At 72.0% G+C, this 53,676-nt stretch carries 63 protein-coding genes and 1 pseudogene (1 of these 64 only partly in view); 23 read left to right on the top strand and 41 right to left on the bottom strand.

Annotation, left to right across the window (positions count from 1 at the left end; translation table 11 throughout):
* Both AB0C73_RS33980 and AB0C73_RS33975 read left to right on the top strand, forming a co-directional pair.
* Positions 1-2,027, top strand: the 3' portion of a protein-coding gene (locus tag AB0C73_RS33980; protein ID WP_362537431.1) for a Helicase associated domain protein. It extends 646 nt beyond the left edge of the window; 2,027 of the gene's 2,673 nt are visible here — the last part of the coding sequence; its start codon lies beyond the left edge, outside the window; its stop codon occupies positions 2,025-2,027.
* A 376-nt stretch (positions 2,028-2,403) separates the two neighbouring features.
* Positions 2,404-2,826 carry a hypothetical protein gene (locus tag AB0C73_RS33975; RefSeq protein WP_362537429.1) on the top strand — a complete coding sequence of 141 codons (423 nt, stop codon included), beginning with the start codon at positions 2,404-2,406 and terminating at the stop codon, positions 2,824-2,826.
* A gap of 31 nt (positions 2,827-2,857) precedes the next feature.
* On the opposite strand, the gene AB0C73_RS33970 is transcribed toward AB0C73_RS33975, so the two are convergent.
* Positions 2,858-3,682, bottom strand: a complete 825-nt coding sequence (locus AB0C73_RS33970) for a hypothetical protein (protein ID WP_362537427.1) — start codon at positions 3,680-3,682, stop codon at positions 2,858-2,860.
* A gap of 433 nt (positions 3,683-4,115) precedes the next feature.
* Between AB0C73_RS33970 and AB0C73_RS33965 the strand changes: the two genes are divergently transcribed.
* On the top strand, positions 4,116-4,823 hold the full coding sequence (locus tag AB0C73_RS33965; protein ID WP_362537425.1) for a hypothetical protein: 708 nt from the start codon (positions 4,116-4,118) through the stop codon (positions 4,821-4,823).
* Positions 4,824-4,892: 69 nt separating this feature from the next.
* Here AB0C73_RS33965 and AB0C73_RS33960 read toward each other — a convergent pair whose 3' ends face one another.
* Positions 4,893-5,372 (bottom strand): hypothetical protein, encoded by a 480-nt coding sequence (locus AB0C73_RS33960; protein WP_362537423.1) that lies wholly within the window; start codon positions 5,370-5,372, stop codon positions 4,893-4,895.
* Between the two features lie 416 nt (positions 5,373-5,788).
* Complete coding sequence (locus tag AB0C73_RS33955) at positions 5,789-6,598, bottom strand: replication-relaxation family protein (protein ID WP_362537421.1); 810 nt, start codon at positions 6,596-6,598, stop codon at positions 5,789-5,791.
* A 668-nt stretch (positions 6,599-7,266) separates the two neighbouring features.
* Here AB0C73_RS33955 and AB0C73_RS33950 point away from each other — a divergent pair.
* Complete coding sequence (locus tag AB0C73_RS33950) at positions 7,267-7,734, top strand: hypothetical protein (protein ID WP_362537419.1); 468 nt, start codon at positions 7,267-7,269, stop codon at positions 7,732-7,734.
* A 506-nt stretch (positions 7,735-8,240) separates the two neighbouring features.
* Here AB0C73_RS33950 and AB0C73_RS33945 read toward each other — a convergent pair.
* Both AB0C73_RS33945 and mobF read right to left on the bottom strand, forming a co-directional pair.
* Positions 8,241-8,564 carry a hypothetical protein gene (locus tag AB0C73_RS33945; RefSeq protein ID WP_362537417.1) on the bottom strand — a complete coding sequence of 108 codons (324 nt, stop codon included), beginning with the start codon at positions 8,562-8,564 and terminating at the stop codon, positions 8,241-8,243.
* Positions 8,561-10,312, bottom strand: coding sequence for a MobF family relaxase (mobF, locus tag AB0C73_RS33940; protein ID WP_362537437.1), 1,752 nt, complete (start codon positions 10,310-10,312; stop codon positions 8,561-8,563). Before mobF ends, AB0C73_RS33945 begins: the two co-directional genes overlap by 4 nt.
* 219 nt (positions 10,313-10,531) lie before the next feature.
* Here mobF and AB0C73_RS33935 point away from each other — a divergent pair, with 219 nt between their 5' ends.
* The 5 genes from AB0C73_RS33935 (at position 10,532) to AB0C73_RS33915 (ending at position 14,660) form a co-directional block, all read left to right on the top strand.
* Positions 10,532-10,726, top strand: a complete 195-nt coding sequence (locus tag AB0C73_RS33935; RefSeq protein WP_362537415.1) for a hypothetical protein — start codon at positions 10,532-10,534, stop codon at positions 10,724-10,726.
* Positions 10,727-10,930: 204 nt separating this feature from the next.
* Positions 10,931-11,236, top strand: a complete 306-nt coding sequence (locus tag AB0C73_RS33930; protein ID WP_362537413.1) for a hypothetical protein — start codon at positions 10,931-10,933, stop codon at positions 11,234-11,236.
* A 101-nt stretch (positions 11,237-11,337) separates the two neighbouring features.
* Positions 11,338-12,045 carry a hypothetical protein gene (locus AB0C73_RS33925; protein ID WP_362537411.1) on the top strand — a complete coding sequence of 236 codons (708 nt, stop codon included), beginning with the start codon at positions 11,338-11,340 and terminating at the stop codon, positions 12,043-12,045.
* Positions 12,046-12,211: 166 nt separating this feature from the next.
* Entirely contained in the window at positions 12,212-13,708 is a 1,497-nt protein-coding gene (locus tag AB0C73_RS33920) for a hypothetical protein (protein WP_362537409.1), read from the top strand.
* A gap of 43 nt (positions 13,709-13,751) precedes the next feature.
* Entirely contained in the window at positions 13,752-14,660 is a 909-nt protein-coding gene (locus AB0C73_RS33915; RefSeq protein ID WP_362537407.1) for a ParA family protein, read from the top strand.
* A gap of 109 nt (positions 14,661-14,769) precedes the next feature.
* Here AB0C73_RS33915 and AB0C73_RS33910 read toward each other — a convergent pair whose 3' ends face one another.
* From AB0C73_RS33910 to AB0C73_RS33830, 17 genes are all read right to left on the bottom strand, one after another.
* Entirely contained in the window at positions 14,770-15,450 is a 681-nt protein-coding gene (locus AB0C73_RS33910; protein ID WP_362537405.1) for a hypothetical protein, read from the bottom strand.
* Entirely contained in the window at positions 15,447-15,872 is a 426-nt protein-coding gene (locus tag AB0C73_RS33905) for an RNase adapter RapZ (RefSeq protein ID WP_362537403.1), read from the bottom strand. Before AB0C73_RS33905 ends, AB0C73_RS33910 begins: the two co-directional genes overlap by 4 nt.
* 86 nt (positions 15,873-15,958) lie before the next feature.
* A complete protein-coding gene (locus AB0C73_RS33900; RefSeq protein ID WP_362537401.1) occupies positions 15,959-16,402 on the bottom strand; it encodes an NUDIX hydrolase in 444 nt (147 codons plus the stop codon).
* A gap of 13 nt (positions 16,403-16,415) precedes the next feature.
* Entirely contained in the window at positions 16,416-16,598 is a 183-nt protein-coding gene (locus AB0C73_RS33895) for a hypothetical protein (RefSeq protein WP_362537399.1), read from the bottom strand.
* Positions 16,595-17,080, bottom strand: a complete 486-nt coding sequence (locus AB0C73_RS33890; RefSeq protein WP_362537398.1) for a hypothetical protein — start codon at positions 17,078-17,080, stop codon at positions 16,595-16,597. The genes AB0C73_RS33895 and AB0C73_RS33890 overlap by 4 nt, the downstream gene beginning before the upstream one ends.
* Entirely contained in the window at positions 17,080-17,280 is a 201-nt protein-coding gene (locus AB0C73_RS33885; protein ID WP_362537396.1) for a hypothetical protein, read from the bottom strand. The genes AB0C73_RS33890 and AB0C73_RS33885 overlap by 1 nt, the downstream gene beginning before the upstream one ends.
* A 91-nt stretch (positions 17,281-17,371) precedes the next feature.
* The gene (locus AB0C73_RS33880; protein ID WP_362537394.1) at positions 17,372-17,674 is read right to left on the bottom strand and encodes a hypothetical protein; all 303 of its coding nucleotides are present in this window, start codon (positions 17,672-17,674) and stop codon (positions 17,372-17,374) included.
* Positions 17,675-17,772: 98 nt separating this feature from the next.
* Entirely contained in the window at positions 17,773-18,111 is a 339-nt protein-coding gene (locus AB0C73_RS33875) for a hypothetical protein (protein ID WP_362537392.1), read from the bottom strand.
* Between the two features lie 30 nt (positions 18,112-18,141).
* On the bottom strand, positions 18,142-18,357 hold the full coding sequence (locus AB0C73_RS33870) for a hypothetical protein (protein WP_362537390.1): 216 nt from the start codon (positions 18,355-18,357) through the stop codon (positions 18,142-18,144).
* Positions 18,354-19,304 (bottom strand): ATP-binding protein, encoded by a 951-nt coding sequence (locus AB0C73_RS33865; RefSeq protein WP_362537388.1) that lies wholly within the window; start codon positions 19,302-19,304, stop codon positions 18,354-18,356. Before AB0C73_RS33865 ends, AB0C73_RS33870 begins: the two co-directional genes overlap by 4 nt.
* Before the next feature lie 93 nt (positions 19,305-19,397).
* Positions 19,398-19,565 carry a pRL2-8 gene (locus tag AB0C73_RS33860; RefSeq protein WP_362537386.1) on the bottom strand — a complete coding sequence of 56 codons (168 nt, stop codon included), beginning with the start codon at positions 19,563-19,565 and terminating at the stop codon, positions 19,398-19,400.
* A gap of 60 nt (positions 19,566-19,625) precedes the next feature.
* Entirely contained in the window at positions 19,626-20,132 is a 507-nt protein-coding gene (locus AB0C73_RS33855; protein ID WP_362537384.1) for a hypothetical protein, read from the bottom strand.
* Positions 20,133-20,249: 117 nt separating this feature from the next.
* A complete protein-coding gene (locus AB0C73_RS33850; protein ID WP_362537382.1) occupies positions 20,250-20,714 on the bottom strand; it encodes an RRQRL motif-containing zinc-binding protein in 465 nt (154 codons plus the stop codon).
* A 144-nt stretch (positions 20,715-20,858) separates the two neighbouring features.
* On the bottom strand, positions 20,859-21,422 hold the full coding sequence (locus tag AB0C73_RS33845; protein ID WP_362537380.1) for a hypothetical protein: 564 nt from the start codon (positions 21,420-21,422) through the stop codon (positions 20,859-20,861).
* A gap of 90 nt (positions 21,423-21,512) precedes the next feature.
* Positions 21,513-21,737 carry a hypothetical protein gene (locus tag AB0C73_RS33840; RefSeq protein WP_362537378.1) on the bottom strand — a complete coding sequence of 75 codons (225 nt, stop codon included), beginning with the start codon at positions 21,735-21,737 and terminating at the stop codon, positions 21,513-21,515.
* Positions 21,738-21,851: 114 nt separating this feature from the next.
* Positions 21,852-22,106, bottom strand: coding sequence for a hypothetical protein (locus tag AB0C73_RS33835; RefSeq protein WP_362537376.1), 255 nt, complete (start codon positions 22,104-22,106; stop codon positions 21,852-21,854).
* Between the two features lie 35 nt (positions 22,107-22,141).
* The gene (locus AB0C73_RS33830; protein ID WP_362537375.1) at positions 22,142-22,978 is read right to left on the bottom strand and encodes a hypothetical protein; all 837 of its coding nucleotides are present in this window, start codon (positions 22,976-22,978) and stop codon (positions 22,142-22,144) included.
* A gap of 115 nt (positions 22,979-23,093) precedes the next feature.
* On the opposite strand from AB0C73_RS33830, the gene AB0C73_RS33825 reads away from it, so the two are divergent.
* Positions 23,094-23,288, top strand: coding sequence for a hypothetical protein (locus tag AB0C73_RS33825; RefSeq protein WP_362537373.1), 195 nt, complete (start codon positions 23,094-23,096; stop codon positions 23,286-23,288).
* 84 nt (positions 23,289-23,372) lie between these two features.
* Here the strand turns inward: AB0C73_RS33825 and AB0C73_RS33820 are convergent, their stop codons facing one another.
* The 15 genes and pseudogenes from AB0C73_RS33820 to AB0C73_RS33750 form a co-directional block, all read right to left on the bottom strand.
* On the bottom strand, positions 23,373-23,843 hold the full coding sequence (locus AB0C73_RS33820) for a hypothetical protein (protein WP_362537436.1): 471 nt from the start codon (positions 23,841-23,843) through the stop codon (positions 23,373-23,375).
* A 110-nt stretch (positions 23,844-23,953) separates the two neighbouring features.
* Positions 23,954-24,181: a hypothetical protein gene (locus AB0C73_RS33815; RefSeq protein WP_362537371.1), complete on the bottom strand. Its 228-nt coding sequence runs from the start codon at positions 24,179-24,181 to the stop codon at positions 23,954-23,956.
* Positions 24,178-24,381, bottom strand: coding sequence for a hypothetical protein (locus AB0C73_RS33810; protein WP_362537369.1), 204 nt, complete (start codon positions 24,379-24,381; stop codon positions 24,178-24,180). The genes AB0C73_RS33815 and AB0C73_RS33810 overlap by 4 nt, the downstream gene beginning before the upstream one ends.
* Before the next feature lie 73 nt (positions 24,382-24,454).
* Positions 24,455-25,891 (bottom strand): ATP-binding protein, encoded by a 1,437-nt coding sequence (locus AB0C73_RS33805; RefSeq protein ID WP_362537367.1) that lies wholly within the window; start codon positions 25,889-25,891, stop codon positions 24,455-24,457.
* Positions 25,888-26,730: a hypothetical protein gene (locus tag AB0C73_RS33800; protein ID WP_362537366.1), complete on the bottom strand. Its 843-nt coding sequence runs from the start codon at positions 26,728-26,730 to the stop codon at positions 25,888-25,890. The genes AB0C73_RS33805 and AB0C73_RS33800 overlap by 4 nt, the downstream gene beginning before the upstream one ends.
* 86 nt (positions 26,731-26,816) lie before the next feature.
* The gene (locus AB0C73_RS33795) at positions 26,817-27,020 is read right to left on the bottom strand and encodes a hypothetical protein (protein ID WP_362537364.1); all 204 of its coding nucleotides are present in this window, start codon (positions 27,018-27,020) and stop codon (positions 26,817-26,819) included.
* A 20-nt stretch (positions 27,021-27,040) separates the two neighbouring features.
* Positions 27,041-27,475: a hypothetical protein gene (locus AB0C73_RS33790; protein ID WP_362537362.1), complete on the bottom strand. Its 435-nt coding sequence runs from the start codon at positions 27,473-27,475 to the stop codon at positions 27,041-27,043.
* An 11-nt stretch (positions 27,476-27,486) separates the two neighbouring features.
* Positions 27,487-29,871: a hypothetical protein gene (locus tag AB0C73_RS33785; protein ID WP_362537360.1), complete on the bottom strand. Its 2,385-nt coding sequence runs from the start codon at positions 29,869-29,871 to the stop codon at positions 27,487-27,489.
* Between the two features lie 134 nt (positions 29,872-30,005).
* Positions 30,006-30,206, bottom strand: a complete 201-nt coding sequence (locus AB0C73_RS33780) for a hypothetical protein (RefSeq protein ID WP_362537358.1) — start codon at positions 30,204-30,206, stop codon at positions 30,006-30,008.
* 3 nt (positions 30,207-30,209) lie between these two features.
* Positions 30,210-30,725: a hypothetical protein gene (locus AB0C73_RS33775; RefSeq protein WP_362537356.1), complete on the bottom strand. Its 516-nt coding sequence runs from the start codon at positions 30,723-30,725 to the stop codon at positions 30,210-30,212.
* A gap of 275 nt (positions 30,726-31,000) precedes the next feature.
* Entirely contained in the window at positions 31,001-33,328 is a 2,328-nt protein-coding gene (locus AB0C73_RS33770) for a DUF2637 domain-containing protein (protein ID WP_362537354.1), read from the bottom strand.
* 151 nt (positions 33,329-33,479) lie between these two features.
* A complete protein-coding gene (locus tag AB0C73_RS33765; protein ID WP_362537352.1) occupies positions 33,480-33,857 on the bottom strand; it encodes a hypothetical protein in 378 nt (125 codons plus the stop codon).
* A gap of 236 nt (positions 33,858-34,093) precedes the next feature.
* Positions 34,094-34,324, bottom strand: a pseudogene (locus AB0C73_RS33760) (DUF5999 family protein); the annotation flags it as partial.
* Between the two features lie 239 nt (positions 34,325-34,563).
* Positions 34,564-34,830: a WhiB family transcriptional regulator gene (locus tag AB0C73_RS33755; RefSeq protein ID WP_362537350.1), complete on the bottom strand. Its 267-nt coding sequence runs from the start codon at positions 34,828-34,830 to the stop codon at positions 34,564-34,566.
* Between the two features lie 238 nt (positions 34,831-35,068).
* On the bottom strand, positions 35,069-35,677 hold the full coding sequence (locus tag AB0C73_RS33750; protein WP_362537348.1) for a hypothetical protein: 609 nt from the start codon (positions 35,675-35,677) through the stop codon (positions 35,069-35,071).
* A 388-nt stretch (positions 35,678-36,065) separates the two neighbouring features.
* Between AB0C73_RS33750 and AB0C73_RS33745 the strand changes: the two genes are divergently transcribed.
* From AB0C73_RS33745 to AB0C73_RS33710, 8 genes are all read left to right on the top strand, one after another.
* Positions 36,066-36,413 carry a GntR family transcriptional regulator gene (locus tag AB0C73_RS33745; protein ID WP_362537346.1) on the top strand — a complete coding sequence of 116 codons (348 nt, stop codon included), beginning with the start codon at positions 36,066-36,068 and terminating at the stop codon, positions 36,411-36,413.
* A 201-nt stretch (positions 36,414-36,614) separates the two neighbouring features.
* Positions 36,615-37,784, top strand: coding sequence for an XRE family transcriptional regulator (locus tag AB0C73_RS33740; protein ID WP_362537344.1), 1,170 nt, complete (start codon positions 36,615-36,617; stop codon positions 37,782-37,784).
* 5 nt (positions 37,785-37,789) lie between these two features.
* Entirely contained in the window at positions 37,790-38,365 is a 576-nt protein-coding gene (locus tag AB0C73_RS33735) for an isochorismatase family cysteine hydrolase (protein WP_362537434.1), read from the top strand.
* On the top strand, positions 38,362-39,273 hold the full coding sequence (locus AB0C73_RS33730) for an FAD-dependent oxidoreductase (RefSeq protein WP_362537342.1): 912 nt from the start codon (positions 38,362-38,364) through the stop codon (positions 39,271-39,273). The genes AB0C73_RS33735 and AB0C73_RS33730 overlap by 4 nt, the downstream gene beginning before the upstream one ends.
* A gap of 1,153 nt (positions 39,274-40,426) precedes the next feature.
* Complete coding sequence (locus AB0C73_RS33725) at positions 40,427-41,911, top strand: helix-turn-helix domain-containing protein (RefSeq protein WP_362537340.1); 1,485 nt, start codon at positions 40,427-40,429, stop codon at positions 41,909-41,911.
* 9 nt (positions 41,912-41,920) lie between these two features.
* Complete coding sequence (locus AB0C73_RS33720; RefSeq protein WP_362537339.1) at positions 41,921-42,823, top strand: DciA family protein; 903 nt, start codon at positions 41,921-41,923, stop codon at positions 42,821-42,823.
* A 110-nt stretch (positions 42,824-42,933) separates the two neighbouring features.
* Positions 42,934-45,171 carry a helix-turn-helix domain-containing protein gene (locus AB0C73_RS33715; RefSeq protein WP_362537337.1) on the top strand — a complete coding sequence of 746 codons (2,238 nt, stop codon included), beginning with the start codon at positions 42,934-42,936 and terminating at the stop codon, positions 45,169-45,171.
* A gap of 15 nt (positions 45,172-45,186) precedes the next feature.
* Positions 45,187-45,750 carry an XRE family transcriptional regulator gene (locus AB0C73_RS33710; RefSeq protein ID WP_362537335.1) on the top strand — a complete coding sequence of 188 codons (564 nt, stop codon included), beginning with the start codon at positions 45,187-45,189 and terminating at the stop codon, positions 45,748-45,750.
* A gap of 152 nt (positions 45,751-45,902) precedes the next feature.
* Here AB0C73_RS33710 and AB0C73_RS33705 read toward each other — a convergent pair whose 3' ends face one another.
* Together AB0C73_RS33705 and AB0C73_RS33700 are read right to left on the bottom strand one after the other, a co-directional pair.
* Complete coding sequence (locus AB0C73_RS33705; RefSeq protein WP_362537333.1) at positions 45,903-47,417, bottom strand: hypothetical protein; 1,515 nt, start codon at positions 47,415-47,417, stop codon at positions 45,903-45,905.
* 92 nt (positions 47,418-47,509) lie between these two features.
* Positions 47,510-48,040 (bottom strand): DUF6233 domain-containing protein, encoded by a 531-nt coding sequence (locus AB0C73_RS33700; RefSeq protein ID WP_362537331.1) that lies wholly within the window; start codon positions 48,038-48,040, stop codon positions 47,510-47,512.
* Between the two features lie 92 nt (positions 48,041-48,132).
* On the opposite strand from AB0C73_RS33700, the gene AB0C73_RS33695 reads away from it, so the two are divergent.
* The 5 genes from AB0C73_RS33695 (at position 48,133) to AB0C73_RS33675 (ending at position 51,466) form a co-directional block, all read left to right on the top strand.
* The gene (locus AB0C73_RS33695; protein ID WP_362537329.1) at positions 48,133-48,723 is read left to right on the top strand and encodes a terminal protein; all 591 of its coding nucleotides are present in this window, start codon (positions 48,133-48,135) and stop codon (positions 48,721-48,723) included.
* Positions 48,724-48,828: 105 nt separating this feature from the next.
* Positions 48,829-49,599 (top strand): hypothetical protein, encoded by a 771-nt coding sequence (locus tag AB0C73_RS33690; protein ID WP_362537327.1) that lies wholly within the window; start codon positions 48,829-48,831, stop codon positions 49,597-49,599.
* A gap of 295 nt (positions 49,600-49,894) precedes the next feature.
* Positions 49,895-50,128 carry a hypothetical protein gene (locus tag AB0C73_RS33685; RefSeq protein WP_351583139.1) on the top strand — a complete coding sequence of 78 codons (234 nt, stop codon included), beginning with the start codon at positions 49,895-49,897 and terminating at the stop codon, positions 50,126-50,128.
* Entirely contained in the window at positions 50,128-50,400 is a 273-nt protein-coding gene (locus tag AB0C73_RS33680; protein WP_351583142.1) for a hypothetical protein, read from the top strand. The genes AB0C73_RS33685 and AB0C73_RS33680 overlap by 1 nt, the downstream gene beginning before the upstream one ends.
* Before the next feature lie 904 nt (positions 50,401-51,304).
* Entirely contained in the window at positions 51,305-51,466 is a 162-nt protein-coding gene (locus AB0C73_RS33675) for a hypothetical protein (protein ID WP_362537324.1), read from the top strand.
* 322 nt (positions 51,467-51,788) lie between these two features.
* Here AB0C73_RS33675 and AB0C73_RS33670 read toward each other — a convergent pair whose 3' ends face one another.
* Both AB0C73_RS33670 and AB0C73_RS33665 read right to left on the bottom strand, forming a co-directional pair.
* A complete protein-coding gene (locus tag AB0C73_RS33670) occupies positions 51,789-52,205 on the bottom strand; it encodes a helix-turn-helix domain-containing protein (RefSeq protein ID WP_042809017.1) in 417 nt (138 codons plus the stop codon).
* A 59-nt stretch (positions 52,206-52,264) separates the two neighbouring features.
* Positions 52,265-52,885: a hypothetical protein gene (locus tag AB0C73_RS33665; RefSeq protein WP_362537322.1), complete on the bottom strand. Its 621-nt coding sequence runs from the start codon at positions 52,883-52,885 to the stop codon at positions 52,265-52,267.
* Positions 52,886-53,676: the final 791 nt, after the last annotated feature.

Genomic DNA, 53,676 nt, shown 5'->3' with positions numbered 1-53,676 from the left:
CCCGGCCGCAGAAGGGCGCCGGCGGCGAGGAGGCGGAGATCGCGAGCATGGCCGACGACCCGGACGGGACCTACGGGTCGTGGCTGGCTGAGCTCGGCCTGAGTGAGGCGATCGAGCGGAGGATCCTCGCCGGGTTCGAGATCGACGTGCTGGAGATCCGCGACCCCTCCCCCGTCCTCGGCGAGTCCCAGGAGGCACAGAGGGGCCGGCGCCTGGCGCTCCTGCAGGCCGCCCTCCTGGAGCACGCCGCGGCATACAACCTGCGCACGGTCATGACCTTCCACCAGAAGGTGGAGGAGGCAGCCGCGTTCGCGGAGAAGCTGCCCGAGACCGCCGCCGAGCTCTACGTCACCGACGCCTCCGACGCCGACCTGGCCGCCGCGGACAAGCTGCCGAAGTCCTCGATCGACGCCGAGTTCTACGAGCTGGAGGCCGGCCGCCACGTCCCGCCGGACCGCGTCTGGTCGGCCTGGCTGTGCGGGGACCACCTCGTCACCGAGCGCCGGGAGGTCCTGCGCCAGTTCGCCAACGGCATCGACGCCACCGGCCACCGCGTGCACCGGGCGTTCCTCGCGTCCGTACGCGTCCTCGGCGAAGGCGTGGACATCACCGGCGAGCGCGGGGTGGAGGCGATCTGCTTCGCCGACACCCGCGGCTCCCAGGTCGAGATCGTCCAGAACATCGGCCGGGCGCTCCGGCTCAACAAGGACGGATCCACGAAGATCGCCCGCATCATCGTGCCGGTCTTCCTGGACCCGGGCGAGGACCCCAAGGACATGGTCGCCTCCGCCTCATATGCCGGCTTGGTGGCCGTACTCCAGGGCCTGCGCAGTCATGACGAGCGTCTCGTCGAGCAGCTCGCCTCCCGGGCCCTCACCAGCGGCAAGCGCAAGACCCACCTGCGCCGCGACGAGGACGGGCAGATCGTCGGCACCGGCGGCGAGGGGGACGACGAGGACCAGGAGGACGGCGCCGACGCCGCAGCCGAATCAGCGCTGCTGCACTTCTCCAGCCCGCGCGACGCCGCCACGATCGCCGCGTTCCTGCGCACCCGCGTCTACCGACCCGAATCCCTCGTCTGGCTCGAGGGCTACCAAGCCCTCCTCCGCTGGAGGACCGAGAACCAGATCGCCGGCGTCCACGCCGTCCCGTACGACGTGGAGGTCGAGGTCGGCGTCACCAAGGCGTTCCCGCTCGGGCGGTGGGTGCACCAGCAGCGCAAGGCCCTGCGCGCCGGGGAGCTGGAAGACCGGCGCAAGGTCCTCCTGGACGCGCCGGAGGCCGGGATGGTGTGGGAGCCCGGCGAGGAGGCGTGGGAGGCCAAGCTCGCCGCCCTGCGCTCGTACCGGCGGGCCACCGGGCACCTCGCACCCCGGCAAGACGCCGTGTGGGGCGAGGACGACGAGATGGTGCCCGTCGGGCAGCACATGGCCAACCTCCGCAGGAAGGGCGCGAAGAACGGCCTGGGCAAGGACCCGGACCGGGCCGCGGAACGCGCGGCGCAGCTGACCGCGATCGACGAGGACTGGGACTGCCCCTGGCCGCTGGACTGGCAGCGCCACTACCGGGTACTCGCCGACCTGGTCGACGCCGACGGCGTCCTGCCCCACATCGCGCCGGGCGTCGTCTTCGACGGCGACGACGTCGGCCGCTGGCTCCAGCAGCAGAAGCAGCCGGCCAACTGGGCGCGGCTGCTGCCCGAGCAGCAGGAGCGGCTGACCGTCCTGGGCGTGCAGCCCGACCAGGCGCCGTCTCCCGCCCCTGCGGCCAGTCGCGGGGCGAAGGGTCCGAGCAAGGCGCAGCAGGCGTTCCAGAGGGGCCTGGCGGCCCTTGCGCAGTGGGTAGAGCGGGAGGGCGCGGACCGGCCGGTGCCCCGCGCGCACGGCGAGGAGGTCGCGGTCGAAGGTGAGGCGGAGCCGGTGGTGGTGAAGCTGGGTGTGTGGGTCTCTAACACCAAGAGCCGGCGGGACAAGCTCACCGCCGACCAGCTCGCCGCGCTCGCGAAGCTGGGCGTGGACTGGGCGTGACAGGCTGTCCGGCTCGTCGTTGAGCTGGGAGGTCAGCGAAGTGGAGGCCCCGGGGCGTCGTGACCCCCGGGGCCTTCGGCTTGTCCTCCGGCACCGGGATGGTGGTGCAACACGGTCTGCAACACGGCCCCTTGACGGCTGTTGCGTCACGTTTACGCAGGTCAGGGGTGCAACGCGGGGCCGTGTTGCAGGGTCGGTGTTGCACGGCCCGGGTGAGTGCGTTGCAGCGGTGGCGTGATCGTCACCGCTTCGGGTGGCGCGTTCTTCGCGGCCGGGGGTGCCTTGCCGGGAAGCACGCACCCCTGTGGCCCGGAGCGGCTATACCGGAGCGGGGCCGACTGCCCTGCCCGCCGTAGGAGAAGGAGTCCACCGCCTCATGACCGACGCCGCGAACACCCCTCCCGCCACCCTCGCCGCCCGCGTGCTCACCACCGTCTTCGTCGTCATCTCCGTCGCCTACATCGGCTTAATGACCTTCATCTCGGTGCCCGAGCTCACGGACTACATGAGCGGCCGGGACATCGACTTCCCGGTCTTCCTGGCCATCGCAGCCGTCGCCGGCCCCGCCCTGTTCTGGGCCTACATCGGCCTCGGCTTCGGCCTGAGCAAGACGGGCTGGGCGGCAGGCATCGCCCTCACCGGCATCCTCACCGCCCTCACGTACGGGTGGCTCCTCGCCTCCTCCAACGGCCACGGCTTCTCCTACTGGCTGTTCCTCACCCTGATCGTCGCCACCAACCTCGGCGCCTTCTGCGTGATCCCCTACGCCCTCGTCCGCGGCACCATCCGGAGCCGCTGACCCTCCGAGCCGGAGCCGCACAGGCCCCGGCCTACGGCTCCTCAGTCCGCGTACCCCACCGCCCGGCGAAGTCCTCCAGGGCGCGGCGCTGCTGTTCCTCGCGGGCGATCTGCTGCGCGAGGACGTCGCGGTCGATGTACGGGTCGACGGCGGCGAGGACCAGGCGCTGGAGTTCGTCCGGCTCCAGCGCTTCCACTTCCCACTGGACCGGGTGCTCGATGTCGAAGCCGTAGCGGCGGGCGAAGGCCGGCCATCTCGGGTCGTCGCGTTTGCCCTCGGTCGCCGGGAGGCCGTACGCGCGCATCTGCTCGTAGGTGAGCAGCACCCGGGTCACCGAGCTCCAGCAGCCCGTGCGTTCCACCCAGTCCCGCTCGATGTCCTCGCCTGAGCAGTCGAAATCGCCGACCACGGCAAGGTGGGCTGCGCGTTGTTCGTGGGCGACGCGGTGGCGGACGACGTCGGCGTAGGACTGGGAGCTGAAGCCGCGGACGATGAGGACGGGGATGCCCGCGAACTCGAGCCAGCCGGTCAGCTGCTGCCGAAGGGTGTCCTTCTCCGCCGCGACGTACAGGGCGTGTTCCTGGCCCGCCGTGCGGTCCAGGCGGAACCAAGCGGGCATCTCGCGCACGAAGGCGTCCACGTCCGGCCAGGCCGGCGGGACGTGGACCTCGCGCATGGTGTCGATCAGGTCGGGGAAGCGGCCCTCGCGGCGGGCCTGGGCCAGCTGCGAGGACAGGCGGCGGTACATCGGCGGCGTGTGCGGCAGGACTCCCTCGGCCGCGAGCCGGTACATCACCTGTCGCAACGTGACCTTGAGCGGCGCGTACCCGTCCACGATCTCCCTTGCTCGTTCCACGACGAGGGGCCACCGGATCCGTTCACGAGCCATACCGGTACATGTACCCCTCCGCGCCGCCGCCGGCCCCCGGGATACGGATAGACCTCTCCCCTCGGCTATCGCGAGGTAAGAGGTGTCGTTTTCCGAAGGGGGCTTGCCCACGGGTGCTGACCTGCACGAATGGAAGATCACCGGGTTCGGGGGGTCCCACTCACGGTCACACCTGCGGTCCCCCGCCTAGTGCACCCGTGCAGACACCTCTCCAGCCCCCTTCCGGTGCAACCTTCCCGCGGGTCGGGGTGCGGCCGTCGGCCCTCCCGACTGCGGAGGCTTGCCCAGGTGGGCTGAACGGGTGGAGGCCGGGCCTGTGGCGTACCGGGGCCGCCGGGCAGCGGTTGTGGGTCCGGCGGGCCGATCGGCCCGTGCACGGATCACGTCTGCGAGGCAGAACATGGGACGACACAAGCTGCACAAGCCACGCACACCGCGCGGTGAGGGCGGGCAGCCGACGGAGTGGTTCGGCACCGCGTTCCACTCCGTCCGCGGGATGCAGCACCTGGACGTCCGCCGGTCCGGCAACGGCATCCTGATCACCTCCTCCCCCGCCGAGATCGACGGGGCCCCGGCCTCGTGGCAGCTGCGCCTACGCAACGACGACGGCGGCCAGGGCCTGAACGAGATGGGCGCGGCCATGAAGGCCGGGCGCGGGCACGTCTACAGCGTGAGCGAGGAGCCCGGCGCCACGACCGTCCTGGCGTTCCTCCCGAACCACCCCGCCGAAGGCGTCGGCACGCTGGCCCGCGTCCGCACGAGCGAAGGCCCGGACGGCGACGACGTCGTCTTCGAGCGGTCCGCGGAGCGGCCAATGGGGCTGTGGGCCGAGGCCGGGGAGAACCTCCTGCGGATCGTGCCTCAGCTCGGCCCGGACGCGCCGGCGGACGGAGTCGGCGACTGCCTGCCGTGCCCCGGCTGCTACCGGCCCGTCTACGACAGCTCCTCCTCACACACCCTCATCGGCGCCACCCCGTTCCCCGTCGTCGGGCTGTGCAGGCTGTGCGCCGACGGCAGCACTCTCCGCTCGCTGCGCCAGGCCGACGGCGTCCCCGTCGACCCGGAGCAGCTCGTCGTCCTGGAGACCGTGGCCGCCGCGATGGCGTAGCCCGGCCCCTGGGCAAGCCTGCCCGCGCGGAGGGCTTGCCCAGGGTCGCCTTGGGCTTGCCCAGGGTGCTCAGGCTTGTCCGGCGGCCGGCTCCCACAGCGGGCGGCCGCGGCCGGTGCCGTCGCAGTGGAAGCACCTGCCGCCCCCGGGCGTGCTGCGGGCCCCGATGGTGTCGACGGCCTGGCGCAGGAGCCGGGTGAGGCCGTCGACGTGGGCCGGGTGCAGGGCGAGTTCGTGGCGCTTGCCGACCATGACCTCCAGTGCGACCCCGGGGCCGGCGTAGCCCAGTTCCGCAGTGACGCCGTGGGTGACGGTGCGGATGAGGTCGTGGAGGTGGCCCATCGTCTCCATCCCGGACAGCTCCACCCGCGCGGTGAACAGGACGTCGTCCGGCTCGGTGAGGGCCAGCAGCGCCTCCGGCCGCTCGAACGGCACGAGGCGGCCGACCGGGTCGCGGTGTGCGGTGTGAAGGCGCGCCAGGGCCAGCCACATGTCGCCCGCATCGCTCTGCCCGAGCACGGCCGGGCTCTCTTGCTTGTTTCGTCTCATGGCTCCGGTGTACGGCTGGCGAGGAGGCGTCGGCCGGCTCCGGGCCTCCGCGTCCCAGACGGTGACGCCACGACCTCGGGAGCCGTCCCGCCACGTGGTCCGGACGCTGGGCAAGCCCTCCGAGCCGAGGGCTTGCCCAGCAGCGGCCGTGACCGATCGGCAGGCCGGCTGTGACCGATCCGCCTACCGCGATCGGTCAACCAGCACGTCAGCGCCGTGACCGGTCCATGCAACTCCCCGCCGGGACGGTGACCGGTCATCGGTCACCCGTCATCGGTCAGCCGGGCCCCGCCGGGAACACCGGGGTCGCCGTGACCGATACCGCTGCCCGCAGTGCCGCTGGCCGGGGTGGGCAAGCCCTCGGCTCGGGTGGCTTGCCCAGGCTCCCCTTCGGCTTGCCCAGCTCCGGTCACCGGTCAGCGGCCGACCGCTTCGGGGTAGCGGGCGCGGCGCTCGTGCGGGTCGTCGACGCCGATCTCGTACCAGGGCTCGCCGCGCTGGAGCCGGGGCAGGGTGTTGACCCACACCGCGATGGTGATGCCCTTCACGGCGGCCGTGAGCGCCTGGCGGCGGTTGTCGAGGAGGTGTTCGGCCTTGCCCGCCAGGACGACGTGCAACCGCGGGAAGGTCTTCGAGCGGGTGTAGCGGTGGCGCTGCCAGAACGGGTACGTCCCGCCGATCGTGCCACGGGCTCCCTCCCAGACGCGGTGCCCGGCGTAGCGCTCGTAGTCCCAGACCTCCTTGGCGAGGAGGGCCTGGGACATGGTGCCGTTGTCGAGCTCGAAGAGGCGGACCTCGCTGGTCTTGGTCGGCACGGCGAGGACGGCGTCGGTGTTGAAGGACAGGCCGGTCTGCTTGATGGCGTGGTTGACCTCCACCTGCCAGTCGGTCAGGTACTCCCTGCGGCCGCGCAGGACGGTGTCGGTGTAGGCGAGGATCGTGTCGGTCACCGCAAGCCCGTGCGGGCCGAACCCGGCTTTGACCGCCTTCGCTCCGGTGCCGGCCTTCGGTCGGGGTGGCAGCTCGTTGCCGTCGGCCAGAGCCTTCTGCCCTGCCGGAGTCAGGTTCCAGATCTGGTGCTTGCCGTCCTTGCCGTTCGTCTCCGCCAGCCCGAGCTCCTCCAGTTCCACCATCGCCCTGCGCACGTACGACCGGCCGTCCGACTCCTCCCCCGTGATCACCTGCGCCATCTGCCGAACCGTGGCTATCCGCACGCACCCCAGCATCCTCAGAGCATCAGCCCGAACCTTCGCTGCCGTTGGAGTGGAATTCTTCCCCTTCGCTGCTGTCTCAGGGTTAGGGAGAGAGGTGTCAGCGTGCCGGGCAGCCCCCTGACGGGCGGTGTGAGCTGCGGTAATGGGCACGACGTTGGAATCGTTCACGGCACTGGACGCGGCATCGGCTTCCGGGCCGGCTGCGGGGCTCTCAGCACCCCTTGACCAGGTCGGGCGCGGCTCCGGATCCGGCTCGGGGTGCCGGGCGCTGCTGGCGTACGTCATCGTTCAGGCTCCTCGCGGGTGGCGCGGGACTCCGGGCAGAGTTCCGCATTCACCTGTTACAGGTGTCGCCGAAGCCGATGGTGTGACGCCCGTTATCGAGCCGTGATCATGTGGTGGGTGCGGCGCAGAGCTCGGAGACGATCGTGAACGAGGTCCGGCAGTGGCTGTCCCCCGGCCGTCGCTCAGGGTGCCGGGACGGAGACTTCTCCCCTCTCGGGATGGGCGGTTTGTCGCACCTGGCGGACCCTGTCCAGGGGAAACGCGCGGCCGTTGGAACCTGGACAAGGGGGGTGGGTGGTCACCCTCGGTGCGCGGACTCTGTCCACAGGGCGGCTCCCCGAGGCTCGGAACCAGGCCGTTGCGATCCGCGCGGCGGCCGTACGTGAGGAGCCGTCATGCCCGAGACCACCGCCCTGCCGCTCGCCCCGATGACCCCGCACACCGCGATCAGCGCCTTCGGCTACCTCCGGGCCGTCGAGGCCGGTGACGTCGAAGCAGCCCGGGAGTTCGCCGGCGCCGAGCCGCGGATGGCCGAGCTGCTCGTCGACGCCGTCGAGCGGATCGTCGTCCCCGTCACAGCCCTGCCCGGCCCGGAAGAAGGCGAGCCGTCCACGGAGATGTTCGCCCTGGAGGCCCTCGGGCGAGTCCTGGTGACCTCCCTGCGGATGTGGGCGCAGACCGGTCCGGATACGGCGGAGGGCATCGCCCGCTCCATCGCCGAGTTCGTCCAGCAGTTCCTCACCGACGACGACGAGGACGTCGCCGAGGTCCTGCGCCAGCTGGAGGCGGTGGGAGTGGGCCAGGCCCTCGCCGCCCACCCCGCACCGTCTGGAGCACACCCGGTGCACCTCTCCATCGTGTAGTTCGCGCCGGGGACGGCGGTGGTGCGCACCGCACCCATCGGGTGGGCGCACCACCGCACCACCGCACCACCGCACCACCGCACCGCACCGCACCGCACCGCACCGCACCGCACCGCACCGCACCGGGGGCGATATCACATACCCCCTTGACCACGCCCTGATCAGGCGCCGGAAGGGGCTGTGTCAAGGGGATTCATGCGAAGTGGCCAACCTCGTCAAGGGGGTGCGCTCTCGGCTGCGCACCCTGGTCAAGGGGTGCCGCACCCGTGCGGTGCGAGCGCACGGCCTCGCGAGTGGAGTCCATCGGGTGGAGCCACCGGGTGCGGTGGACAGCGTGGTGTCCACCGCACCCCCCGCGCCCACCCGGTGGACTCCACTCGGTGCAGCCCTCCGAGTGGGCTCCACTCGATGGAGTCGGTGGAGCCCATCGCCAGCCGGAGCGGGAGTCCACCCACTGGGTGGATTCCATCGGGTGGGTTCCACTCGGTGGAGTCCACTCAGTGGAGTCACCAGAGCCAGGCGTTGGAGTGCCGCACCCGGGACAGTGCGCGGGCGTCGCGGCGCGTGGCCGCGTTGCCGATCCGGTTCTGCCGGGACCGGGGCCGGCGAGATTGCCCGGCGGCCAGGCGGCGCTTCCCGGCGTCCTGGAGGCGCCGCCGTTGCTTGCGCAGCTCCGCCTTCTTCGCCTTGTCGTTCTTCGGTGTCCGGGGCCGCTTCCAGATCGGCTCCCATCCGGGCGGCTCGTTGAGCACTGCGGCGATGTCCTTGGCGGCGGCCCTGGCGCGGGCGAGGGCGTCCTCGAGGCTCGGCTGTTCTTCCGGGGTGCTCACGCGACTCCTCCTGTGGTGCGGCTGGGTGTGTGCTCGGGTCCGGGCTGTGGGGGTGGGGCTGTCGGCGGGGTGGGTTGAGGCCGGCGGTTGCGGGCGGCGGCGCGGTCCCGGATGCCGTCCTGGAGCTTGGCGGCCATCTTGGCCGCGGCGGCCTCAAGGGTCTGGCGGGTCTGCTCCACCGTGGCGACGTCTGTCCTCTGCTCCGGCACACGGCCGGCCTTCCGGTCCGAGCGGAACGGCCGCGGGCGCGAGCTCGGGTCGGCGGGCACGGCGACGGTGCGCGGCCGTGTCCGGGAGTTCAGGCGGTCCGCGCGGCGTGCGGCGTGGACCCGGGCGCTCAGCGTGCCAGCAGCAAGACGGGCCCGTTCGTAGGGGGTGGCGGACCGGTTGCGGGTCAGGGGGCGGAGCACGGCCTGGTCCTCGGTGTCGCGGGGGTAGAGGGCGTGGAGGTCGGCGGTCATCATCCGGCCCCGGCCGACGGGGCGGGTGTAGGCATCGATGGCTGTCTGGACGATCTGTTCGTCCAGGCCGCGCTGGTGGGGTCGGCCGCGCAGGGCGTAGGAGAGGTGGCGGCGGGCCTCGGCGAGGAGGTGGCGGTGCGCGAACGCGCCGCGCATCACATACACCACGGCGATGGTCTCGACGGCGGCCAGGGCGACGTCGACGACCGGGCGCACCCGCGCCCATATCGCCGCTGCCGCTGCGCGGGCGCGCTCCGCGAGCCGTGCGACGAGGTCGGCTCCGTAGGCTCGGGCCGCCGATTCCCGCCAGGCGGCGCGCAGCTCGGACAGCGACCGCATCTCGGTGCGCTTGGGTCGGCGGGTCTGGTCGGCGGCCTGGCAGGCGATCGCGTAGGCGGCCCGCTCCCCCGGCGGGTGCCCCTGCCGCTCCTCGTACCTGGCGGTGAGGAGGGGGAGGGCGTCGGCGATCTGCTGGCGGCGGGTGGACTGCCAGCCGATGAGTCGCTGGTCGATCCCGGCGATCTCCATGACCGGGCGGCGGCCGGGCGTCACCTCCCTGGGTTCCCACGCCCATCCGAGCCTGGCGGAGACTTCCTCCATGAACCGGAGGGTGTAGAGGGCGTCGGCCGCGACGATGTGCTTCATCAGGGCGTCGGCCGTCTGGTTGCCCCACGTTCCGTCCGGCCGCCGGGCGCGGATGGACACCACGACGTGATCGTGGAGCAGGGGACGCGTTTCGGCGGCGCGGGACTCGTAGTGCCGGAACACGGCGACGATCAGCCCGTCGCGGACCCGGGCGCTCTTCTTGCCGCCGCTCTTCCACCGGATCTCCGCGACCGCGTCCTCGATCCAGGCCAGGGTCTTGTCCCGGGCGATGTCCTGGCACAGCTCCAGTACCCGGCGGGTCTCGTCGTCCATGAGCGCCCACGCGATGTGCACCGTCGGCGGGGCCCGGAACACCAGGTCCATCCCCAGCCAGGCCGTCCGCTCCTTCGCGTCTTCGGTCTCGGGCGACTGGTTGTGCTCGATGGGCCTGCCGAGCACCGTCGCTCGCCGGGCCTGCTCCGGGGTCTTGCCCTCCGCCAGGAGGACCTGCTCGATCCGGTCGGCGTCGGGGTGCCGGCCTTCGCCGAGGAGGAGTTCGGCCTGCCGCTCGCTCACCACGTCCCCGGCTGCCAGGCCGACCGCGGCCAGGCCCCGGCCCTTCCACACACCGGGCGGGACACCGGCCTCCTCCTGCGCGGCGCGCAGCGACGTGCCCGCAGGGCGCCGGCCGTCACCGACCATCACACCGCGGAACAGGTAACGCACCCCGTCTCCCGGACGGACATCCGATTTGCTGATCACCAGGTCATCGAAACCCGCCCCTGACCTGCACGAAAGCGCGAACCGGGGTCCTTCCCGCCGGGCGGGAGGCCATCAGCAAGTCTTTGCCGAACCGCCCGCCAGGCGGGCCGCCGCGGCAGCCCGAGACGGTAAGCCACGCGTGTGTGCACTCTCCCCCGCATGAACACCCACACGTACGGCGAGCCCTGCCCCCTCTGCACCGAACCACTGCTCCTGGACGTGCTCCAGGTGCGCTCCGCACAGTCCGACTTCCCCGTCGCCGAACGCGTCACCGGCCGTCGATGCCTCCGCTGTCAGGCGACCCGGCCCGAGCAGTGGACGGAAGCCATGCGAGAGCGCTACGGCGACAGCTGACGGCGCCGTGCGAATGCTGCGCCGCCTCCCCGTAGTTCCACTCCAACCCAATCCACCCTCATCGAGCACCAACCAGCAGACGACTGTCCCGAGCACCCGCCACCGCTGAGCACACCACGTCACCGAAGCCCTTCAACACGAACAGCCACCCTCGCCCCCGGCCGACTCCGGCCGGGGGCTTCGTGCGTCCTGGAGGAGTTCACCGTGCCCACGTACGAGGCGATGCCCCGCTTCAACACTGACCTCGACCGCCTCACCCCCGAGCAGCGCCGCCGGTTCCGCCGAGCCGTCACCGCGTTCGTCGACGACCTGCGCACCGGGGGCCGCATACGCGCCGGCCTCCGTGTGAAGAGCGTCAGCGGGTTCCCCGGCATCTACGAACTCACCTGGTCCATGGGCACCGGCCCCGCTGGACGCGCCACCTGGCAATACGGACCCGCGCTCCGTCCCGGCACACCCCACGTGATCTGGCGTCGCATCGGCACCCACGACATCCTCACCGGCCCCTGACCCCAGGGGGTCCGCGCTACTTTCACGCGTGAAACCAGACCGACGCAGCAGCGATCATGAAGTGCCAGCACCATCAGACTGGCCGTACTCGTTGGGCGGACATGAAGCACTCCAACCCCCTCCTGGACCCGCTGGCCGAGAACGCGGTGATCGCGGTGTGCGCGCTCGCCGACGCCGCCGGACCCGGGCGGTGGAGCTCCGGCGCAGTGGAGGACGCGGCCACCGCGCTGGAGGTACTCGCCGGGGCGCTGTCCGAACTGAGCCCGGAGGCCGCCGAACTCCTGGAGGTCATCCCGGCCGCCGTCGCCGCGCTCCGCGAACGTGTCGAGCACGCCCCGGCAGCAGCTGTACCGGCCCGCCGCGCCGAGGCCGCGGACCCGGCCGTGCTGAGCACCGGACTGCGGCGGGCACTCGCCGGGCACAGCCTCACCGGCCACCGGGTCCACCAGCTCGGCCCCGCTCTGCTGACTGTCACTCTGGACGCGGCCCACGCCCAGGCCCTCGCCGTACTCCTCACCGCCCGCCGAACACTCCCCCAGCAGTCGCCCGCCATCGAGGACGAACTCCACTGGGGCGCGGGGCCGGCCGAGACGGCCGCGGCCGCGCTCGCGGTAGCTCTGGCCGCCTACGGGCCAGGTACGTACGCCCGCGTCCTCGCCTCCGGACAGGTCACCGCTGGCCTCTCCCCCACGGCGGCCGTCCAGGTGACCGGTGCGCTGAATGCCCGCCCTGCGCCCGCTTCCGGAACGTCGCGGCCCAGGCGCCGCGGGCTCGGGAGCGGGTGGAAGGGCATCGACGCGGGGCGTTGACCGACTGCCTGTGGTCTGGCGCCGCAGCGGCACCGCGTCCCGGTCACGGGGTTCGCGGCCCAAGGTCTCCGGCTACTTTCACGCGTGAAACTGGCACGGCCGGTGAGCTGGGGAGCGCCTGCCCGCTAGGGTTCGGTGCGACAGGTTGCACCACCCGGAGGACACGATGACGATGCCGCTGCCTCGGCCGAAGCGGAAGAAGAAGGGCGAGGGCGGCGGTAGCGGCACTCTGCGATCCGACCGGGAGAAGGCCGGTCTCACCGGCGACCGGGACATCCACGCGCTGCCGCCCGAGGACGGCGAGCTCCTGGAGCTCGATCCGGCGACCATCTCGCCCAACCCCATGAACATGCGGCTTGAGCTGCGCGACATGGACGCGATGATCGCGGACGTCGGTGAGCGGGGTGTCCACACGCCGGGCATCGTGATGCACACCAAGGTCTTCATGGAGTGCTATCCACAGTGGGCGTCCCGGGTGAAGTACCCGGAGCGGGAGTTCATCCTGGGGCCCGGCCACCGGCGGCACGCCGCTGCGCTCGAGGTCGGGTGCGTCATGCCCGCGGTTCTCCGTGATGACCTCGCCCGGGACCGTCGTGTCGAGGAAGAGCTGGTCTCGGAGAACAACAGCCGCGATGGCCTGTCTCCGATCGAGCAGGCCCTGGCGATCGATCTGCTGAGGCAGCGAGTCCACGAGGACGAGGACCGGACCCTCAGCTTCGATGAGGTCGTGGAGCGGGCCGGGTACACCGCAGGCACTGTGTCGAAGTACCTTGCGCTGCTCAAGCTCCCCCAGGAGATCCAGCAGGCCATCCACATCGGCGACCTGTCGATGCGCGCCGGCTACTCGCTGTCGCTCCTCAAGGACGACGCCGGTTCGAAGGAGTCGGCGGAGGCCCACGCCCTGCAGCTGCGCGGCTGGGGCCTGATGCGGGACGAGAACCTGTCGGTGGAGGCGGCGAGGAACAGGCTGGCTCTGGAGGGGCGACAGCAGTTTCACGCGGGAAAGTCGCCTGCGGCGCCGGTGCCGCTCCCGGAGCAGCGTGAGGAGAGCCGCGGCCAGGGCGGCGAGGTACAGGCCGACGGTGGCGAGACGACGGAGCCGGTGACGCCCTCCGGCGGGAACGGCCCGGCCCCGCAGAGCCAGGGCGCAGCCGCGCCGGCGGCGGTCACGGTCATCGCACCGCCGGAAACCTCCGCGTCCGCTGCGTCGGAGCCCGTGGCCACCGACCCCGAGGTCCTTCGGAAGGCCGCCGCAGACCTGCGTGACCTGGCCTGCCGCCTGCTGCTGTCCGAAGACCGGTACGCCAAGAGCACGGAGTCGAGCGCCCGGCTCGTCACCGCAGTGCTCAACCCGACGGAGTGGAAGCAGGCCGCCACCAAGGCCCACGGGTGGCTGGTGGAGCTCAAGAAGGGGCCGTCCAGCAAGAAGCGGCCCACCGACTACTTCGCCGCCGTCGCCGCGTCCGAGGACCCCGGCCTGATGCACCGGGCCGCCTTCGCGATCGGCCTGGCCGCCGACGAGGTGCGCGCCGCTCAGCTGGACCGGGAGTGGGACGCCCGCGACGTCGCGCACGTTCAGTTCCTCGCCACCAGCCGCGCCTCGTACCAGCTCAGCGAGTGGGAGCAGCAGCAGACCGAGCGACTTTCACGCGTGAAACCGTGACCTCGCGCCCACGACAGGACGGCACAGCCTCCACGGAGACCAGATGACCAGCACACTCGCGAAGACCAGGGCGCAGAACCTCAAGCGCGCCTACAAGGTGTTCATCTTCGCCCTCAAGGCCGGCGGTACGGCCAAGACCTCCACCACCACCGCCCTGGCCGTCCAGTTGGGCCTGCGCGGCTACCGCGTCCTCGTCATCGACCTGGACCCGCAGTGCAACGCCACCCGGGTGCTCGGCCGGCGCGTGTTCAAGCCGGGGCAGAAGAGCCTCACCGACGTCATGGCGGACAAGGCGCAGCTCAAGGACATCATCGTCCAGGCCCGGTACCGCATCGACCCGGACGGCGACGGCGACGACTGCTTCACGGAGATCCCGAACGTCTGGATCGCTCCTGGCGACCTGGACCACCCGGACATCGACGACGCGGAGCGGATCCTCAACGCGGAGGACGGGAACGTCTTCTGGCTCAAGGACGGCCTGGACGACCTGGCGGAGGAGTTCGACGTCGACGTGGTCCTCATCGACCCGCCGGCCACGTACGGCCGCCTGACGGTCACCGCGCTCGTGCTCCTGGACGAGGAGACCGAGGGCGCGGTCATCCCGCCGGTGCTGTGCACCTACAAGGAGGCCGATGCGCTGGTCCGGCTGGAGAAGAAGCTCAAGGAGATCAGCGAGCGCCGCATGTACCAGCGGCGTGGCATCCGGCCTCAGATGAAGTACGTGATGGCCTGCGCCGCTCCCACGGCCTCCTTCGGGACCGAGGAGCACTGGGAGACCTTCAACGAGCTCCAGGAGGAGTACGGCGACATACTGCTTCCGCCGGTGCACTGGTCGGGTGTCGCCACGAAGATCTACCGCAACGAGTGCGCGGTGCCGATCCTGTCGCCGAACTCCCGGCCGTCGCAGGACTACGCGAAGGTCGCCACGGCCCTGGGCTTCCCTCAGCGCTGAGTTTCACGCGTGAAAGTGGCCCGGCTGGCCCCTGAAACGCAAGAAGGCCCGGCACCCCGAGATCGCGGGGTGCCGGGCCTTCGGCGTTAGGGCGTGGGAGTCGTGGCGGTCACGCGCTCGACCTGGCGACGGCGGCGGCCAGGAGTGCGGTGACGTCGGCGTCGTGGGGGTCGGTGTAGCTGGCGTGGTCGCTGACGTCGAACGCGGCGTTCTGCGCGGTGACGGTGTAGCCGGGGATGAGGAGGGCGGCGCGGCCTGCCAGATGGGTGTTGAGGCGGTCGGCGTCGCGGGAGGCGAGCCAGGTCTGGGGGTAGGGCCCGAGGCGCAGCAGGGTGTAGCCGGTGCCGTCGGGTCGGCGGGCTTCGACGTGGACGCCGTAGTGGGCACGGTCCATGCCGACGTCGTCGGGGAGGGGGAGGTTCGCGGCGGCGTGGGTGAGCATCGTGTAGGCCGGCTGCCAGGCGCCGAGGATCGCCGTGGTCTCGCAGCGCAGCCAGCCCCGGCCGTTGTAGCCGAGGTCGTGGCCGTGGCGGTGGGCTGCGGCGTTCGGTGCGTCGGGGTGGACCAGGGTGACGGCGAGCATCTCGGTGCCGTGGTCGTCGCCGAGGCGGGGGTGGGCGCGCTCGATGAACGGGCCGACCCTCACGGCGATGTCCCGGCCGCTGCCGGGCGTCCACGGCTCCGGGGAGCGTACGGCGGCGAGCATCGCGCGGAACTCGTCGACGACGGCCTGGTCCTCGGGGGTGAGGGCGCCGGGGGCGTGGCCGCAGCGGCGGAAGCGTCGAATCATCGGACGGTCTCCTGTCCGGCCTGGACGGTGGGCGTCTTGAGGACGCGCGGCAGATGAACGTGCAGGTGCTCGATGACGACCTCGCGGCCGCGGGCACGGAGTTCGCGGCCGAGGATTTCCGTCAGTCCGGATGCCCTGTGCCTACCTCCTGCACAGCCGATCGCGATGTGGCTAGGGCCGGCGGGGAGGTCGGCGTAGTCGGCGAGGTTGGCGAGCAGCTCGCGGGCGCCGGGCGTTGCGAGGACGACGTCCTGGACGCGGGGGTTGAGGCCGTCGAGGTCGAGGATGTCGCGGGCGGCGGCGGGGTCGCGGAGCCGGTCGCGGACGTCTTCGATCCGGTCGGCGGCGGGCGGGACGGGGGAGCCGTCCGGGCCGGTGGGCAGGTGGAGGTAGCCGAACGAGGTGAGACGGATAGGGCGCATGGGGGCCTCCAGGTTGCTGGTGAGGAGCAGAACGGAGGAGCGCCGCCCCGGGCCGGGAAGGCTGGGGCGGCGCTCCGTGGGGCTCGTCAGGAGTTGGGGATCGTGGCCGCGCGGATGATGTCGGCGTGGTCGAAGGCCAGCTCGTCGGGCAGCTCGTCCAGGGGCCACCAGCGGGCCGTGCGGGCGTCGTCTCCGGCCGTGGCCTGCGTGCCGTCGGGGACGACGGCCATGTAGGCGAAGGTGACGAAGTGGCCGCGCGGGTCCCGGTCGATCTGGTCCCAGACGCCGATCTGGTGCAGGGCGCCCACGGGCACGAGGACGCCGGTCTCCTCGGCGAGCTCACGGGCGGCGGCCACGTACGGTGCCTCCCCGGCATCGACGTACCCTCCCGGCAGCGCCCAGGCTCCCTCGAAGGGAGGCCAGCCGCGCTCGATCAGCAGGACGTGGCGGCTCGGGGTCACGGCGACCACGTCGGCCGTGTACTGGATGGCCTCGGAGTCGGTCTGGGTCTCGGGCTCGGTCTTGGTCATGTTCGCCTCTCGGTCAGGGGTGAGCGGTGTAGGTGACGACGAGGAACTGGTCGCTGGCGAGGTCCATGACCACGCAGGCGTCGGTGCCCTGGGCGCGCTGCGCGGCGGCGTACTCGTCGGCGGGCCACGAGCCGCGGGGGTGGCCGGCGGGGAACCGCTCCAGCACGGTGCGCTGCGCGGGGAGCGTGGCCGTCATCGCGCGGGGCCGTTCTCGAACGCGTCGATGAGGTCGCTGATGGCGTCGGGGCTGGCGGCTTCGCCGATCCACGTCCCGTCGACGGTGAACACGGGCACGGTGTCGCGGTCGGCGTCGAAGACGGTGGCGTAGTTGCCCCAGCGCTCGAGGACGAGGTCGTGCAGTACCGGGAGCGGTGCGGCGTCCAGGACCTCCAGGGCGTCGACGGTGAGCCGGACCGGGCCGCCCGGGACCTCGGGCGGGACGATGGTGCCGGTGACGCGCAGGAAGTCGCCGGGCTGGATCTCGCGCAGCAGCACGTCGGTGATGCACGGGTCGGCGGTGGTGCAGGCGTACACGGTGTCCGGGGCGTCGGGAGCGATCCGGTCCGCGTCGGCGGGGGAGTGGATCAGGTCGAAGACGGCGGTGCCCCAGCCGGTGCCGGGGGCCGGGATCGCGTCGACATAGCCGTCTATGGCGAGGTGGGTCTGGGGGCTGGCCATCAGCGGGCCTCCGTCCGGGTCGTGGCGGTGCGCGGGGTGCGGGGCCGGGGGCTGTACTGCGCGCGGAGCAGCAGCTCGCAGTTGTGCTGCTGCTGGCGGGGCGTGATCGGGCGGGGCCTGGGTCCGTGGCGGTGCCAGAGCGGGGAGGCCGGCGGTTCCGGGTAGGCGAGGGCGTGGTCGACGTCGCGGTGGGAGGACATACTTGGGTCTCCGTCTCGTCTCGTACGGGAGGGAAGGCCCGGGACAGGCGAGCTGGTTTGGACGCCGAGGTGCGTCTGTCCCGGGGCAGGGCTACAGCTCGAAGGGCTGGCGGGTGAGCCAGCTGTACGGGCTCTTCCAGGGGCCGGCCTTGGCGGCGGGCCAGTCGAGTTCCCAGCCGGGCCGGTAGCCGCAGGCGCCCCAGCCGTCCGAACTCCCGTGGGGGATTTCGCGTCCGGCCTCCGCCGCGGCGCGGGCGGCGTCGTAGACCTCGTGGGCGGCCTTGATGGCGGCGCTGTTGCTGTCGGCCCGGCCGGTGAAGACGTGCACGCCGCGCAGGCCCGGCGATTGGGTGTTCCGTATGGGGACGTCCACCTCGAAGTAGTCCTTGGCCATGACGTCCAGCTCCTCTCGTGCTCGCGGTGGTGAGGGACCACCGCGACCGTCCCGGCCCCGGCCGGTGGCGGCAGGGGGCGGGGCGGCACGGAGGACCATCACTCGCGAGCGGTCGGGACCTCGTAGACGTCGATCACGTCCTCGCCGCCGGACCAGGTGCCCGGGGCGTGGCGGATGTAGACGATGCGCAGCGGGGAGCCGTCGCGGGCGGCGACGTCGTACTCGTGCACCAGGTGCTTCTTGAGGGCGGAGCGGACGGCCGGGGCCACCGACCTGTCGGGCAGCCGGGCGGGGAACGGGAGGAACTTGGCGCCGTTGACGGTGGTGTACTGCAGGGCCTGGCGCGGCCAGAGGCGGGCGGCGTTCATCGCGCCGTGCTCGCGCAGGGCCTGGGTGTGGGCGTCGTGGTACGCCTTCGCGGACGCGGTCATGGGCATGGGCGGGTCTCCTTCGGAGTGCCGGTCGGGTCAGAAGCCGAGGTCGAGGCGGATCGTGATGGGGATGCGGCGGTCGCCGTAGTCGCGGCGCGGGTCGTGGACGGTGCGGCGGTGCGCGGCGAGGCCGGCCGCGCCTCCCTGGATCGGGATGCGGCACTCCCCGCAGCCCGACAGCCACTCGTCCCCGGCCGGGAGTTCGGCCGGGGTGAGCGGGTGCGGGTGTGGGCCGTCGGCGGCGCGGCTCACCCGCGGACCGCCGATGCGTACGGCTGCTCCTGGCCGTCGTGCTCGCCTTCCGAGTCGGGGCCGGTGTTGGGGCCGTGGACGGTGCAGACGATGTCCTCGTCGTTGTCCAGGTCTCCGTTGAGCGCGCGGAACAGGCAGGTGACGCTGTAGGCGGGCGCCCAGGCACGGCCGGTGCATTCGTCGTCGTGCGGGCACGGCACCGCGACGTCGAACCCGACGTCGCCTTCGCCGTCCACGTCGGTGCGCAGGGCGAGGGTGAGGTACTGCTGGCCGAGGCGGATCTCCGCGACGCGGTCGCCGTCGGCGATGTCCGAGCCGGGCTTCCACCGCCACAGCGGCACGATCTCCTCGCCGAACATCCGGGCCACGAGGTTCAGGTCGCCGAGGCCGTCGCCGCCGTCCAGGCCGAGGTCGGCCTGCCGGGCCCCGCTCAGGCGTTCCAGGAACGGCAGGAGCCGGCAGAGGCTGTCGGAGAAGACGACCTCGGCGAAGCCCTCCGCCTTGAGGGTGCGGTGCGAGTCGACCATGTCCTGGCGCTGCTTGATGACCGTGGCCTCGGGCACCGTGCGGTTCGACGGCCGCGGGCCCTGCCGCTCGATGCAGACGCTGCCCGGGGTGGCGACCATAACCGCGATCGGCAGCATGTCGTGCCGCTGGGCGGCGGCGACCAGCGACTCCCTGGCCGCCCGGGTCACGTTGGTCGCGTCGACCACCGTGAACAGGCGTCGGCGCATCCTCGCCTCCAGGAGCAGGTGCAGGGCGGCGACCGCGTCGCCGGTCGCGTCCTGGTCGCCCGCGTCGTCGCTGACGACCTCGCGCAGCGCGTCCAGGGACAGCACCTGGGAGGCGGGCCAGGTGCGCGCGATCGTCGACTTCCCGGCGCCGGACGGGCCGATGAGGACCACGACGCTGCGCTCGGGCATCTGCGGGTAGATCAGCTCGGTCATGCGAAAGCTCCTTGAGAGTGAGGAGGCCGGGCAGCCGTTGCGTCGCTGCCCGGCGGTGATGGGGGAGCAGGACGGCGGCTTCGCGCAGCGCCGTCAGCGAACGATCATGTGGGCGGGGTGGCCGTTCTTCATGTGGTCCACGCACTGCGGGCAGTCCTCACGCGGACCGAGCCCGGCGTGCGCCTCGCGGCCGGCGTACGCGTGGAACCAGCACTGCGTGCACTGCCCCTTGGGCGGGTTCGTTGCCTTCGCGCTCGCCATCTCAGCTCGCTCCCGGGTGAAGGGCACGGCCGCGCTCCAGGCGGATACGCCGCTGGCCGGTCACCGCGTCGTGGCCTTGGTGACGGCGATCAGCGCGGCGAGGGTCTCCCAGCCGTGGTGCCAGGCACTGTCAATGCAATACGCGCCATTAAGTCCGTGGTCGGCCAGACGCCAGAAGGCGCCCTTGCCGGTCTTGGTCGCGAGCGTCTCCAAGAGCCCGCCGGGAACACGGCGATCCGCTGCGTAGTGCGTGACGAGGGACAGGGCGAGCGCAGCCGCGGCGGCGCCCGGGTGCAGCCGGATACCCAGGACGCGGGCGCCGGCCCCGACCGCGACGGCCTGCGTGGCCGTGTAGGTGAGGCAGTGCCAGGCGCACGCCTTGATCCCGTCGGCCGTGCCGTGGACGGTCGGCTCGGCGTCGGGGGTGGCGGCGTAGTGGACGGGCTTGGCGTCGGTGGCGCCCTTGACGCGGGCGCAGTAGTCGGACTGCACGAGGTGATCGCCGAGGTTCGACCCGGCGCGTCCGAGTCCGAGGACGGCGGCGAAGAGCGCGGAGCGGTGCGTCATGCTGGACTTCTCCTGATCTCGATGGATGAGGGAGCGGGCGGCCGGCCTTTGCCGGTGCTGCGGCCGCCCGGTTGTGCGGGCCCCGTCCCGGCCGGTGCGGTCGGGACGGGGTCTGGCTCACGCGGCCAGCCGGTGAACGACCGGGGCCGGGAGCGTCATGAGGCTGCTGGGGTCCGCCGGGGTGCCGTCGAAGCACTCCAGGCAGCAGCCCAACTTTTTGGAGAGGCAGATGTAGAACCGCCTCCGGCACTGGCCACAGGTCTGCCTCGCTGCCATCGCCCGGTCCAAGGCCCATTCCTGGGCGAGCGTCGGCACCCGCTTGGGCACCGCCAGGTCGACGCGGAGCAGGTAGCCGCGGGTGGGGTGGCGGCAGGACCACTGCGGGCGGGTCGCACACAGTCGGCACCGCAGGATCGCGACCGGGCCCTCGTTGCCGCCGGGGCTCAGCTGCATGTCCCGTAACTGCCTGCGCGTGACGAGCCCTTCGGGGACTGCGCTGCGTTCGTACTCGGGCAGCGTCGCGTTCTCGCGCGGCACCCGGGTCACCTCGCGGCGGCGGCGCTTCTTCCTCGGGCGGGGCATCACCTGCTCCAGGCGCCGGGAAGGCGGTCGGGGCGGTGCGGGTAGCGGGGGCCGGGACGCTGCGGGCGGGGCCGGCCGATCCGGCGGCGCGGGCGGGGGATGAGCACGGGCTGTTCCTCCAGTCGTCGGTGGGACGGTGCGCGGTCAGGCGGTGGTGATGCCGGCGATCTGCGCGGCCTGGGTGCCGGTGAGGGTGAAGTCGGGCGCGGCGAGGAGTGCTTCGGCGACGGCGGTGATGCGGTCCCACTCGCGGGCGACGCGCTGCTGGGCGGTGGCCTGGACGTGGTCCCAGGCCAGGCCGCCGTCGGGGGCCGGGCCGGTCTCGGTGACCGGGACGCCCGCGGCGGTGAGGATGTTCAGCGCCATCTGCTTGTCGTGGTCGGCCGTGCAGAGGCGGGCAGTCTCCGGGGTGAGGCGGCCGGACTCGGCGAGCTGGTGGAGCTCGGCGGCCTGGCCGGCGGCTCCGCAGACCACGGCGACGTCGAGGTAGCTGCCGAAGGACCGGGCCCAGGTGGTGGCGCCGGTCCAGCCGGTGACGCCGTCGCGGGTGATGGGGTGGATCAGGACGCGCTCGCAGGTGAAGCCGATGAGCTGGCCGAGGACGGTGTGGCCGGCCTCGTGGAAGGCGAGGCCGCGCTGGATCAGCGGGAGCGGGGTGAACACGTTTCGCGCGTGCCGGTAGGGCGTGTGCTGGTCGAGCTCGTACATGGCGTCCGTCTCCGGTTCCGGTCGGCGGTGGTCAGCGCTGCGCCCCGCCGACGTCGTGCTGGTGTCGGCGGGGCGCAGCGGGCGGGGCGGTTATGCGGCGAGGCTGTGGGCCGTGGGCGTGCGGTGTGCTCCGGTGGTGACCGGAGCGGGCGTGGCGGGGCCCTGCTGCTGTTGCGGGGCGCCGGACAGGTGGGTGCCGATCAGGTAGCCGATCAGCAGCCCGCCGATTCCGAAGACCTTGTGGCGGTGGGTCTTCCACCAGGTCGGTGCCGGGGGCTCGGTGAGCACGCCTATGACGGTCGGGGGCTTCGCCAAAGCGGTGGTCTCCTTCTCGCTCGCGGTGTGGTGGTGCGTGCGGCCGGGCGGCCTGTCCGGTCCTCGCCGCGCCCGCGCGGGGCGGGGTGGGCGAGGGCCGGGCAGGGCGTCGGGTCAGCGGGTGGCGCGGGTGCGGAGCAGGCGGGTGGCCCAGGCCCGCAGCCGGTCGAGGCGGGTGGGGTGGGTGTGCCGCCAGGCGGTGTCGAACACGCCGTCCTGGGTCGGGAAGGACCGGGTCGCGCCGCAGGTGCAGGTCCAGGCGTACGGCTCGGGGCGGGTGTCGTCGAGGGTCGCGGTGACCTTCGCCGGGGTGCCGTTGTGGCGGCCGTGGAAGGTGCCGGCCCAGAGCTCGTTCTTGTCCAGCTTCATCGGGGTGCCTTTCGGGTTCGGTGGCGGGCTGCGGGTCAGCGCTTCTGGAGGGGGTGCACGTTGTCCGGGGCGTCGTCTTCGTCGTCCGGCGCGGCGTCGGCGGCCGGGGCCGGGGCCGGGAGGTGGATGTGCGGCTCGATCTGGTGGCCGGCGTTGTGGATGTGGGTGAAGAACGCCGGGCGCAGGGTCAGGCCGCGCAGGGCGAGGGCGGAGGCGGCGGTCCAGGCGAGGACGGCGAGGCCGGTGGCGATGGAGCGGCCCTCGTCGGGGGCTGCGTCCCAGACCATGGCGATGCTGGCCGCGCCCCATGCGGTCCAGGTGATGCGGGCGCCGCTGCTGCGGGCGAAGCCGCCGATCAGGCCGAAGAGTCCGACGAGCTGCCAGACGGTGTAGACGGTGGAGGCGCTGATCGTCAGCGCGGGAGAGTGCGCGGCGATGTACGTGCGGATCGGCTGGTCGATCACGGCGAAGACGCCGGTGGAGGTGTCGGTGCCGACCTGGACGCGGGGTGCGGCCGTCAGCAGGCTGTGGAGCATGGCGGCCAGGGCGTCGGTCGCGGTGTCCAGCAGCAGGATGACGAAGGAGATCCCGGCGAGTCCGAGCATCGCCTTGAGCCAGTTGGCCATGCCGTGCCAGCCGAGCGCCGGGGCCTGGCGCAGGTCCTCCCAGCGGTCGTGCAGGACGCCGCCGTCGTCCCAGGCGTCGGCCCACCAGGCGCGCAGGGCCTGCGTGCGCGGCTGCTTGTCGTCGAGTTCCTCGAGCAGCAGGGGCGCGGCCGCGGGCTGCCCGTGGGCCTGGCCGTGGCCGGCGGCCGGGGACTGCTGGCGCGGGCCGGGGATGGTGGTCCGGTCGTTGTCGTTGTGGTTAGCCACGGTCGGCTTCTCCTTCGAGAGCGGTGACGGCGCGTACGGGATGGGCATGGCTCTGTTGCCGGGGCCTGGTGGTGGGTCAGGCTGGGGCGAGGCCAGGGAGCAGTAAGGGGGCGCGATGGCAGTCGAGTTCGATTCGGTGATCGCCGACGGGGTGATCTATCCGGCGTTCACGGACGACGACGGCGTGCTGTGGATCGACGACGAGGACGACTACGAGGTCGTCGTCGACCACGCGGTCGTCGACGGGGTGATCTACGAGGCGGAGGTCGATGAGTACGGCCGCCTGCTGATCTACCTGGACGACGACTGAGCGCGCGGGCTGCTCCGGCGGCCTGCCCCGTACTCGATCCCGGCCCGGACGGGGCGGGGTTCGAGTACGACGCAGGGTGCCGGGTCAGTGGTGGATGTCGTTGCGGGTGCGGGCGAAGAACATGCCGCGCGTGGTGCTGTTGCTGGTGATCTCGGTCCGCATGGTGACCGGGCCCTCGTAGACGTTCTTGGTGACGACGGAGCGGGCGCGGTTGATCGCGCCGCCGATCGCGGTGGCGGCCATGGCCAGGCCCGCGAACGGCAGGGTGACCATCAGGACCCCGACGAGGCTGACGGAGGCCAGGCCCTGCAGGACCAGCCAGGCGCCGCAGCCGATGCCGGTGACCCCGGCGCCGACGCCGATGCTCGCGACCGCGATCCCGGCCGCCCAGGCCGGGACGATCCGGTGGTCGGGCTGCTGGACGGGCGGGGTGTCGCCGTAGGCGGGCACGGGGGAGTGGTCGCGGTACGACGTCGGGAAGTGGCCCGGCTGGTCGGTGCGGAAGCTCGCGTCCATGATCCGCTTGGCTTCGGCGGCGGCCTCGGAGTCGGTCATCGGGCGGCCGGCGGTGGGGTGGAAGTCCACGGTGTTCTCCGTTCGGGTACGGGAGCGCCCTCCCGGCCGTGGCGGCGGGGAGGGCGCGAGGGGTGGGGGAGCGGGTCGGGCTACTGCCGGTAGGCGGCGGCCTCGAACTCGGCGAGCGTCGGGTACTGCAACCGGAGACCGGCCCGCGGGCCGGTCTCCGGCTCGGGCTGCTCCTGGACGCCGTTCTTGCGGCCGGTGAGCAGCAGCTGGTTCAGCAGGCGGCGGGCCTCGGGGTCGGTGGCGAGAACGGTGGCGGCTTCGTCGACGACGAACAGGGGGCGGTTCATGGCGAGCTCCGATCGGTTCATGAGGCGGACTGTCCGAGGGCGCTGATCCATTCGGCGATGCCGCTGATCGCGCCGTTGATGGCGGGCGCAATGCCGGTGGAGGCGAGGGAGAAGCCGAAGAGGACGGCGGCGAGCGCGGGCCACAGCCGCAGGTAGCCGGTGCGGACCAGAACCACGACGAGGACGCCGGCGAAGAAGACCAGGGAGATGGTCAACGCCACGGGGGAGCTCCTTTGGGAAGGCCGGCGGCCGGGCGGGCTCAAGGCCCGGCCCGGCCGGGCGGTGGGAGAGGTGTCAGTTCCTGATCGCGGTCAGGGTGTTGCGGACGCTGCCGAGCTTGACCGTGCGGCCGCCGTCGGCGTTGACGAGGTCCAGGATCTGGAGGGCGTCCAGTGGGTCGTCGTGCGCGTCCAGGACGGCCTGGATGCGGTCGCGCAGCGTGCGGGCCTTCGGCTTCGCCGCGGCGGCCGGGACCGGCGAGGGAGCCGCCTTGGCGCCGCCGCTCTTCTTCTTCCCGCCGCCTTCGCCGTCCTCGTCTTCCTCTGGCTCGGGGAAGACGGCCCGGTACGCCTCCATGCCGTCCAGACGCTGGCAGTAGGCGTCCCCGATCAGGGCCCAGGCGTCTTCCTCGATCTCGGGCGGGGCGCCGGGACCGTAGAGGTCGAGGACTTCCGGGTCCAGGCCCTCGGTGGGTGTGGCCGAGCCGATGTTCCAGAACCGCATCTTGCTGGTGGGGTAGCGGCCGTTGACGTTGTAGGCGGTGCCCTGGGTGCCGGGCAGGTCGCTGTCGTCATGCTCCTCGTCGAACTGGCTCACCAGGTCGACCTCGCCCGCGTACTTCGGGATCGGCGCGAGGACCTGACCGGCGGGCAGCAGGCCGTCGGTCACCAGCTGCTTCATCATCGAGCTGGTCCAGCGGAGCAAGACCACCTCGCCCTCCTTGAGCATGGCGCGGAGGGTGTCGCTGCCGCCCATCTCCTCGAGGTGACCGGCCTGCGCGAACAGGCCGATGCCGACGCCGAGGGACCGACCGGTGCGGCCGATGTCCTTGATGTAGAAGGTGGCCTCGTCGCGGTAGGGCGCGCCCTTTTCGAGCAACCTGTTCGCTTCGTCGATGATCTGGTAGATCAACGGGTCGGGCCGGTCGCGCAGGAACTTGGAGCGGCCCAGGCGGGCGTAGCGTTCCTGGCGGTCCATCATGGTCAGCCACGTCGTGCGCAGCTGCGCCATCGTGCCTTCCTGCGTGGTGACCCGCCAGGCCACGTTGCCGTCCATGCCCGGTCCGGCCTGCCCAAAGGCTTCCGGTGCGGACTGGCCGCCCTTGAGGTCGGCGTACAGGACGGCGATCCCGGAGCGCTTCATCGCGGCGAGGATGATCTGCCCGGCGGTGGACTTGCCCGCGCCGGTGGTACCGAACAGCAGCAGGCGCTGCGCGGACCCGGACGCCGGGTCGTACAGGCGCAGCAGGGAGGGCCGGCCGTTGTGGTAGCGGCCGATCCAGATCCGGCCGCGGGCGTCCATGACCAGCATCTCGGGGTCCGCGAGGATGACGCGGGCGAGCGGGTCGTGCGGGTAGATGGTGACCAGGGCCTTGGTGCCCATGACGCTGGTCTCCACCGCGAGCCGGTTGACGTCCGCGATGTTCAGCGCCGCGGCGAGGCGCTGCGGGTGGTAGGTGATGATGTCGCCGGGCTCGGCGGCTTCGACGGTGAGCTCGTAGATCCTGCTCATGCTCCGAGCTCCTTGGTCTCCTCGTCGGGGATGTCGACGGTGCGGATCGCGGTGATGACGGTGGAGGGCATCCCCTTGGGGGCGATGAGCTTCTCCCACGCCGTGTAGATGTCCATGGCCTCCTCGGGGGCCTGGCCGACGGTCAGCCGCCGGACGCCTGCGCCCTGGCGGGGCACCGGGGTGATGGCGATCTCGTCCTCGGGCCAGTTGATGGCTGCGGACAGCTCCAGCAGGTCGATCTTCGGGACCGGCTTGCCGGGCAGGGTGGAGCGGATGACGGCGGTCATCGACTGCTCCCCGGTGCGTTCGATCTGCTCCAGCACGGTGTTCGGGGCGGCGCCGCCCTCGATGGCGACGTGCTGTGCCCAGAACACGGCCTGCGGGTGCTGGGGGCCGGCGGGGACGTCCTCCTGGACCAGGAGCTCGCGGGTCTGCTCGATCGCCTCGGGGGTGAGGGACTTCTCGCGGCCGACCAGGATGCGGGCCACGCGGGCCGGACGCACGTACAGGACGGCGGCGGTCCAGCCGGCGTCGGCGAGGAGCTCCCAGTACCAGTCGATGCCGGGGATGATCCGCTGCGCGGTGAGCAGGACCGCCATGGAGACGGAGGGGGTCATGTAGAGGCCCATGGCGGTGTTGCCCGCCGCGTCTCGGCGCAGGGTCAGGGACCAGGCGGCGCCCCATCCGGCGCAGCCGAGGGCGGCCAGGACGGAGGGGGCGTAGAGGTCGTGGGTGAAGGCGCCGGTGGCGAGCGCGCCGGTGCCGGCCACGGTGGCGACGCGGCCGACGGCGTTGCGTGCCAGGGCGAAGCGGCTGCGCAGGGGGCCGAGGCGGATCATCGGGGGCTCTCCTTGTCAGGGCATAGGGAAGGGCGGCGAACCCGTCGTGGGTTCGCCGCCCTTCGTGCTGGTGCGGGGTGGGTGTGTCAGCTGCGGTGGCCGCGGATGTAGTCGAGGTCGACGCGCTCGTCGATGCCCCGGCCGGTGGTGCCGGAGGTGTGCTGGTCGGCGCAGTCGCCGGACCAGGACTGGTGCGGGTAGCAGGTGGTGCGGTCGGTGGCGGTCAGGCCGCCGCCGGCCTCGGCCTGGTCCTCGCGGCTGAGGGCGTTGGTCAGCTTCCGGTTGCTCATCGGCTTCTCCTGTTCGGTGGTCAGCGGTTGCTGTAGAAGGTGCGGTCGGCCATCTCGATGCCGTCGGGCATGTTGTTGGCGGCGTCCGCGACGGAGCCGTAGTCGGCGATGTGCCCGTCGGCGGTCTCGTGGAAGAGCGTGGACATCTCCTCGCACTCCACGGCCATGGCTTCGGCTTCGTCCTTGCAGGACCGCATCACGGTCGCTGCTTCGCGGTGCTCGTTGACGGTGGACTGGTCGACGCTGAGGGCGGCGGCCTGGTCGGCGAGCCGGTCGACTGACTTCGCGCAGTCCTCCACGTACTTGAACGTGGAGCGGACCTGGTGGGACAGGCCCGCCATGGTGGCGCTGGCGGCGGTGAGCTGCGCGACGACGATGCCGAAGCGGACGGCGCCGACGATGGCGGAGCCGGTCTTCTGGAGGGCGCCGCCGATGACGGGTACGAGGTCGGACACGGTGGGTTCTCCTATTCGACGTGGTAGTCGCGCTCGGCGGGGGCGGCGTGTCCGGCGTCGCGGACGGCGTCGGCGAGCGGCTTGTGGCGGCGCTCGGCGTTCTCACCCGCAGAGGCGATGGCCTCGGAGGCGGCGGGCAGCTTCGCGGCCAGGGCCTCGGCCTTCGCCTTCACGCTGACGGCCTTCTCGGCGAGGATCAGGACCCAGCCCTCCAGGACGCCGGGCACCTTGAGGTCCACGATCTTCTCGTGCAGGGCCTCCAGCCGCGTCATCATCTTCTCGCAGCCCTCGGCCGCGGCGATGGCCTCGTCGACGCCCGCCATGATCTCCTCGGCCATGTCGGCGTCGGACTCGATGACGTCGTAGATCGTCAGGTCGCTGTCCGCGTACTGGGTGTTCGGTGCCTTCGTCGGGACGGGCACGGTCACTACGGTTCCTCCCTTTCTTGCTGCGGGAATCGCTGCGGCGGGGGTCCCGGCCCGGCGGCGCGCCTCACGCTGGCGCGCCTCCCAGACCTGGCCGCCGGCCTGTTCGACGGTGATGGTCGTGCCCTGGGCGTAGCCCCAGCCCGGGGGCGGGCCGAACCCTCCGGCCGATGCCGGGTCCGGGCCGGCCGTCGTGGCCGAGCTGGTGGAGCTGGACGGGTCCGGCTCCGGCTTCCCGGAGCGGCGCGCGCCCGCCCGCTCCCACCAGCCGCGCACCGAACGGCGCCGGTCGCCCTTCTTCTTGGAGGCCGGGCCGGTCGGCGTCGGCCTGGTCGTGCCCGTGCTGCCGGTGGGACCGGCGGACGGGCCCGGTCCGGGCTTCCGCGGCTTCTTGGTGAGCTTGACCTTCTTGCGCAGGTTCACCTTCGACGTCGGCGTCGGCGTCGTTCCGGCGGGTGCGCCCGGCCCCGGCTTCCGGGGCTTCTTGGTGAGCCGGACCTTCTTGCGCAGGTTCACCTTCGGGGCCGTACCGGCCGCGGTGGTGGGGGGCTTGGGCTTCTTCGTGAGGCTGATCTTCGGCGTCGCCGTGCCGGCCGTTGTGGTCGTGCTGGGCTTGGGCTTCTTGGTCAGGTCCACCTTCGGAGCCGCCGCCGGGGCTGCCGGATCGGGCTTGGGCTTCTTGCCGTTGAGGATCCGGCCGACCGCCCGGTGCCGCAGCGCGCCCCGGATCGTCGTGGGTGTCGCCGCCGCTCCCGCGCCGGTGGTCCCCTTGGGCTTCTTCGTCAGATCGACCTTCGGGGCCGCCGGATCGGGCTTCGGCTTCTTGCCGTTGAGGATCCGGCCGACCGTGCGGTGGCGCAGCGCGCCCCGGATCGTCGCCGGGGTCGCCGACGATCCCGAGCCCTTGGTGAGGTCGACCGGCTTGCGGCCGGTCGGCGTCCAGGAGCCGGTGGTGATCCGGTCGGCGACCCGGGCCCGCGCCGCGTCCCGGACCTTGGGGCCGCTGTCCGGCTTGGCCTTGCTCGTCGTCTCCTTGCTGTCCTTGCCCTTGCCGTCCGTGGGGGTCGGGGTCTTGGGCTTGGGGCCGTTGCGGACGCGGTCGGCGGCACGGTCGCGGACGGCGTCCCGGATTCCCGGGGTGCGCGTCGGCGTCGGCGTCGGGGTCTTCGGCTTGGGGCCGTTGCGGACCCGGTCAGCCGCGCGGTCGCGGACGGCTCCGGAGAGGCCGCCGGAGTTGTTCCTCGTGCCGGTTGTCGGGGCCTTTCCGCCCCCACTTCCAGGCTTTCCGCCGCCCTTTGACCCGGAGGTCTCCAGGGCGCCCTTGCGGCCTCCGCCGCCGCCTCCGCGCCCGCCGGTGCCCAGCGAGGGCGTACGGCCGCCAGAGGCCCCGCCAGGGCCCTTGCTGGGCGTCTTGGATCCGGAGCCGCCCGGCAACTTGGAGCCGCTGGAGGAACGGAACGCGGCAGGCGGGGAATTCTTTCCGGAGCTATTCCGGCCGCCTCCGCCACCTGACGTGCGAGTGCTGCGCCCGAATTCCGGACCGGCCTGCAATCGGCCTTTCTGGCGGGCCGCTTCCACTCCGATCGCGGCTTTGTCGGCCGCCGCCTGCTGCTTATCCGCAATGGCCCGGTGGTGTTCGTGGCGGGCTTTCAGATAAGCGGCGGCATTCCATGCACCGCGCATTGCGGCGACGGTAATACCGGCCATCATCACCACCGACATGGCAGCGATTCCCTGCCCCTGCGGACTGTCCGGGATTCCGGGGTCCGCGTGCGCGGCCGTGGTGTCACCGCCTCCGCCGACGTCGGAATTTCCGGCGACCAGCAGGGAGGGCGGGGGCGCCAGGGTGGGCAGGGCGGTCAGGGTGGGGGTGTCGGCCCCGGGGGCCGGCGGGGCGCTGCCCACCGGACCCGGGATCGTGAGCCCGCCGGGGAAGCCGAGGACGGTCCCCCCGGCGTCGTCGTCGGCCATCGGCCGTCTCCATTCGATCAGTCACTCCGGGTCACGGATCCGGGGGGCCTCACGCGCGCGTATAGGCGCGCATGTTGAGCCCCCCGGATTCACGGGGTGAAGCGGTGATGATGAGCTGTGATGAGCGCGGAGCGTTACGGCGAGGTGGGCCGGCCCTGCTGCTCCGTGGTCCAGCGCTGGAGCAGCACGACCAGGTCGGCCCATGCCTTGTCGTCGGTGCCCGCCAGGAGGCGGGCGAGGTCCCACAGCGCGGTGGCCCGCGTCTTGTTCGTGGTGGTCTCCGCCAGGCGCTTGTTCCAGCGCGCCGTCTGACCCTTGGAAAGGTGCGGGGCCATGTATCAGGCCCTCTTTTCCAGGTAGTCCAGGAAGTTTCCCTTACCGCCTTCCGTGCCGGTCTTCTGCGCGACGCCCTTCCCGTCGCCGGTCGGCTCGACCAGGGCGCTGCTGAGGCCGTTGAGGTGCCCGGCGGTGTTGACCGCGCGGGCAGTGGCCAGGCCCTTCTTGTTGGCCTTCTCCAGCTCCTTCTTCTCCGCCTTCTCCTCACGCCTGGCGGGCAGTTCGACGTAGCGCCGCTGGAATTCGGCGTCGAGCTTTCCAGCGTGGTTCACGGCGGCCCGCAGGTCCTTTTCGAGCTGCGCCAGCGGGCGGGAGGCGAGATAGGCCCGGATTCGGGCCTCGAAGGGCTTGTCCCCGTCGAACTTGAGGTTCTCCAGGTCGGCCCGGTACTCGCCGAGCAGGGCCCTGACCTCGTCGGCCATCTGCCGCAGCCGCTCGCGCTGCTGGGCGGCGTAGACGGCCGTGCCGCCGGGCTTCATCAGGTGGTCCGAGGTCCACCGGTTGCTGTTCTCGGGCATGGCAGAAGACCTCCAGGTCTCGGGGTGGGGAGGGGGAAGGGGTTCATGGGTCCGTGTCCCCGAGGCGTGCGTGCGGGGCCGGGTGGTGCTCGGGTTCGGCGGGCGGTCCGCGCCGCGCTCGGGGCGGGTGCGGACCGCGGGCCTGCCGGCCGTGGCCGTCACCGGTCCGCGCTCACGCTCGGGGGGAGCGTGGGCGCGGACCGGGGGCGACCATGAGCGGCAGGTGCGGTGAGCGCCGATGGGCGCTCGGGTGGGGCGGTGAGCGCGGTGGGCGCTCAGACGCCCGCCGGGACGCTCGCCCCGGCGCTCGCGCTCGCGCTCGCCGGGGCGCTCGGGGTGCCCTCCTCGACCTGCTCGCGCAGGCGCTGGGCGGTCGGGCGGGAGACCGGCTCGTCGGACAGACCCGCTTCGGTGAGCGCGTCGCGGATCTCCGTCCACTGCGGACGGCGCCCGAGCTCGGTGTAGAGGAGTCGGATCCTTTCGTGGCGGCGCTCGGTGAGCGCGTCGCGCTCGCTGTGGGTTCGGCCGCCCTCCGCTCGGTGAGCGTCCTCGTCCTCCACGGGGCGCTCACCTTCGTGAGCGCCTGCGGTGAGCGCCGGGCGCTCGCGCTCGCCCTCCCCGTTGCCCGGGGTGAGCGCGCTCACCTCGGGGTGAGCGCCGCCCGGTTCCGGGTGAGCGTCGGCGCTCGCGTCCGCGCGCTCGACGGTGTGAGCGTCCTCGGGGGTGAGCGTGTCGGCGAGCGCAGCGGGCGCCGAGCCGAGCTTGAGCGCCATCCGCTGCTCCAGCGGAGCCTTCCAACGCCACAGCCACCCGTACTCCTCGCGCAGCCGCGCTCGCAGCCAGGTATCCCGCTGGAGGCGGGTGAGCGCCTTCTCGTAGGAGGTGATCTCCCACAGGATCATCCGGCGGCGAAGCCGGGCGGTGGCAGCCGGAGCGAGCAGCCAGCGGCTGCGCCGGACCGTCTCCATCCGCACCTTGCCGGTGACCGCGCCGATCTTCGTGGCGTACACGTGCGAGGCGATCTCGGAGAAGACCACCCACAGCAGCGTGAGGGCGGCGTGCCCGATACGGCCGCCGGCGGTGCTGGACGCCTGCCAGTTCAGGTAGACCGTCACCGCCGTCAGCGCGCGGGGCACCCAGCGGATCCAGCGGAGCTCCATGCCCATCCGGATCAGGATCAAGTTGGCGCCGGTGAACGCCGGGATGGCGACGTCGATGCCGACGGGCAGCAGCCACGGCCAGTCCCAGCCCCAGCTGGTGGCCTTGGTCTCCAGTGCGGTGTAGGAGGAGAGCAGGCCGAGGGTGGAGACGACCGCGGCCGCCAGGACGATCCCGACGACCAGGAGCAGCTCCTGCCCGGACAGCGGCGGGACACCGCCGGCGGGCCGTGCCTCGTCACGGGCCTTGCGCCGCTTGGCGCGGGACTCCGCCCGGATCTCCCGGCGCCGCGCCCGGCGCACGGTCCGCTGCGTCGCGGCCTCGAGGATCCGCTCGGCCTCGGCCAGGGCCAGCGCGGCGGCGGCCTGGTCGGCCGTGGCCTTCGCCTCCGCCTCCCGGGCCGTCTTCGCGTCCGTCTCGGCCTGCTCGCGCAGCCGCACGACGTCCTTGTCGGTGGCGGCCCGCAGCTCCTCGGCGCCCTTGCGGGCGTCGTCCAGGGCACGCTCAGCGTCGCCCCGGAGGCCGGCCGCCAGCTTCTCCGCACCGGACCGCACCTGCGCGGCCTGCTCGTCCGCGCTCCGGCGCGTCCGCTCCGCGTCGGCACGGGCCCGCTCCAGGACCTCCTCAGCGTCCTTGGCCGCGCGCGTCCGGGTGTCGGCGGCGGTGCGCTCGGCCTCGGCCAGGAGCTCGGTGCGCTTCTCCGTCGCGTCGGCGAGGATCTGCGCTGCTTCCCGGCCGGCCTTCGTACGGGCCTGCTCGGCGTCGGCGGCGGCCGACGTCAGGGCGTCCTGCGCCCGGCGGTTCGCGTCGGCCAGGACCTCCTCGACCTTCCGGGACGCGGCCGTGGTGAAGACCTCCGCTTCGCCTCGCGCGTCGGCGAGCAGCTGCTCGGCAGCCGCCTCGGCGTCGGTGCGGACCTGCTGGGCGTCGTCGGCCGCAGAGGTCGCAGCGTCCTCGCGGAGCCGGTCGGCGGCCACGGTGGCCTCGGCCAGGAGCTCGTCGGCCTTGCCGCTGGCCTCGGTGGTGAGGGCCTCGGCCGTGGCCCGGGCGTCGGCGAGCAGCTGCTCCGCCGTGGTCTCGGCGTCCGTGCGGGCCTGGTCGGCGGCCGTGGCAGCGTCGGCCAGGAGGCGGGACCGCTCGGCGGTGGCCTCCTCGGTGAGGGTGGCCGCCTCCGAGCGGGCGCCGTCCAGCAGTTCGGCGGCGCGGGCCTCGCCGTCGGCGACGATCCGGGCGGCGTCGGCGTCGGCCTGGGCGCGGAGGTCGGCGGCGCGGTCGGCGGCGTCGGCCAAGACCGGGTCGGCCTCCTCGTGCACCAGCGGCACCGTGTTCTCGGCGGCCGGGACGGTCGCCTGGTCCGGGACAGCGACCACGGGCGGGCGGGCGGCGGGGGTGCGGGGCTGCCGCTTGGGCTGGGCGCGGCGGCGGGCAGCGTTCTTGGTGGCCACGGGGGATGTCCTCTCGTACGTTCCGGCGCCTCCGTGAGGAAGGGCACCGCGGGGGCAGCGTCGGTCGGTAGGGTCAGGACCAGGTCCTCCGAGGCCCCGGCAGCTCAAATGCCGGGGACTCGGGGGACCGTTGTGCTGCGGGGGCTGGTGGTCAGTCGCCGGCGGGGAGCTCCGGGCGGCGGTTGGCCGTCCGGTGCTGCTGGGTGAGCCAGGCCATCGCGGCCGCCGTCATCTCGTCCGCCGCGCCCTCGGCGTTCAGCGGGGCGGTGTCGATGTCGCGCATCGCGTCGGCCGGCGGCAGCAGCCGCATGTACTCGCCCATCGCGTCGTTGATCAAGCCGCCCTGCACGGGCAGCAGGGCATAGCGGGTTCCGCCGGAGACGTAGGTGACGACCCTGCTGACCCGGCAGACGAACGTGTGGTTCGCCTCGCCGCGCCAGAACCGCTCCGGGTCGCGGTAGAGCACGAAGTCGTCGCGCTGGTAGGAGACCTTGCCCTTGGCGGTCGTGGGCTCGGAGTAGGCGTGCATACGGGCTCCCTCGGTGAGTGGTCCGGACTGTCCGGCTCCCAGTCACCGCCCGACCCGGCCGCCGGGAGTCGGCGGGCCGGTGCGGGCGGATCAGGCAGCTGTCAGGCCGACCACGCGGTGCCGGACGCCGCCGCGTGGAACACGGCCGCGCTCGTCTTCCCGCTGCGCGCCGTGCCGCCGATGAGCGGGTGGCTGTCCGCGAGCCGGAGCGGCAGGGCGGTGTCCACGGCGTCGGTGGGACGGTGCGGGGCGACGATCCGGCCGTCGGGGAGCAGCTCGCCGGTGTCGTCGAAGACGATCAGGGCGTTGCAGAGGAGGTTCCAGCCCTGTTCCGGGTGGGCGGCCACGACGCGGGCGGCCTCGCGGTCCGGGCTGTCGGCCGTCGGGCAGGTCGGGTTGTGGGTGCAGAGCGATTCCGGCAGCCGGGTGGTGGCGGCGGTCGTCGCGGTGTCGGTGCTGGTACGCATGGGCTCTCCTGCGGGGATGCGGGCCCGAGAGTCTCCCGGGCGGGAGGCGTGCGAAAGGCCGGCTGCCCGTCTGGCGGGCGACCGGCCTGGTGGAGCAGCGCGGTGCGGGATCGGAGTTGGGTGTCCGTCCCGCACCGCGGTCAGTCGTACGGGGCCTCAGCCGTGCAGGCGCCGGCCGAGGTCGTGGTCCTCGTTCGTGCGGCGGAGGTTGTCCTCCAGGCGCTTCTGGTCGGCCTCGCTCATGCCGCCGGCGCCTTCGCGTTCCGGGCCCGGTTGCGGGCGGCGCGGCGCTTCATCGCCCGCCGCTCGTCCTCGGACAGGCCGCCCCAGACGCCGTCGTCCTGGCCGGACTCCAGCGCCCACTGGAGGCACTGCTCCATGACCGGGCAGCGGCGGCAGACGGCCTTGGCCTCCTCGATCTGGAGGAGCGCCGGGCCGGTGTTGCCGATGGGGAAGAAGAGCTCAGGGTCTTCCTCGCGGCAGACCGCGTTGTGTCGCCAGTCCATCCCGGTCACCGCCCTTCGCGAACGCGGCGGAGGGCCTCGTCCATGATCGGGTCGGAGTCGCTGTCGTTCCGTGCGATGCTGGTGGGCATCAGGTCTCCAAGCGGGTCCTGGACAGCCCCGGAGGGTCTCAAGTCACCGGGGCTGTCGTGCTGTTCAGGCTGTTCGTACGAGCAGCCGCGGCCCCGTCCATCCCGAGCGATCGAGATGGACGGGGCCGCGGTCGTTCGTGCGGGGTTGGTCAGCTCGCGCGGCGCTCGGGGTGCAGCGTCTTGAGCGGCACCGGCGGCGCTCCCAGCGGCGCGGCACCGGCGGGCAGCTGCGCGCGGCGGGTGTCGGCGTCGCGGACCGCGGACTCGGTCGCCGCCCACTGTTCCTTGCGCTGGAGCCACAGGGCCCGGTCGTTGATGCGCTCGTCATCCGCCGGCGCCTGCTTCTGCGCGGCGATCTGGCTGACGGCCGGGGCGACCGCGACCTTCGGCTTGCGCCGCACGGTGGTCTTGCGGCGGTGGCCGGTCTCCGCGTGACCGTCCTCCAGGCGCTCGGCCCACTTTCGGACCGTGACATCGACCGTGATCAGACGGTTGCTGCCCGGGCGGCAGCGGACGGCGGCGTCCTTGCCCGCGCGGCCGGTGTCGTGCGGCACGAGCTTGGTCGTCTTGTTGCCGAGGCCGGTGATCGGCACCCACGTCTCGCAGTCGGGGCAGACCAGCGAGGCGCAGGCGGGGCGCAGGTCGTACTGGTGGGGCCTGAGGGCGGAGAGGGCCAGCGCCGGGCGGGCGTTGACAGTGCGGGAGCGGGTCCGGCTCCGGCGGGGGCGGGCGGTGCGCTCAACGGTGGAAGCAGACATCTGGACTCCTCGTGGAGGGAGTGGCAGGGGGCGCGTCGCGAATGCGTTCTCTGCCCGCCGGGCCGCACGGCACGAGGCCGGCGTCCCGTAGGACAGACAGCGCACAGCGCTGCGACGTGCACGCAGTGGTCGCGGCCGTCTAGCTCCGGAGGAGTTCTGGTGCTCTCACGCCCTCCGGTTCCCAGCAAGCTGGGGGAGGACTACTCCGGCCGACCCCGAAGGGCGGACGACTACTGCGGTCTTGCGGTGGTGCGGTCCTACGTCTTCACCGTCGGCGCCGAGGCGACCAACTGTGTCGACGTGGATAACCTAACCAGTACACTCGCTACCGTGTCAACCAGGTTGGGCAGGCTATCTATTCGAGCGAGGTGGCTCTACGATGTGGCTCATGACGGACGAGGCCATGCAACCCTTCGAGCGCATTGCGCAGGACGTACGCGAACAGGTTCGACTCAGGCAGCTCAAGCCCGGCGACAAACTGCAGAGCACCAGGGAGTTGGCAAGCAAGTACGCCGTCGCGCCCGGAACGGTGCAGCGCGCCTTCGCCGAGCTCCGAAAGGACGGAGTCATCTACTCCCACACCGGGCGCGGGAGCTTCATTCGCGAGAACGCCCTCGATGCGCTTGCCGACCCGACTGCGCAGACCATCAGGCGACTCGAGGAGCAGGTCGCCGATCTGACTGCGCGACTCGAACGTGTCGAGCGGAACCAGAGCAGCGGTTCGGCTCAGTCCTGAGCCCGACCACGACGCCGTACTGCCTCGTTCTCCTGTAGTGGCAACCACGGTGTCCCCCGTTCGTCATCGGCATCACTTCGACGGAGATCAGCTTCGGGGTCGCGGGCGTCTCGGCGAGATGTCCCGGCGTGGAAGGGGTGTAGCAATAGCGTCGCAACAGGGCTCTTCCTGCCTGGCAACAGAGCTTCATAGGGGTGTGTAGTGATCGCAGTTGAGCAGTGGACAGGTGAGGAGGCACTGCTGTTGCGATCGGTAATGCGCGCGTCGGTGCGGGGGTTCGCCGACCATCTCGGGATCAGCCCTCGGACGGTTTCGCACTGGCAGCGGAACCGGACCAGCGTGTGCCGTCCGCAGATGGCGCAGATCCTCGATACGGCGCTGAACCAGTGCACCCCCGAGGAGCAGGAGGCGTTTCGCCTGCGCCTGGCGGCCCTCCACGGCACCACCGTCGCGGCCGCGGCCGTCGATACCCCGCAGCCGACGCCTTGCACCGTCGTCTCCCACAAGTTCCTGCCAGCCTACGTGGGCGAGCAGATCGCCCCCCTGTACGCCGCCGGCGCTCCCGCGCTCTCTGGCCCGGGGGGCTTAGAGCGAAGGACGCTTCCGGCCGGGCACCGCTCGGCCCAGTCGTCGGCGGTCCACGTCTACGGGTGCGGCGTCGCCGTCGTGCACCTGGAAGAGCACCACCGCGTCGAATCGCTGACCGATCTGGCGGTGTGGCGATACCGCACCTATCTGCAGGAACCCGACTGGGCGGGCAAGCAGATCACGCAGCTCATGAAGCTCCACGCGGCCGAGGAAGCGCCTACTCACGAGGTGCCCGCGCCGCAGTACGTGCTGTCGGTCTACGAGCTCCGCGAAAACTCGTGGGTGGGCGCGGGTCTGGACACCGCATTGCAGCTCCTGGCCACGCCCTCTGTCCTGGTCAACCGCCAGGACCCGGAGAACGTCGTCTCGCTCGGGCCGGACATCGAGGCCGCCAAGTTCCGCGAGGGCTGGATGCACCCCGAAGCTCTCTCCTTCGGTGGCAACGTCTCCCAGGGTGTCGCCGGCTGGTCCGGAGTCTCCTACCACCCTCAGCCGGACGAGCGCGCCCTCACGACGAGCCAGATCGTCGCTCTGGAGCTGGACGTCCAGGCGTTGTGGGCGCTCTCTTCCCACGTCCTGCACACCGTCGAAGACGGCCACGACCCGGTGATGCCACCCGAGTACGGCTGGCGATTTCTGCGGAGTGCCTACACACGCCTCACAACCGCGCGTCCCACTGAGACGGCTCAGCACCGCGTGATGCGCGAAGCGATTCTGACCACGAGCGAGCTCCCTGACCGGCTGCGAGCCGCTCAGGACGCCCTCCGAGACAGCAACCCCTGATGGCCATGGGAAAGGTGAACGCGTTGGATCCGCGATCGACAGCGCTGCTGGTTATCGACGTACAGCAGGGCTTCGTCAACGAGCACAGCCGCGACGTTGTCCCGACGGTCGTACGGCTGGTGGAGGGCTGGCGGGCCGCCGGCGGTCCGGTGGTCTTCACGCGGTTTCACAACGCGCCGGGCTCGCCGTACGAGACGATTTCCGGTTGGAAGCGGCTGCGCACCGCCGAGGAGCAGGCGTTCGTAAAAGACCTGGCTCCCTTCATCGACGGCTCGGCCCTGGTCGTCGACAAGTCCCAGGCGTCCGTCTTCACGCCCGAGGGGTCGCAGCTCATCCGGGATGCTGGCTGGAGCGACCTGGTGCTGTGCGGCATCGACACCGACGCCTGCGTGTACGACTCCGCCACGGCTGCCTACCAACGGGGCTACCGGCCGTGGGTCGTCACCGACGCGTGTGCCTCCAGCGGCGGCTCCCAGTACCACGAGGCCGCTCTGCTGCTCGCGGCCCGGAACCTGGGCGCCGATCAGCTCATCACCAGCGAAGTCGCTCTGTCTCGTATCAGCGGTGGGGGGATCCAGTGAGTACACCTTCGTTCGACGCCGACGTCCTGGTCGTCGGGGCCGGCCCCGCTGGCGTAGCGGCCGCCCTGATGGCCACCAGCCTCAACATGAAGGTCCTCGTCGTGGAGGCCGACAACGTCGGCGGCAAGCTCCAGACCATCGGCGCTCTGGAGAACGTCTCCGGCAACTGGACGACCGGCCCCCAGCTGGCCGAGGCCCTGGCCGCGGACCTGTCCCGCCTCGAGCAGGCCGGTCGGTGCTCGCTGGTCCGATCTCGCGCCGTGGGGGTCAAGGGGCACTCCGACCGAGCGGAAGTCCTCCTCGCGGACGCCCAGGTGCTCACCGCGCAGGCGGTCGTGGTCGGCACGGGCGTGACCGCGATGACGCCCGCCGACACCGACTGGATCAGCGCCGCCTCTTCGCTGTCCACGCCTCCGCTGTGGCGTGCGCGGCCCGAGCAGGTCGGTCCACGGACCTACGTGCTCGGAGGTGACAGGCCGCTCGGCACCTGGCTGCGAGCTCACCCTCAGTCCTCCGCAACGCTCCATGTCCTCGCCCCGCCGGCGGACGACTACAAGCTGGCTGAGGTGTCAGAGGACGATCGAGTCCGGGTAGTTCCCGTTTCCCACGTCGCCGTTTCGCATGCGCGTCACGGGACCGACTTCATCGTGGAAGTCGAGAACCGCAGTGGAAAGCTCAGCAGCTACGTCGCAACGGCGGTGCTGAGTAATCTCGGTAATCGGCCGGCGGCTCTCGAAGGGCTCGCGGCGGACGAGAACGGATACTGCCCGCCGGAAATGCAGCACCCCCGGATCTTCATCGCCGGGGATCTGCGTTCGGGGCGGTTCCAGCGCATCGCCACGGCGCAGGGTTCAGGAGCCGAAGCGGCCCTGGCGTACTACTACTCCACCGCGCTTGAGCGGGTCTGACGAAGAGGCTGACGTGGCTACGCCGATACTGACCATCCCGCAGGCCGAGCAGGCTTCCGCTCGGTTCCCCTCCGGATGGCTCGGCATTCCGGGTGCCATGCGAATTCGGCCCGCAGCTCTGTCCGGTTGTACGGCTAGGCTGTGCGCAGATGTGATCCATAACGACGAGAACCCCGGGACCGGGCATGGTCCACGGGGCCTCGAACGGGGCGAACAGCCTCGTTGGGCGAGCCACCTGATTGGAGGTGATCGCGGGATGAAGGCTACCCCGCAAGCTGGAACTCCACGCGGAGCTGCGCCGTTTGACCTTCGCGATCACGCCGTCGGGCGCGCTTTCAGGTATGCCGACGCCGGCCTCGGATTGAAGGGGGTCGGGGTGACTTAGCGCCACCGGCCGCGCGCGCCAATGGGTGGAGTGGCATCCACCTGGCCCCGCGCGGCCCGTCTCGCCGATCGGATTTCGCACCGTATCGGCTGCCCAGTCTCCGGTTCGCACCCGGTTCTGGGCTCCAGCTCATCGAGCTGGATCTCTCCTGTAGTACCCCGCCTTGGCAGGCGGGTCACCGGTCCGCTTGGCAGCGGGCCACCCGGCTCGGCAGGTGCCCCTTTGGCAGGGGGCCTCTGTCGGCTACCGCGTCACCTCGGGCTTCGGCGGTCTTGGCAGGCCGTCGGGCTCGGGGCTCCGTCCATATAGAGCGTCGGCCGTGCTCGGGTCCCTTGGCAGGGGCCTGGTCGCGGTCGGGGCGATCCATATGAAGGTTGGTGTCCCCGCCATAGTGCACGAGATCGGTATCTTCTGTCAGCTCGGCCTTGTCCGATTCGGCCTGATTCGAGCTGCCCACACTTCCCGCGTGACGGGATCGACTGTCCCTGTTTGCCCTGTTCGCGGCATTAATCACGAAGATTCTTGGGGTCGGAGTGTCACACGGACCCCGGTCCGCGACACCTATACCCAGAGGGGGGCCCATGTCCTCCTGACGGCGCCCGCGGCCGGGGTGCTCCACAGCTCCGTCCCGCAGGGCGGGACGCGTCCGCAGATTTCTGCCCGCCGGGCGGGAGGGAACCGGGTCTCCTCCGGTTCCCGGACTCTGTCCACAGGCTGTCTGCGCCAGGCTGCCGAGATGATCTCTTTCTCGTCCGTCCGGGCGGGCCGGTGAGCGCCGTGGCGGCGCCGGCCGCCGTGCTGATTCCTGCCCCGCGTCCGTCGGCCGACGACGTCGCGGTCTCTGTGCTGCCCGCGACGCTGTACGTGCCGGAGGCGTCCCAGTGGCTTTCGACGACGTCGGGCCGGGTCGCGCTGGACGGCTACTCGTGGATGCAGGCGGTCCACTGGGTCGCCGGGGCGGGGCTGTACGAGCCGCGCCGCTACCGGTCGCACGGGCCGCGCTCGTTCGGGCCGACGACGGTGCGCGTCGCCCAGCTGCTCGCGGAGCTGTTCCCATGCCGTCCGGGGATCGAGTATCTGGTGCGGCGTACCGGGCTGTCGGAGCGGTCGGTGGAGTACCACCTGGGGATGCTGCGGGAGGCCGGGCTGCTCGCGTACGTCGTGCGGGGCACCCGGGTCCGCGGTGAGGCGCCGCAGGCGTCGGAGTTCGCGCGGATGGTCCCGCTCGAGTTCGACGTCGCGCTGGGCATCCGGACGGCCGGTGAGGGCACCGGGCGGCGGATGACCGGGATCGCGGAGGCGGGCCGGGAGCTGATGGCGAAGCTGGCGAAGAAGGCCGGCCGGAAGGTGCGTCGGCCGCGGGCGAAGACGTCGGCGAAGGCCCTCGTGAAGGGGTCCGTGGAGGGGTCCGGCGAGGCCGTTTCGGCGGCTGTTTCGGCGGGCGGCCGTTGCACCCCAATGGAGGGTGGTCCTACTGGTACTTCTTCTGCGGCATCTACTTCCCTTCCCCCTGAGAGCAAGCTCGCCAGCGGGAAGAGCGATTGCCCCACCCCGAAGAAGTCCAAGGCGAAGGCCGGCGGCCGGAAGCTGAACCGGGTCGGTCGTCGCTACCAGCTGGCCCGGGAGCTGACGCAGGAGCTGGACTGGCTCCGCGGCTGCTCGGTCCCCCGGATCGCCTGGGTCGCCCGGCAGGTTGCCGATGCCGGATGGTCGGTGACCGAGGTGAAGGGCTGGCTGCACCTGCGCGGCGAGACGGGCCGGGTCCACCGTGGCTCCGGGCTGCTGGCCGTCCTGCTGGCCGGGGCCGAGAAGGTCCTGGACACCCCCGCCAAGCGTGCGGACGCCGTGGAGCAGTGGCGCGGGGCCCAGGAGGCCGCCCGTCGTCACCGGATCCAGCAGGTGCGGGCTCGGGCCGAGCGGTTCGACGGCGACTGGGACGCCCCGACCAGCCGTGCTGTCCAGCGGCAGGTCAACGAGGCGTTCGCCGCTGCGTTCCGCCCGGCGGTCGCGCCGGAGGCCGAGGCCCTGCCGGACGTGTCCGCCGTGGCTGGCCTGGAGGCCGCAGAGGTGGCGCAGGCCCGCACGGAGGCCCGGCAGAAGCTGATGCTGGGCGACTCCTCGCTGATCACCCTGGCGGTCGACGCCATGGGCCGCGAGGCCGCGGAAGAGCTGTACGGCGCCGCCCTGGTGCGCCGTGGGCTGCAGCTGGCGAGCGGCGCCCGCAGCTCGCTGATGACGTACGGACGCCGGTAGGAGGCCGAGATGACCGAGACCACCATGACCACCCCGACCGAGCAGTCCACCGGCGACGACCTGGAACTGTCCGGCATCGACCTGGCCCGAGTCGCGCTGCACCAGGCCCGCGAGGCCGCCAAGAAGCGCGGCGCGACGGAATCCCGCACACCGCGCCGCCGCCGGGCCCGGGCCGTGCAGCGCGACGCGCGGGAACCGTCCGGGTTCGGCGCCGTGCTCCAGGGCCTGATGGCCGACCGGGCCTGGGACCTCCCGGCCGCCGGCGGCACCGTGCTGGACCGGTGGCCGGACATCGCGGCCGCCGTCGCGCCGCAACTGCCCGACCACGTCCAGGCCGTGGCCTTCCACCCCGAGACCGGACAGCTGGACCTGCGCCCCAACTCCCCTGCCTACGCCACCCAGCTGCGCCTGATCAGCGCACGGATCGTGGCCGAGGCGAACCGCGCGGTCGGCGCGACCGCGGTGCGCACCGTGCGGGTCCTGCCCGTCGGCGGAGTGCCCGCGCCCCGGACCAACCCCCAGGCCCCGGTCCCGGCCTCGGTCGCGGCGGCGCCGGAGGCCGTGCCGGTGGAGGTGAAGACGCGCGAGATGGCGTCGCCGGGCTTTCACCGGGCGCTCGCCGCGCACCAGGCCGTCGCGCCCGTGAGCCGCGTGGACCCGGCGATCGCGGAGGCGGTGGAGCGGCAGGCGCGGGCGATGCGGGAGCTCCGGCTCCGTGCGTTCCCCGAGCCGGAGCCAGTGGCCGACGACCAGCCGGCTCCGCTCGACCAGGCCCGCACCGAGCGCCGTCGCCAGGCCGAGGTCTCCCACGCCGCTGCCCTGCTCGTGGCCCGTGCGGAGCGCGCGGCGCGGGCGGCCGGGACGGTGGCCGCGGTGCCGCCGCAGCGGGTGCCGCTGCGGACGTCAGCGTGAAACGTCGCCTCCCTCGAAAGAGGCCCCGCACGCCGTTCGTACGCATTTCGTACGGTCGATGTACGCCATACGTACGTTTCATGGGGTAGAGTGGAGTCAGGAGGTGTTCCATGTCCGAGTTGTTCGACGCGGTCGACGCCCTGATCGCGTCCCGCGCCACGCTCCCGCCGCCGGCCGAGCGCAAGCGGCTGCGCACCGCACACGGCCTGACGATCGACGAGGTGGCCACCGCGCTGCAGGTGCGCCGGGCCACGGTCAGCGGCTGGGAGTCCGGCAAGACCGAGCCCCGCCCGCCGGAGCGCGACGCGTACGCCCGGCTGCTCAAGCAGCTCGCCGCGCTCTACCCCGCGCCCGAGGAGCCGGCCGCCCCGGTGCCCGCCACGTTCACCGGCCCGCCCGCCCCGGCCGAAGCGCCGACTCTGTCCACAGGCCCGGCCCCCGAGGCTGCGGCCATGACTTCAACCGAGAACACCCAGACCCCCGCCCCTGCCGCTCCCGTCGCCGCTGCGGCCCCGGCCGAGGCCCGCCCGGCGCCCGCCGCCAGGACGTCGGCGACGTCGCGCCGCCCGGCGGCGAAGAAGGCCGCCCCGCCGAACACCCCGGCGGGCGGCACCGACCCGCGGTTCGAGAACGGCCCGCTCGCGGTCGTCGACGTCGAGGACGGGAAGGTGCTGGCGTACTGCACCGGCGGCCTGGTCCTGGACGTGCCCGCCAAGTCCCTGCCGTCCCTGGTGGACTGGACCCTCAAGGAGGCCCGGCTCGGGCAGCCCAAGTTCGTCGGCCCCGGCAAGGACGCCGACCCGCTGATCGTCCTCACCGAGGCCGCCCTGGAGCGCTACGGCCTCCCGGCCACCCTCACGGAGGAGGAGCGGTCCGCCGGACGCATCCCGGAAGGCCACAAGGTCATCAAGCAGCTGACCCGCGCCGACTGGCAGCTCACCAAGCGCGGATTCGGCCCCTGGGCCCGGATCTACCGGCCCGCCAAGGGATCCGACCGCCAGTGCGTCCAGCTGTGCATCCCCTCGTGGAACGCGCTGGACACCCGCCACTGGGGCACGGCCGGACAGCTGGCGCCGGCGGAACTCGCCCGGCTCCTGGGCGTGTACGCATCCCGGGTGATGACGCCGCGAGGCTCCACCGCCGTCACCGGCCTGGAGCTGATGACCGCCCTGCACCCGCCGACCTACGCCGTGCGGGACGAGGAGACCGGCGCCCTGCGCCAGGCCGACGAGAAGACCCCCGGCTCGCTGGGCAAGGACCCGGTGGACTGCGCGCCGTGCGAGGCCCCCGACGGGCACCCGCTGCTCAAGGACCTGGGCCGCTTCCACGTCCGCGGCCCCGGCGAGCGGCTCTTCGAGGAGGCGTACGACTGGGCCCGGCCCATGACCGACGACGAGTGCACCCTGCGCCACCTCGTCGGCCTGGACGTCAACATGGCCTTCGCCGCGGGCGCCAACGGGCTGCCCGTCGGCCTGGGCGCGCCCACGCACGTCAAGAACCCGGTCTTCGACCCGAAGCTGCCCGGCTCCTGGCTGGTGGACCTGAGCCACGTCGACCTGTCGAAGGTGAAAGTCGGCAAGGAGTGGGTGCAGCTGGACAGCTCGCTGCTGCCCTCCCCGTTCACGCCGAAGGGCGACCGTCCGACGGGGCCGGCCTGGTACGCGACGCCGACGGTCGCGTACGCGGTCGAGCTCGGCTACGACGTCGCGCCGACCGAGGCGTACGTCCGGTACGACAACGGCCGCTACCTGGACGGCTGGTACAACCGCCTGCGGGACGCCTACCTCGCCACCATGGCCGACCTCGGCGTCGACGCCGACCTGTCGCCGCAGGACTTCCTGACGGCGATGGACGGCTACAAGCAGCGCGACCCGCAGATGGCGATCGTCGCCTCGGCCATCAAGGCGACCGTCAAGGGCGGCCTGGGCAAGCTCCGCGAGCGGCCCCGCGGCGAGGGCTGGCGGCCCGGCGAGCCGTGGCGCGCGCTGTCCCGGCCGACGTGGCGGCCGGACATCCGCGCGGCGGTCATCTCCCGCACACGGATCAACCTGCACCGCAAGATCGTCAAGCACGCGGCGTTCACCGGGCAGTACCCGATCGCGATCCTGTCCGACTGCGTCGTCTACGCCGCGAACGGCACCAGCCCGCTGGACTTCCTGCCCTACCGCGAGGGCAAGCCGCTCCCGGGCGGCTTCAAGCTCGGCATCAACCCGGGCCTGGTCAAGTGGGAGGGCACCCAGAGCGTGCTGTGGGGCGAGGAGGTCCGCGAGCGTCACAACGCGCCGGAGCTCAACCTCGCCCGGTACATCAAGGACGGCAACATCACCGACGACGACAACGGCGAGTAGGGGAGCGGACAGGCGATGGCCAAGGAGTTCGGGGACGGCCTGGACCAGGCGGTGCAGAAGGCGTTCACCCGCCCCGCACCCAAGGGCGCGGGCACGCAGATGCGGTACCTGGTCAAGCAGCTCAAGGCCACCAAGGCGGTCGCCGAGGTGCTCGGGATCTCCCAGCGGCAGGTGGAGCGGTACGTCGCGGGCCAGGCAAAGAAGCCGCGCGCCGACCTCGCCGCGCGCCTGGAGCGTGAGGTGAAGAAGCGCTGGCAGCCGCAGATCAGGGCCAAGGCGAGGGAGAAGGCGGCGACCACCGGCGGCATCGTCATCGACGTCCACGCCCGCCTCGGCTACACCGGGGCCCCGATGGACAGCACGGACGAGGCCCGCGTCCGGCACCTCACCGTCGCCCTGCCCCCGCAGCACGCCGCCCGGCTCTTCGACGCCCAGCAGCAGGGAGCCAACGAGAACACCCTGCGCCAGCTCACCGCCGAAGCCCTCCGCGAGGTGTACTTCCAGGACGGCGGCCGCCGCGCCGGCTCCCTTGAGGAGGTCCAGATCAACGACGTCCTGGACCTCGAGTTCGACCTCTGAGCCAGGCCCCCACACCGAACAGCCCGTGAGCCCCGGACCGATACGGTCCGGGGCTCACGGGCGACTCTTCCCGCCTGATCGGGTTCCGCCTGACGCCCGTCTGCCGCATCACGGACGGCGCTGGTCATGGGCGGCGCTGGGCCGCTGCCAGGCTAGATGACAGCGGCGCTCTGGGCCCGCGGCCGGCGGGGCCGGGCAAACGGGATCGCGGACCAGCCCTGCTCCAGGACGGCGTTGTGCTCCAGGAACTCGTACTGGGGGAACAGTTGGCGCAGGTCCACGGCATCGGCGTCGACGGCCGCGCCGAGGAGGTCGGCCAGGCTGGTGCCGGTGATGGTGACCGCCTGCTCCAGTTCGGCGATGGCGGTGACCATCACGGGGATCTTGGTCTCGGGCAGGTGTTCGCGTTGTGCGGGGGTGTTGATCTGGTGGAACGGCTCTGCGGTCACCACCATCCCGATCATCCGGCGGTCGGTCGGGATGCCGGCGAGCTCCGGGTGGTTGCCGGAACGGAGGAGGTCCACCGACCGGTTGATCTGCTCGAACCCCTTGTTGATCGGCGTGCCGCGGAGGAGGGCGGCGAAGTCCGGTCCGCCGAACCTCAGCTGCTCGCTCGGGCGGGTCGACTTCACCTCGATCAGCAGGACCAGGTCGGGGAAGACGACGAAGAAGTCGACCGTCTTCCTGCTCTCCTTCTTGGAGATCTTGACCAGGGTCTCCGGCTGAACCTTGGCGTCGGTCAGCAGGTCGAGGTGGCGGCCGACGTAGCGCTCGAAGAGCCTGCCGACGTCGGTGGTGAACGACTGGCCCCACTTGGACATGTTGTCGCCCCCGGTGTAGTAGAGGCCGAGGGGGGACGCCTTGTCCAGTACGGCGGCCGGTACCGGGACGAGGTAGCCGCCCGGGACGCCGCCGACCAGCGGGGTGGACCGGAGCGGGTTGTGACCGTAGCGGCGCCGGAGCGGGTCGTGGTTGGTGGGGAAGGAGACGCGGAGCTTGTTCTTGGTGGTGACAAGGTGCCGGTTCAGCACCGCCTTGATCTCGCTCGGGGAGCGGAGTCCGTCGAACTGGTCGTAGTCCTCGGCGGGGTACCAGTCCACGGCGAACCGGCCGCGGCGGCGCGGGTTCGGGTGGGCGGTGGCGCAGCCCCAGACGAGGTTGGCGATGCCGAGGTAGTCCGCCAGCGAGCAGCCGAGGAGTTTGTCGTCCCAGCCCGGGACGATCACCTCCAAGGGGTCGTCAGAGTCGGCAGGGTAGGGGGTCTGCGACAGCCAGGCGACGGTGCGGCTCAGCTGCGAGTAGTTGTCCTCCTGCCACGGGGCCTGGTGGTGGATCGTCCGCTGGAGGAACCCTTCCCAGCGCTTCATGCCCTCCGGTTCCTGGGTGACGGGGTCGTCGAGGGCCCAGAACAGGTTAAGAATCTCGCTGAGGTCCCGGTCGGTCGCGGGGTGGCGGTTGTCCCGGCCCCGGGCCAGGGAGACCCAGGCGACGTCCAGCAGGGCCCACGGCGCGAGCGGGTTGAAGCCGCGAGGGGCCGGGTTCCGGGCGAACGGGACGGCGGCGCTGTTGACCGCGATCAACCGGGTCAGCGAGTTCGGGTCGTGCCGCAGGACCCGCTCGAAGTACACAGGCTCCGGAACGGGGTAGGAAGGGGGGGTTTGCCACATACCTCGAAGTGTCCGCCTCCGCTGGGCGGGGGCGCGACCGGTTTCCCGTACCGGGCGCCGAAGGCACTCCCGCCGGCCCCGAGGAAGGCCGACTAGTCGTCGCCGCCGAAGCCACGGTCGAAGCCTCGGAGGACCGGGTCGAGTTCGGCCGCGGCCCCGCACAGGGAGCACAGCCGGGTGCCCGGGTGCTGCGCGGCGTCCAGGGCCCGGTCCAGGGTGAGCACCGGCGCCCCGGCCGGGGCCTCCGCGCAGTCGACGGCGTGGACGGTGCCCCGGCCGGGCCCGCGGCCGCCGGCCTTCGCCAGCACCCAGCCGGACGGGCGGCGCGGCCCCAGCTCCCGCTCCACGAGCGAGGGCGGCTCCAGGTACTCCACGGGCACGCCGTCGTACGAGACGCCCTCCAGGGGCCGTACGTGCTGCGGCGCGCGGACCCAGACCCGGTACTCGGCCGGCTCCACCGTGTCCCAGGGGCCGTTGCGGTACGCGGGGATCCCCACCTCGTACAACCAGCCGTCGCGGACCTGCCGCCTGGACCACAGGCGTCCGACGACGTCCTGGTCCCCGGGCAGCAGCACCCGGATGGGGACCGGCACCGGCTCGGAGGCGGAGGAGGACGACGTCATGCCTCCACCGTAGGCGCCGACCCCGACAGCACCCACACTGACCTGCGCGAACGCGTGCTCTGTCCACAGGCCGGGGCCCAGAGCATGCCGGTATGACGAACGACAACGCACAGCAGCCGGCCCCGGGCCGCGGCAAGGTCTTGGAAGCCCTCGCGCAGGCAGAGCGGAAGGTCTTCACCCGGCCCGCGCCGAAGTCTGCAAAGGCCCAGATGAAATTCCTCCTCACGCGCGTGAAGGGCTCGACCAAGGCCCTGGCCGAGCGTCTGGGCGTCTCCCGCCGCACGGTGGAGCGCTACCGCGCCGGAACCCTGACGACCCCGCAGAAGCGGCTCCAGGCCGCCTTGGTGGAGGAGACCGAATCCGAGTGGCAACCGCAGGTCAGGGCCCAGGTCCGCGAACAGGCATCGACCACCAGCGGCATGATGGTGGATGTGGTCGCCTACTTCGGATTCGTCGGCAAGGGCAGCTCGGACGACGGCCGCGAGCGCTCCATCACCACGGACATCTCACCCACCTACGCCAAGCAGATCCTGGAGCTCCAGGCAGCCGGAGCGACGGACGAGGATCTGCATCCGCTCGTCGCGGAGGCCATCACCGAGTCTTATTTCACCGAATGGGGCACCCGGGCCAAGGGCCTGCGTGCAGATTTCACAAACGTTGTGTCGATAGCTTTCCGGTTCTGACCCGGCCGAATTCCGAAGCTGCTATAAACCGTATTCGGCGGGTCGTCGACAACGCTCTGGCGGCGGCCCGCTCCCTGATTCCGGACCACGATTGCGAGGCCGACGATGACCACGCCCTGGCCGCCCCGGCACACCGCCCGCCGTCCGCTCCCCCCGCGCGTCGCCGCGCCCCGCGAGCCGGTCGACCCGGCCCGCATCGGCCGCCGCGTCGTACGGCGCGAGGCGAGGGGCATGGACGCGGGCCTTGTCGCGGTGGCCCTCGAGGAGGCGAGGTTCGAGGCGCGGCAGGCGTCCCGGTACGAGGACCTGGCCGACGACCTCCGTGGCCCGGCGGAGCTCGCGGAGTGGGAGCGCATCGCCGCGCTGCTCTCCGGGGCGCCGGCGGGCACGCGGTACGACCCGGACGTCGACGACGTCGTCCAGGCCGAGCTCGCCGCCGACGCCGCGGCCGCCGCCGCCCGGGAGGCCGAACTGCGCGAAGCCGTCCGGATCGCGGCCCGCGCCAACCACCTCCAGGTGCTGCGCGACCTCGGCACCCTGGACCAGTCCGAGCCGGCCGAAGGCGACGAAGCCGTACGCGACGAGCTCACCCGCCGCGCGGGCGGCTACGTCCAGGCCGACGTCGACGCCTGGCTCGCACACGCCCTGGCCGCGCACCGCGGGCACTACCGCGACCCGGCCGCCCGCGACGCCGCCGCCGGCCTCCTGACCCCGCCGGTCCTCGCCCACGCCGCCCTGCTCGGCGAACTCCTGCGCCTGGTCCCCGACGCCGACGTCGACGAGCTGGCGTTCGTGGCCCGGCTCGCCGCCACCGAGCCCGAGGCCGTCGGCGCGCTCGCCGAGGTCCTCGCCCGCGCCCGCCCCGAGGTCCCCTGACCGGGGACTTCCGGTGTCACGCTCACAGGGCGTGTGCGTGACACCGGCTGTCACGCACACCCCGGGAAGCGTCACGCCGCCTTCAATACGTCCGCGAATGTCCGTTTCGACAACGCTCCGGGGCCATCCAGGCCGGGATCCGCAGGCGGGCGTGACACATAAAAGTTGAAGCCCCGGACGCTGGTGATCCGTACGGAACGTGATCGTGAGCCCGGGTTCGGCCGGAGTGGTCCCGGGCCCCATGGCCCGGCGATACCGTGGTGAGCAACGCCAGTTCTGCCCTCTGGAGCCCTCGATGAGCGAACAGCCGGCCCCCGCCGACACCGCCGCCCGGCGACTGGAGCCCGCGGCCGCCGACGCGGTCCGCGCGTACGCGGCCAAGACCCGCGCCGACGCCGACCGGTTCGCCGCTGTCCTGGAGGACATCGCCACCAACGGCCTGCCCGACCCCGAGCAGTGCACCCCGTGGGAGGAGCTGCGCGAGGCCCACCTCGCCCGCCTCGCCTCCCAGCGCCCGGCCGTCGCCTGATGCCCCCGCAGCACGGCCCCCGCCGCGCCCGGATCGCGTTCTCCGACTCCGCCGCCAAGCAGCTGGAGAACCTGGCCAGCGAGGCGGAGATCCACGCCCTGGACCGCGCCCTGGTCGTCGTCTCCGTCGACCCCGAGGTCGGCGAGCCGATCCCCGGCGACACCGCCGGCCCCCAGCTGCGCGAGTACGCCGACGAGGTCGAGCGCGTGCGCTTGTTGTACTGGGTGACGGCTTTGCGGACCGTGGTCGTGGTCGCCTACCTCGAGGTCTGACCCGCGACGTCCTGGACCAGGCCGACCGCGTGCTGCCGGGCCCGGCCTGGCCTCTCCACGTGTTCGTTGGTTGGTGAGGGATCGGGTCCGCCGGTTGGTGAGGGATCGCTCGCGTACAAGGAAGACCTAAGACTGACTGACCAGGGGACGAGCGCACTCTTCCCACCCGCCGTAGGCGAAGTACCGGAAGTACAGCCGGGCAGTCCTCGCCTCCGGCGGGCTCGCCACCCGCCTTGCACCCATCGCCGCGCCGCTGTCGGCCAAGAGCTCCAGGCCGACGGCGCGCCCTGCAACACGCCCGTGCAACGCACGAGTGCAACAGAGTCCGCGTTGCGGCCATGACCTGCGGCAACACCCCGCACCGCGCGGATCGGGCGTGTGTTGCGCTCCGCGTTGCAGGGCCCCGGCCGGACCGGCCGGAGCGCGTCTTGCACCCCATTGGTAGGTACTACAGGTAGTACCTATGTGCGGGTTGTAGATCTCTCCCCCTGAGAGCGAAGCTCGCTGCGCGGGCACACATCACCCGCCCTCGCCTCAGCAGAGGCCGACCCCGCCGTCCCGGCGCACATGATCCTTCCCGGCGCTGTACGGCCGTCTGCGGCGTTCTGACGCCCTCCGGGCTCCCGAGCGACGATCAAGGCCCCGAAAGGCGCTCACAGCGGCGTACAGCGCTTCGGGCGGCAGGTGAGGCGCCCTGCTCCTCGGCGACGGCTCCGCGACGGGCGCCGGCGCTCTCCTCTCGGTCGCTGCCTCTCGCTGCTCCCGGTCCGAGCTCTGCTCTCAGGGGGGAAGGAGATACAACCCGCACATAGGTACTACAAGTACCTACCTACATTGGGGTGCAAGACGGCCCCGCGCCCCAGTCCGTCCCGGGGCCTCGGCCGCAGTCCGGTGCAGCACGGTCGTGCTGCTCGCTGCTGTCACTGCTGCTCCTGGCGGTGAAGGGTGCAAGGCGCTGCTGCTGCTGCTCGCGCTGCTGCTGACCGGCTGGGTGCAGCAGCTCGGCTCCGAGGGTGCAGCGCAGCATTCGCACGACCCGGGCGGGACACGGCTGCTGCTCGTGTAGCAAGGCCGACCTCACCGGTGCAGCGGGCGACTGCTGCACCGGGGCCGGCTACCGGCTCGCGGCTGCTGCTCCCGACGTGCTGCTCGGCCGGGGCTCGCACAGCCGCTACCTGGGCGCCGGACGAGTTTGTTCTGGAGGAGCAGAACAAACCGGTTCAGCTGGTGCTACCGGAGGCGATCCCGTGTTCGGGCCTGCGCCCGCTGGTTGTTCTGCTCCTCCAGAACAACCCGGTTTAGCTAGTGGTACCGGCTTGATCGCGGGCACGAAGAAGGCGCTGCACCCGGGGGGTGCAGCGCCTGGTGGCTTCGCGGGGCCGGGGCCGTCAGCCGGTGGCGGCGAGGTTGGCGACCTGGGCGGCGTACCGGGCCCGTCGCTGCTCGGTGAAGCGCTCGGGTTCGGCGGCCTTGATCTCCGGAATCGGCATGGGGTAGGCGACCTTGCCGCCGGTCAGCAGTGGGTGGAGCTGGTAGAGGCCGTCTTCGAGGCTCCAGGCGAGTCCGCACTCGCGCAGTTCCTTGAAGCCGCGGTTCACCGTGGGCTTGCTGGCCCCCAGTTCGCGCGCCATCTCGTTCTGGCTGATCGTGGCGGTGCCGCTGTCCGGGTCGCTCAGGTACATCAGCTCGTCCAGGACGCGGCGGCCGGCGGTGGTGATGTCGACCAGGGCCAGGAGGCGGAGCACGGCGCGGGGGATCTCGACGGGCGCCTCTGTGGGAGGGCTGGGGACGTAAGAGCTGCTCACGGAGCCTCACCACTTCCGATCAGGACGACGCTGCAACAACGAGGATATGCCGCGCGGGATCACGCGCTCGCCTTGCGCACGGGCTTCCGCTGGCGGAGCGTGACGACCTTCTCCTTGCGGCGGGCGGCCTCGGTGGCCTTCTTCTCGGCCTCCCGCTCCTGGCGCCACTCGGTGGGGTAGTCGGGGTGCGGGATGATGCAGACGGGGCCCTCGGCGGCGTTCCAGAGCTTCTGCCACTTCTCCTGCTCGCCGGAGGTGCCGGCCACCGTCAGCCACGGGTTCAGCTGGAGGGTGCCGCGCCTGGCGGTGCGCATCCAGCCGATGTGCGTGAAGAACTGGCTGGCCTCGTTCACGGAGGCTGCCGACAGGTTGCAGCGAGCCTGGAGATCACGCTGGTTGGTCTTCACGAAGCCGCGGGGGACCGCTCGGTCCTTGTCGTCGGACCGGTTCGCGTTCTGGAGCGCCATGAGCTTGCACCAGACCTGGAACCAGCTGCCGGGCGCCTTCAGGCTGCCGAGCACGTCCAGGAGCAGCCGGGCGTCCAGGACGTAGCCACTGACCTCGGCGCTCGCGGCGAACTCGCGGCCCTGGATCTTCTCCACGCCCAGGATCAAGCCGCCCTTGCCGTCCGACCGCGCGACCACGCGCTCGCCGGGGCGGACGATCGGCAGCTGTTCCATCAGCACAGTCCTCCAGGGATGATCAACGGTTCGGTGAGCACGGTAGCACTAGGTAAACCGGCTTGTTCTGGAGGGGCAGAACAAACGGTGCCTCACAGTCACCTAACGACCCGTCAGGTCCGGGGTGACTTTGTTCTAGGTTTCCAGAACACTCGGGAGCCGTTTGTTCTGGAAACCTAGAACAAACGGTTTCGCATCGCCGCAGGTCAGAGCCGTTTTCGGCGTGGATCCCTCTTAGGTGTCTTTAGACACCAGCCACCGCCCCAGCCCCCGCTGCCACGCCGCGCACCTCGCGGCAAAAACCGCTGGTCACAACGGGCGTGTCGCCGTCGACACCCACCGGATCGGGGTAGCCGGCCTCTGTGGCTGAGCTCGCTTCGCGTGCGGCGCCGCCCTCGGGTGCGGGTCGGGGACAGCAGCAGCGGCTCTGAGTCTCGGGTGGTACCAGCCGTGACGATCAAAAGCCCGGAAGCGTAGCTGGTCCCGGTGGGCGATTCCGCCGCCCGGCCCTGGGGGCCGCTCGGCTCCGGCACCTCCGCACGCCGGAATTCCGGCTTTCCGATATCCGAGGTACCGTTCTGTGGCTCAGGTCGGGCACTTCCCAATTCGTGATTCCTCGCCTAAGCGGTGGGCTTGATGCGGGCGCTGATGCAGGCTCAAAACCCAAACCGCGTCCGGGTGGTTGGGGGGTGTCTTGTGTTTCCGCCAACGGTACATGCTGCATCAACCCGATGCACCCGCTACACTAGAACCCGACACGAACGAGCGACCCCCACCCCTCCATAGCCAGC

Origin of the sequence: Streptomyces sp. NPDC048623, from assembly GCF_040650755.1 — a bacterium.
Taxonomy (GTDB): domain Bacteria; phylum Actinomycetota; class Actinomycetes; order Streptomycetales; family Streptomycetaceae; genus Streptomyces.
Note: the sequence above shows the minus strand (reverse complement) of the source record. Positions and strands in the feature narration are given on the sequence as shown.

Coding starts and splice junctions, on each gene's coding strand:
- AB0C73_RS33975 (WP_362537429.1), top strand. CDS start 2,404: ATGACCGACGCCGCGAACACCCCTCCCGCCACCCTCGCCGCCCGCGTG.
- AB0C73_RS33965 (WP_362537425.1), top strand. CDS start 4,116: ATGGGACGACACAAGCTGCACAAGCCACGCACACCGCGCGGTGAGGGC.
- AB0C73_RS33960 (WP_362537423.1), bottom strand. CDS start 5,372: ATGAGACGAAACAAGCAAGAGAGCCCGGCCGTGCTCGGGCAGAGCGAT.
- AB0C73_RS33955 (WP_362537421.1), bottom strand. CDS start 6,598: ATGCTGGGGTGCGTGCGGATAGCCACGGTTCGGCAGATGGCGCAGGTG.
- AB0C73_RS33950 (WP_362537419.1), top strand. CDS start 7,267: ATGCCCGAGACCACCGCCCTGCCGCTCGCCCCGATGACCCCGCACACC.
- mobF (WP_362537437.1), bottom strand. CDS start 10,312: ATGGTCGGTGACGGCCGGCGCCCTGCGGGCACGTCGCTGCGCGCCGCG.
- AB0C73_RS33935 (WP_362537415.1), top strand. CDS start 10,532: ATGAACACCCACACGTACGGCGAGCCCTGCCCCCTCTGCACCGAACCA.
- AB0C73_RS33925 (WP_362537411.1), top strand. CDS start 11,338: ATGAAGCACTCCAACCCCCTCCTGGACCCGCTGGCCGAGAACGCGGTG.
- AB0C73_RS33920 (WP_362537409.1), top strand. CDS start 12,212: ATGACGATGCCGCTGCCTCGGCCGAAGCGGAAGAAGAAGGGCGAGGGC.
- AB0C73_RS33915 (WP_362537407.1), top strand. CDS start 13,752: ATGACCAGCACACTCGCGAAGACCAGGGCGCAGAACCTCAAGCGCGCC.
- AB0C73_RS33910 (WP_362537405.1), bottom strand. CDS start 15,450: ATGATTCGACGCTTCCGCCGCTGCGGCCACGCCCCCGGCGCCCTCACC.
- AB0C73_RS33905 (WP_362537403.1), bottom strand. CDS start 15,872: ATGCGCCCTATCCGTCTCACCTCGTTCGGCTACCTCCACCTGCCCACC.
- AB0C73_RS33900 (WP_362537401.1), bottom strand. CDS start 16,402: ATGACCAAGACCGAGCCCGAGACCCAGACCGACTCCGAGGCCATCCAG.
- AB0C73_RS33895 (WP_362537399.1), bottom strand. CDS start 16,598: ATGACGGCCACGCTCCCCGCGCAGCGCACCGTGCTGGAGCGGTTCCCC.
- AB0C73_RS33890 (WP_362537398.1), bottom strand. CDS start 17,080: ATGGCCAGCCCCCAGACCCACCTCGCCATAGACGGCTATGTCGACGCG.
- AB0C73_RS33885 (WP_362537396.1), bottom strand. CDS start 17,280: ATGTCCTCCCACCGCGACGTCGACCACGCCCTCGCCTACCCGGAACCG.
- AB0C73_RS33880 (WP_362537394.1), bottom strand. CDS start 17,674: ATGGCCAAGGACTACTTCGAGGTGGACGTCCCCATACGGAACACCCAA.
- AB0C73_RS33875 (WP_362537392.1), bottom strand. CDS start 18,111: ATGCCCATGACCGCGTCCGCGAAGGCGTACCACGACGCCCACACCCAG.
- AB0C73_RS33865 (WP_362537388.1), bottom strand. CDS start 19,304: ATGACCGAGCTGATCTACCCGCAGATGCCCGAGCGCAGCGTCGTGGTC.
- AB0C73_RS33860 (WP_362537386.1), bottom strand. CDS start 19,565: ATGGCGAGCGCGAAGGCAACGAACCCGCCCAAGGGGCAGTGCACGCAG.
- AB0C73_RS33855 (WP_362537384.1), bottom strand. CDS start 20,132: ATGACGCACCGCTCCGCGCTCTTCGCCGCCGTCCTCGGACTCGGACGC.
- AB0C73_RS33850 (WP_362537382.1), bottom strand. CDS start 20,714: ATGCCCCGCCCGAGGAAGAAGCGCCGCCGCCGCGAGGTGACCCGGGTG.
- AB0C73_RS33845 (WP_362537380.1), bottom strand. CDS start 21,422: ATGTACGAGCTCGACCAGCACACGCCCTACCGGCACGCGCGAAACGTG.
- AB0C73_RS33835 (WP_362537376.1), bottom strand. CDS start 22,106: ATGAAGCTGGACAAGAACGAGCTCTGGGCCGGCACCTTCCACGGCCGC.
- AB0C73_RS33825 (WP_362537373.1), top strand. CDS start 23,094: ATGGCAGTCGAGTTCGATTCGGTGATCGCCGACGGGGTGATCTATCCG.
- AB0C73_RS33820 (WP_362537436.1), bottom strand. CDS start 23,843: ATGACCGACTCCGAGGCCGCCGCCGAAGCCAAGCGGATCATGGACGCG.
- AB0C73_RS33815 (WP_362537371.1), bottom strand. CDS start 24,181: ATGAACCGATCGGAGCTCGCCATGAACCGCCCCCTGTTCGTCGTCGAC.
- AB0C73_RS33805 (WP_362537367.1), bottom strand. CDS start 25,891: ATGAGCAGGATCTACGAGCTCACCGTCGAAGCCGCCGAGCCCGGCGAC.
- AB0C73_RS33800 (WP_362537366.1), bottom strand. CDS start 26,730: ATGATCCGCCTCGGCCCCCTGCGCAGCCGCTTCGCCCTGGCACGCAAC.
- AB0C73_RS33795 (WP_362537364.1), bottom strand. CDS start 27,020: ATGAGCAACCGGAAGCTGACCAACGCCCTCAGCCGCGAGGACCAGGCC.
- AB0C73_RS33785 (WP_362537360.1), bottom strand. CDS start 29,871: ATGGCCGACGACGACGCCGGGGGGACCGTCCTCGGCTTCCCCGGCGGG.
- AB0C73_RS33780 (WP_362537358.1), bottom strand. CDS start 30,206: ATGGCCCCGCACCTTTCCAAGGGTCAGACGGCGCGCTGGAACAAGCGC.
- AB0C73_RS33775 (WP_362537356.1), bottom strand. CDS start 30,725: ATGCCCGAGAACAGCAACCGGTGGACCTCGGACCACCTGATGAAGCCC.
- AB0C73_RS33765 (WP_362537352.1), bottom strand. CDS start 33,857: ATGCACGCCTACTCCGAGCCCACGACCGCCAAGGGCAAGGTCTCCTAC.
- AB0C73_RS33755 (WP_362537350.1), bottom strand. CDS start 34,830: ATGGACTGGCGACACAACGCGGTCTGCCGCGAGGAAGACCCTGAGCTC.
- AB0C73_RS33750 (WP_362537348.1), bottom strand. CDS start 35,677: ATGTCTGCTTCCACCGTTGAGCGCACCGCCCGCCCCCGCCGGAGCCGG.
- AB0C73_RS33745 (WP_362537346.1), top strand. CDS start 36,066: ATGACGGACGAGGCCATGCAACCCTTCGAGCGCATTGCGCAGGACGTA.
- AB0C73_RS33735 (WP_362537434.1), top strand. CDS start 37,790: ATGGGAAAGGTGAACGCGTTGGATCCGCGATCGACAGCGCTGCTGGTT.
- AB0C73_RS33720 (WP_362537339.1), top strand. CDS start 41,921: ATGACCGAGACCACCATGACCACCCCGACCGAGCAGTCCACCGGCGAC.
- AB0C73_RS33715 (WP_362537337.1), top strand. CDS start 42,934: ATGTCCGAGTTGTTCGACGCGGTCGACGCCCTGATCGCGTCCCGCGCC.
- AB0C73_RS33710 (WP_362537335.1), top strand. CDS start 45,187: ATGGCCAAGGAGTTCGGGGACGGCCTGGACCAGGCGGTGCAGAAGGCG.
- AB0C73_RS33705 (WP_362537333.1), bottom strand. CDS start 47,417: ATGTGGCAAACCCCCCCTTCCTACCCCGTTCCGGAGCCTGTGTACTTC.
- AB0C73_RS33700 (WP_362537331.1), bottom strand. CDS start 48,040: ATGACGTCGTCCTCCTCCGCCTCCGAGCCGGTGCCGGTCCCCATCCGG.
- AB0C73_RS33695 (WP_362537329.1), top strand. CDS start 48,133: ATGACGAACGACAACGCACAGCAGCCGGCCCCGGGCCGCGGCAAGGTC.
- AB0C73_RS33690 (WP_362537327.1), top strand. CDS start 48,829: ATGACCACGCCCTGGCCGCCCCGGCACACCGCCCGCCGTCCGCTCCCC.
- AB0C73_RS33685 (WP_351583139.1), top strand. CDS start 49,895: ATGAGCGAACAGCCGGCCCCCGCCGACACCGCCGCCCGGCGACTGGAG.
- AB0C73_RS33680 (WP_351583142.1), top strand. CDS start 50,128: ATGCCCCCGCAGCACGGCCCCCGCCGCGCCCGGATCGCGTTCTCCGAC.
- AB0C73_RS33665 (WP_362537322.1), bottom strand. CDS start 52,885: ATGGAACAGCTGCCGATCGTCCGCCCCGGCGAGCGCGTGGTCGCGCGG.